General features: G+C 53.2%; 53 protein-coding genes, 8 tRNA genes and 2 pseudogenes (1 of these 63 only partly in view). 17 read left to right on the forward strand and 46 right to left on the reverse strand.

Going from position 1 to position 57671, the window contains the following annotated elements; genetic code table 11:
* The 7 genes from KUC_RS19585 to KUC_RS11155 all read right to left on the reverse strand — a co-directional run.
* The coding region (locus KUC_RS19585; protein WP_040480699.1) for a retention module-containing protein at positions 1-2039 on the reverse strand (2039 nt) is incomplete at its 3' end.
* 244 nt (positions 2040-2283) lie between these two features.
* On the reverse strand, positions 2284-2910 hold the full coding sequence (locus tag KUC_RS11130) for a response regulator transcription factor (protein ID WP_007113300.1): 627 nt from the start codon (positions 2908-2910) through the stop codon (positions 2284-2286).
* On the reverse strand, positions 2910-4340 hold the full coding sequence (locus KUC_RS11135; RefSeq protein WP_007113301.1) for an HlyD family type I secretion periplasmic adaptor subunit: 1431 nt from the start codon (positions 4338-4340) through the stop codon (positions 2910-2912). The genes KUC_RS11130 and KUC_RS11135 overlap by 1 nt, the downstream gene beginning before the upstream one ends.
* Positions 4340-6517, reverse strand: coding sequence for a type I secretion system permease/ATPase (locus KUC_RS11140; RefSeq protein WP_007113302.1), 2178 nt, complete (start codon positions 6515-6517; stop codon positions 4340-4342). Before KUC_RS11140 ends, KUC_RS11135 begins: the two co-directional genes overlap by 1 nt.
* Positions 6518-6641: 124 nt before the next feature.
* Positions 6642-8225, reverse strand: a complete 1584-nt coding sequence (locus KUC_RS11145; RefSeq protein WP_007113303.1) for a TolC family outer membrane protein — start codon at positions 8223-8225, stop codon at positions 6642-6644.
* 251 nt (positions 8226-8476) lie between these two features.
* Positions 8477-9355: a DMT family transporter gene (locus KUC_RS11150; RefSeq protein WP_040480701.1), complete on the reverse strand. Its 879-nt coding sequence runs from the start codon at positions 9353-9355 to the stop codon at positions 8477-8479.
* Positions 9352-9621 carry an Rdx family protein gene (locus KUC_RS11155; protein ID WP_040480703.1) on the reverse strand — a complete coding sequence of 90 codons (270 nt, stop codon included), beginning with the start codon at positions 9619-9621 and terminating at the stop codon, positions 9352-9354. Before KUC_RS11155 ends, KUC_RS11150 begins: the two co-directional genes overlap by 4 nt.
* Positions 9622-9728: 107 nt before the next feature.
* Between KUC_RS11155 and KUC_RS11160 the strand changes: the two genes are divergently transcribed.
* The 4 genes from KUC_RS11160 (at position 9729) to ettA (ending at position 13962) form a co-directional block, all read left to right on the forward strand.
* Positions 9729-11042, forward strand: a complete 1314-nt coding sequence (locus KUC_RS11160; protein WP_007113306.1) for an MFS transporter — start codon at positions 9729-9731, stop codon at positions 11040-11042.
* A 239-nt stretch (positions 11043-11281) separates the two neighbouring features.
* Positions 11282-11716 carry a PAS domain S-box protein gene (locus KUC_RS11165; protein ID WP_040480704.1) on the forward strand — a complete coding sequence of 145 codons (435 nt, stop codon included), beginning with the start codon at positions 11282-11284 and terminating at the stop codon, positions 11714-11716.
* Positions 11717-11903: 187 nt separating this feature from the next.
* Positions 11904-12131 (forward strand): PA3496 family putative envelope integrity protein, encoded by a 228-nt coding sequence (locus KUC_RS11170; protein ID WP_007113308.1) that lies wholly within the window; start codon positions 11904-11906, stop codon positions 12129-12131.
* A gap of 169 nt (positions 12132-12300) precedes the next feature.
* Entirely contained in the window at positions 12301-13962 is a 1662-nt protein-coding gene (gene ettA, locus KUC_RS11175; RefSeq protein ID WP_007113309.1) for an energy-dependent translational throttle protein EttA, read from the forward strand.
* 234 nt (positions 13963-14196) lie between these two features.
* Here ettA and coq7 read toward each other — a convergent pair whose 3' ends face one another.
* The 6 genes from coq7 to phaR all read right to left on the reverse strand — a co-directional run bounded on the left by coq7 (position 14197) and on the right by phaR (position 18493).
* Positions 14197-14838: a 2-polyprenyl-3-methyl-6-methoxy-1,4-benzoquinone monooxygenase gene (coq7, locus tag KUC_RS11180; protein WP_007113310.1), complete on the reverse strand. Its 642-nt coding sequence runs from the start codon at positions 14836-14838 to the stop codon at positions 14197-14199.
* A gap of 39 nt (positions 14839-14877) precedes the next feature.
* Positions 14878-15219 carry a histidine triad nucleotide-binding protein gene (locus KUC_RS11185; RefSeq protein ID WP_007113311.1) on the reverse strand — a complete coding sequence of 114 codons (342 nt, stop codon included), beginning with the start codon at positions 15217-15219 and terminating at the stop codon, positions 14878-14880.
* A gap of 60 nt (positions 15220-15279) precedes the next feature.
* Positions 15280-16152: a phosphoribulokinase gene (locus KUC_RS11190; protein ID WP_040480705.1), complete on the reverse strand. Its 873-nt coding sequence runs from the start codon at positions 16150-16152 to the stop codon at positions 15280-15282.
* Positions 16152-16592 (reverse strand): acyl-CoA thioesterase, encoded by a 441-nt coding sequence (locus KUC_RS11195; RefSeq protein ID WP_007113313.1) that lies wholly within the window; start codon positions 16590-16592, stop codon positions 16152-16154. The genes KUC_RS11190 and KUC_RS11195 overlap by 1 nt, the downstream gene beginning before the upstream one ends.
* A 40-nt stretch (positions 16593-16632) precedes the next feature.
* Positions 16633-17919, reverse strand: a complete 1287-nt coding sequence (gene purD, locus KUC_RS11200; RefSeq protein WP_007113314.1) for a phosphoribosylamine--glycine ligase — start codon at positions 17917-17919, stop codon at positions 16633-16635.
* A gap of 67 nt (positions 17920-17986) precedes the next feature.
* Entirely contained in the window at positions 17987-18493 is a 507-nt protein-coding gene (phaR, locus tag KUC_RS11205; protein ID WP_007113315.1) for a polyhydroxyalkanoate synthesis repressor PhaR, read from the reverse strand.
* Positions 18494-18629: 136 nt separating this feature from the next.
* Between phaR and KUC_RS11210 the strand changes: the two genes are divergently transcribed.
* Positions 18630-19343, forward strand: coding sequence for a 16S rRNA (uracil(1498)-N(3))-methyltransferase (locus KUC_RS11210; RefSeq protein WP_007113316.1), 714 nt, complete (start codon positions 18630-18632; stop codon positions 19341-19343).
* Between the two features lie 29 nt (positions 19344-19372).
* On the opposite strand, the gene rloA3 is transcribed toward KUC_RS11210, so the two are convergent.
* The 12 genes from rloA3 to hemH form a co-directional block, all read right to left on the reverse strand.
* Positions 19373-19942 carry a retropepsin-like aspartic peptidase RloA3 gene (rloA3, locus tag KUC_RS11215; protein ID WP_007113317.1) on the reverse strand — a complete coding sequence of 190 codons (570 nt, stop codon included), beginning with the start codon at positions 19940-19942 and terminating at the stop codon, positions 19373-19375.
* Positions 19943-19983: 41 nt separating this feature from the next.
* A complete protein-coding gene (locus KUC_RS11220) occupies positions 19984-21252 on the reverse strand; it encodes a lytic murein transglycosylase (protein ID WP_007113318.1) in 1269 nt (422 codons plus the stop codon).
* 86 nt (positions 21253-21338) lie between these two features.
* Positions 21339-22784, reverse strand: coding sequence for a DASH family cryptochrome (locus tag KUC_RS11225; protein WP_007113319.1), 1446 nt, complete (start codon positions 22782-22784; stop codon positions 21339-21341).
* Positions 22768-22974 (reverse strand): DUF2256 domain-containing protein, encoded by a 207-nt coding sequence (locus KUC_RS20215; protein ID WP_083825780.1) that lies wholly within the window; start codon positions 22972-22974, stop codon positions 22768-22770. The genes KUC_RS11225 and KUC_RS20215 overlap by 17 nt, the downstream gene beginning before the upstream one ends.
* A 374-nt stretch (positions 22975-23348) precedes the next feature.
* Positions 23349-23753, reverse strand: coding sequence for a monovalent cation/H(+) antiporter subunit G (mnhG, locus tag KUC_RS11230; RefSeq protein WP_007113321.1), 405 nt, complete (start codon positions 23751-23753; stop codon positions 23349-23351).
* Positions 23746-24015 carry an MrpF/PhaF family protein gene (locus tag KUC_RS11235; RefSeq protein ID WP_007113322.1) on the reverse strand — a complete coding sequence of 90 codons (270 nt, stop codon included), beginning with the start codon at positions 24013-24015 and terminating at the stop codon, positions 23746-23748. Before KUC_RS11235 ends, mnhG begins: the two co-directional genes overlap by 8 nt.
* Positions 24015-24488 (reverse strand): Na+/H+ antiporter subunit E, encoded by a 474-nt coding sequence (locus KUC_RS11240; RefSeq protein WP_007113323.1) that lies wholly within the window; start codon positions 24486-24488, stop codon positions 24015-24017. The genes KUC_RS11235 and KUC_RS11240 overlap by 1 nt, the downstream gene beginning before the upstream one ends.
* Complete coding sequence (locus KUC_RS11245; protein ID WP_040480707.1) at positions 24485-26086, reverse strand: Na+/H+ antiporter subunit D; 1602 nt, start codon at positions 26084-26086, stop codon at positions 24485-24487. The genes KUC_RS11240 and KUC_RS11245 overlap by 4 nt, the downstream gene beginning before the upstream one ends.
* Complete coding sequence (locus KUC_RS11250; RefSeq protein ID WP_007113325.1) at positions 26083-26430, reverse strand: Na+/H+ antiporter subunit C; 348 nt, start codon at positions 26428-26430, stop codon at positions 26083-26085. Before KUC_RS11250 ends, KUC_RS11245 begins: the two co-directional genes overlap by 4 nt.
* Positions 26431-26448: 18 nt before the next feature.
* Complete coding sequence (locus KUC_RS11255; RefSeq protein ID WP_007113326.1) at positions 26449-26880, reverse strand: Na+/H+ antiporter subunit B; 432 nt, start codon at positions 26878-26880, stop codon at positions 26449-26451.
* On the reverse strand, positions 26873-29224 hold the full coding sequence (locus tag KUC_RS11260; protein WP_040481020.1) for a putative monovalent cation/H+ antiporter subunit A: 2352 nt from the start codon (positions 29222-29224) through the stop codon (positions 26873-26875). Before KUC_RS11260 ends, KUC_RS11255 begins: the two co-directional genes overlap by 8 nt.
* 392 nt (positions 29225-29616) lie before the next feature.
* Positions 29617-30696 (reverse strand): ferrochelatase, encoded by a 1080-nt coding sequence (hemH, locus tag KUC_RS11265; protein ID WP_007113328.1) that lies wholly within the window; start codon positions 30694-30696, stop codon positions 29617-29619.
* Between the two features lie 129 nt (positions 30697-30825).
* Between hemH and KUC_RS11270 the strand changes: the two genes are divergently transcribed.
* Both KUC_RS11270 and KUC_RS11275 read left to right on the forward strand, forming a co-directional pair.
* Positions 30826-32439 (forward strand): cryptochrome/photolyase family protein, encoded by a 1614-nt coding sequence (locus tag KUC_RS11270; RefSeq protein ID WP_007113329.1) that lies wholly within the window; start codon positions 30826-30828, stop codon positions 32437-32439.
* Positions 32436-32840: a thiol-disulfide oxidoreductase DCC family protein gene (locus tag KUC_RS11275; protein WP_007113330.1), complete on the forward strand. Its 405-nt coding sequence runs from the start codon at positions 32436-32438 to the stop codon at positions 32838-32840. Before KUC_RS11270 ends, KUC_RS11275 begins: the two co-directional genes overlap by 4 nt.
* A gap of 19 nt (positions 32841-32859) precedes the next feature.
* On the opposite strand, the gene KUC_RS11280 is transcribed toward KUC_RS11275, so the two are convergent.
* From KUC_RS11280 to rnr, 9 genes are all read right to left on the reverse strand, one after another.
* Entirely contained in the window at positions 32860-33162 is a 303-nt protein-coding gene (locus KUC_RS11280; RefSeq protein WP_007113331.1) for a DUF6482 family protein, read from the reverse strand.
* Between the two features lie 185 nt (positions 33163-33347).
* Entirely contained in the window at positions 33348-33641 is a 294-nt protein-coding gene (locus KUC_RS11285; protein WP_022522725.1) for a hypothetical protein, read from the reverse strand.
* A gap of 118 nt (positions 33642-33759) precedes the next feature.
* Positions 33760-35148, reverse strand: coding sequence for a replicative DNA helicase (dnaB, locus tag KUC_RS11290; RefSeq protein WP_007113333.1), 1389 nt, complete (start codon positions 35146-35148; stop codon positions 33760-33762).
* Between the two features lie 527 nt (positions 35149-35675).
* Positions 35676-36122, reverse strand: coding sequence for a 50S ribosomal protein L9 (gene rplI, locus KUC_RS11295; RefSeq protein ID WP_007113335.1), 447 nt, complete (start codon positions 36120-36122; stop codon positions 35676-35678).
* Between the two features lie 15 nt (positions 36123-36137).
* Positions 36138-36989 carry a hypothetical protein gene (locus KUC_RS11300; RefSeq protein ID WP_040480710.1) on the reverse strand — a complete coding sequence of 284 codons (852 nt, stop codon included), beginning with the start codon at positions 36987-36989 and terminating at the stop codon, positions 36138-36140.
* 12 nt (positions 36990-37001) lie between these two features.
* Positions 37002-37229: a 30S ribosomal protein S18 gene (gene rpsR, locus KUC_RS11305; RefSeq protein WP_007113337.1), complete on the reverse strand. Its 228-nt coding sequence runs from the start codon at positions 37227-37229 to the stop codon at positions 37002-37004.
* A 33-nt stretch (positions 37230-37262) separates the two neighbouring features.
* Complete coding sequence (gene rpsF / locus KUC_RS11310; RefSeq protein WP_007113338.1) at positions 37263-37640, reverse strand: 30S ribosomal protein S6; 378 nt, start codon at positions 37638-37640, stop codon at positions 37263-37265.
* A gap of 248 nt (positions 37641-37888) precedes the next feature.
* Positions 37889-38674, reverse strand: a complete 786-nt coding sequence (gene rlmB / locus KUC_RS11315) for a 23S rRNA (guanosine(2251)-2'-O)-methyltransferase RlmB (protein ID WP_040480712.1) — start codon at positions 38672-38674, stop codon at positions 37889-37891.
* A 2-nt stretch (positions 38675-38676) separates the two neighbouring features.
* A complete protein-coding gene (rnr, locus tag KUC_RS11320; RefSeq protein ID WP_040480714.1) occupies positions 38677-41139 on the reverse strand; it encodes a ribonuclease R in 2463 nt (820 codons plus the stop codon).
* A 249-nt stretch (positions 41140-41388) separates the two neighbouring features.
* On the opposite strand from rnr, the gene KUC_RS11325 reads away from it, so the two are divergent.
* From KUC_RS11325 to KUC_RS11350, 6 genes are all read left to right on the forward strand, one after another.
* A tRNA-Leu gene (locus KUC_RS11325) sits at positions 41389-41475 on the forward strand.
* 80 nt (positions 41476-41555) lie between these two features.
* Positions 41556-41642: transfer RNA gene (locus KUC_RS11330), tRNA-Leu, on the forward strand.
* Between the two features lie 60 nt (positions 41643-41702).
* A tRNA-Leu gene (locus tag KUC_RS11335) sits at positions 41703-41789 on the forward strand.
* Positions 41790-41849: 60 nt separating this feature from the next.
* Positions 41850-41936: transfer RNA gene (locus tag KUC_RS11340), tRNA-Leu, on the forward strand.
* Between the two features lie 60 nt (positions 41937-41996).
* Positions 41997-42083, forward strand: a tRNA-Leu gene (locus tag KUC_RS11345).
* Positions 42084-42143: 60 nt separating this feature from the next.
* A tRNA-Leu gene (locus KUC_RS11350) sits at positions 42144-42230 on the forward strand.
* A gap of 123 nt (positions 42231-42353) precedes the next feature.
* Here KUC_RS11350 and KUC_RS11355 read toward each other — a convergent pair.
* Both KUC_RS11355 and KUC_RS11360 read right to left on the reverse strand, forming a co-directional pair.
* Entirely contained in the window at positions 42354-43214 is an 861-nt protein-coding gene (locus KUC_RS11355; protein WP_007113341.1) for a DNA/RNA non-specific endonuclease, read from the reverse strand.
* Between the two features lie 252 nt (positions 43215-43466).
* Positions 43467-43742 (reverse strand): Lrp/AsnC family transcriptional regulator, encoded by a 276-nt coding sequence (locus KUC_RS11360; protein ID WP_040480716.1) that lies wholly within the window; start codon positions 43740-43742, stop codon positions 43467-43469.
* Positions 43743-44040: 298 nt separating this feature from the next.
* Here KUC_RS11360 and KUC_RS11365 point away from each other — a divergent pair, with 298 nt between their 5' ends.
* The gene (locus KUC_RS11365) at positions 44041-44355 is read left to right on the forward strand and encodes a high-potential iron-sulfur protein (protein ID WP_007113343.1); all 315 of its coding nucleotides are present in this window, start codon (positions 44041-44043) and stop codon (positions 44353-44355) included.
* An 81-nt stretch (positions 44356-44436) separates the two neighbouring features.
* Here the strand turns inward: KUC_RS11365 and KUC_RS11370 are convergent, their stop codons facing one another.
* The 3 genes and pseudogenes from KUC_RS11370 to KUC_RS11380 all read right to left on the reverse strand — a co-directional run.
* On the reverse strand, positions 44437-46002 hold the full coding sequence (locus KUC_RS11370) for a SpoVR family protein (protein ID WP_007113344.1): 1566 nt from the start codon (positions 46000-46002) through the stop codon (positions 44437-44439).
* Positions 46003-46049: 47 nt separating this feature from the next.
* Positions 46050-46937, reverse strand: a pseudogene (locus KUC_RS11375) (YeaH/YhbH family protein); the annotation flags it as partial.
* Positions 46915-48585 (reverse strand): annotated as a pseudogene (locus KUC_RS11380) (ribonuclease R family protein); the annotation flags it as partial. The pseudogenes KUC_RS11375 and KUC_RS11380, both read right to left, overlap by 23 nt.
* A 249-nt stretch (positions 48586-48834) precedes the next feature.
* On the opposite strand from KUC_RS11380, the gene KUC_RS11385 reads away from it, so the two are divergent.
* Positions 48835-48921: transfer RNA gene (locus tag KUC_RS11385), tRNA-Leu, on the forward strand.
* Positions 48922-48981: 60 nt separating this feature from the next.
* A tRNA-Leu gene (locus KUC_RS11390) sits at positions 48982-49068 on the forward strand.
* Positions 49069-49191: 123 nt separating this feature from the next.
* On the opposite strand, the gene KUC_RS11395 is transcribed toward KUC_RS11390, so the two are convergent.
* Together KUC_RS11395 and KUC_RS11400 are read right to left on the reverse strand one after the other, a co-directional pair.
* A complete protein-coding gene (locus tag KUC_RS11395; protein WP_007113341.1) occupies positions 49192-50052 on the reverse strand; it encodes a DNA/RNA non-specific endonuclease in 861 nt (286 codons plus the stop codon).
* Between the two features lie 252 nt (positions 50053-50304).
* Positions 50305-50580: an Lrp/AsnC family transcriptional regulator gene (locus KUC_RS11400; protein WP_040480716.1), complete on the reverse strand. Its 276-nt coding sequence runs from the start codon at positions 50578-50580 to the stop codon at positions 50305-50307.
* A 298-nt stretch (positions 50581-50878) separates the two neighbouring features.
* On the opposite strand from KUC_RS11400, the gene KUC_RS11405 reads away from it, so the two are divergent.
* The gene (locus KUC_RS11405) at positions 50879-51193 is read left to right on the forward strand and encodes a high-potential iron-sulfur protein (protein ID WP_007113343.1); all 315 of its coding nucleotides are present in this window, start codon (positions 50879-50881) and stop codon (positions 51191-51193) included.
* An 81-nt stretch (positions 51194-51274) separates the two neighbouring features.
* Here the strand turns inward: KUC_RS11405 and KUC_RS11410 are convergent, their stop codons facing one another.
* The 5 genes from KUC_RS11410 to KUC_RS11430 all read right to left on the reverse strand — a co-directional run.
* A complete protein-coding gene (locus KUC_RS11410) occupies positions 51275-52840 on the reverse strand; it encodes a SpoVR family protein (protein ID WP_007113344.1) in 1566 nt (521 codons plus the stop codon).
* Between the two features lie 47 nt (positions 52841-52887).
* Entirely contained in the window at positions 52888-54174 is a 1287-nt protein-coding gene (locus tag KUC_RS11415; RefSeq protein ID WP_007113347.1) for a YeaH/YhbH family protein, read from the reverse strand.
* Positions 54175-54209: 35 nt separating this feature from the next.
* Positions 54210-56132: a PrkA family serine protein kinase gene (locus KUC_RS11420; RefSeq protein WP_007113348.1), complete on the reverse strand. Its 1923-nt coding sequence runs from the start codon at positions 56130-56132 to the stop codon at positions 54210-54212.
* A gap of 279 nt (positions 56133-56411) precedes the next feature.
* Complete coding sequence (locus tag KUC_RS11425) at positions 56412-57452, reverse strand: threonine aldolase family protein (protein ID WP_007113349.1); 1041 nt, start codon at positions 57450-57452, stop codon at positions 56412-56414.
* 172 nt (positions 57453-57624) lie between these two features.
* A protein-coding gene (locus tag KUC_RS11430; protein WP_040480718.1) for an NADPH-dependent 2,4-dienoyl-CoA reductase crosses the window boundary here: on the reverse strand, positions 57625-57671 show its 3' portion. Its footprint extends 1975 nt past the window's final position; 47 of the gene's 2022 nt are visible here — the last part of the coding sequence; its start codon lies off the right edge, out of view — the gene reads right to left on this strand; it ends in the stop codon at positions 57625-57627.

Below are 57671 nucleotides of genomic sequence, written 5' to 3' on the forward strand. Positions count from 1 at the left end.
TCGACGGTCTCGCCGTCGTTGAACACGTCGTCGCCTTGCGGCGCACGGGTGTAGGTGGTGTCGGTTGCACCGGCCACGATGGTGACGGTGTTGCCGCCGTCGAGCGTGACGGTGACGTCGCGATCCACGGCTTCGCTTAGGCTGACCGTGAAGGTCTGTTCTTCGGCTTCGGTGAACTGCGCCGAGGTCGCCTCGATGCTGACGGTGATCGCGTCACCGTCGTTGGGCTCACCGGGATTGCCGGGGGTGCCGGGTTCGTCGGTGACGGCCACGCGGGTCTCACCGGCGGTGGCGAGGTCTTCGAACTCGCTGTCGCTGTCGTTGAGCACGGCGTCGATGCTGTTGACCAGGGTGTCCTGGCCACCAACAAAGGCGTCGTCGGCGGCGGTCACGGTGGTGCTGCCGCTCACGGCACCGGCGGCGATGGCCACCGTGGAGCCGTCGGCGAGACGGAACTCGAGACCGTTGTGGCCCGTGAGGTCGGCGCCGTCCGGGCCGGTCAGGGTGACGGTGTAGGTGACGGTGCCGCCTTCGGCGACGCTGTCGGTGTTCGCGCTCAGCGTGGCGGTCACGGTGTCGATGGTGTCGACTACTTCATGCGAAGTGGCATTATTGACCAGATTAAGATCTTCGTAACCACTGTTGTTACTACCTTCGAGATTGGACGGTGCACCAATAGTGTCACTATCAACGAATACATCTGGATCACTGAACGTGAACTCGGTGGTACCACTGGTGGCACCTGCCTCTACCGTAATAGTTTGCTGCTCACCATTAACATCGAAGGTGAAAGTCTCAGCCGTTGTCGGAGCGGTACCCAGCGTGATGGTGTAGACCACCGTAGCACCGTCTTCGTTACTTCCTGCTGCTAGTGTAGAGGTTAGCGTTGCATTAACGGTGTCACTATCATCTACCACATTGACCGTGGCGGTACTCTCGGTATTGAGATCCTCATAGTTACCGCCCTCAGTCTCACTGATGCTCACCGCGACAGGCGTATTACCTTGCTGGAACTCCTCATCATCACGAGAAGTAAAAGTGATCTCTCCACTGGTGGCACCAGCAGCAATAGTGATTTGTTCGCCATTACTTAGGGTAATAATGAGATCGGTAATTGGAGCATTATCAACGCTAGCAGTGATAGTTATTGAATCACCTTCGGTGACCTGTTCAGGGCCACTCAGCGTTATAGTCGTAGTATCGTTATCATCCACCACATTTACAGTATCGGTAGCTGTGGTATCGAGAGTGTCGTAACCACCACCAGTAGCATCAGAAATAGTTAACGATTGAGCGTCGTCACCTTGAAGGTAAACATCGTCTGGGCGGCTATCGAAGGTTACGCTACCCGTGGTTTCACCCACGGCGATGGTGATCTGTTGGCCGTTGCTGAGGGTGATCACCAGCGGACTGCCTTGCGGGGCGTTGTTGACGCTCGCCGTTACTGTAATGGGTTGCCCTTCGATGACCTGCTGCGGAACGCTAAGTGTGATGGTGCCAGACAATCCCGGACCCGGCTCTGGCGCCGGCTCAAGTGCCGCTTCATCTTCAGTTGCAGCTGCAGCATCGGGAGCACCGTCAAACTCAAAAAACTCAGCGCCTTCTAGGCCGCCTTCAGTGTTGAAACTAAGCGAGTCTGTTTCTTCGGCGATACGGGCTACGCGTACAAAATCGCTACCTCCGCCACCGCCACCGGCTCCACCACCGGCTGCAGTTGCGTCAAGCAGGTCAAGTAAATCACCATCTTCGTCGTCTAGGGCGGCGAGTAGTGCTTCAAGATCGTCGTCTTGAACGCTGGCATCTTCAGTCGTAACGATAAGATCGCTAACCAGGTCGGCTGTAACGGCCACCTCTTGGCCACCTTCAACTACATTGGCGCCTGTGCCGTCAGCAAAATCTAGCTCAACGCGTCCATTATCGGAGGTAATTAGCGTTTCGCCTTCTTGAAGCGTATCGCCAATGCTCAGTTCACGTAGATTACCCGCTTCGTCACGTGCCCATGCTTGCCCTGTAATAGCGATTACCGTTGCCGTTGCCATGTGTCACTCCTGGATCATTGCTCGATCATTGTTTGGTGCCACTTATCTAGCACATAAGCACTAGTGAGATTAGCGGCATATGAATTCATCCTAGTGGAGTAGGCAATTAAAAAGTATTGTACCGATGGCCAAAAAAATGAGGCCATTTAGGCCTCATTTTGTAACGCAACAACATCTCATAAGTAATGTCACTATTGGTGAATATATCCCTGCAACAACTACTCAACATTCAAGGCTGGCTTTGCTAGGAGCTTAACTGTTCAGCAAGCGGCGCTATTTTCAGAATAAGCTGTAAGCGATCCCGAACAGCAAGCTTTTTAAAAATAGCGCTCAAATGTGCCTTTACGGTGCGCTCGGTAATATCGAGCTGCCTCGCCACCTCTTTATTGGTAGCACCACGGGCAACCGCGAGTGCCACTCCCCGCTCGCGCTCAGTTAGCAGATCAAGATATTCACTATGCTGAAATGCACCGCCTTGATGACGCTGTTGTAGCGTCTTAAACGAGCCACCCAACACCTTTGCTAACAGCTCTTGGCCTACCCATACGCCATGGTTGCTCACCACTAATGCCACCTGCTTAAGCACCTCTGGCGCAGCTAGCGTATGCACATAACCCCGAGCGCCCAGATCAAACGCCTTAAGCGCTTCCCGGTCATTCGGCACATAACTGAGCACCACGGCAATGGCACCTTCAGCAACAATTAAAGGAACTAACTGCGGCCAACTTTCAACCGTGGTGGAGAGCCACACCAGATCATTAGGTTGAGCCGACTGGAGAACCACTTCAGGGGTCGATGAACCAACATTTTCAAATGCTTTTTGCCAACGCGTTTTTAAACTGCCGTCGGTGGTGATAAACCAGTGCTTCATCAACGCTCCCCCATGGAATCACGCCACGCTCTTAAGACAGGTTTCAGCATGAACTGCATCACTGTGCGCTTGCCCGTCACTATGTCCACCTGCGCCGTCATACCCGGAATTACTTGTAGTCTATCGGCGACATTTTCGTTCTCTAAACTGCGCACCCGCACTTGGTAGAAAGTATTGCCGTCATCATCAGTAATGGTGTCGGCACTAATATGCTCAAGCTCAGCCTGCAGCCCCCCATAAATGGCGTAATCATAGGCTGTGAGCTTAATGGTGGCAGACTGCCCTGGATGCAAAAAGGCGATATCTTGCGGCGCTATGCGCGCCTCAACCAGCAGTTGGTCATCAGTAGGAACTATTTCCACTATTTCTTGGCCCGGCTGAGCGACACCACCAATGGTGTTGATATTAATTCGCTGAACAATGCCATCCACAGGTGAACGAATTTCAGTCATGCTAACGCGATCCTGCAACCCGGTTCCCGATTGCTGAAGGGCGTTTAAATCTCCCAGCGTTTGTGCGAGGTCGTTTCGCCACTCACTCCTACGCTCGGCACCTAGCTCCAGCAGCTGCCCCTCGGCTTCTTCTACCCCGGCCTCTAGACGTGAAACAGCGGCATCCGCTTGGTTACGTTCGCCGGTTGCTCCGGATACATCACGCTGTAAACGCAGTACTTCCACTTCGGAAACAGCACCCGAAGCCAACAGTGGGCGCGTCAAGTTAAGTTCCTGACTGGCCATATTGACTTCACGTTGGGCGGTATCACGGCGGGCCTGTGCTTCTCGTAGCTCTTCCCGACGTTGACGAATTCGGTCATTAAGAACGTTTTCTTGCTCGCGCAGCTCCTCTCGGCGGCTCTCATAAACCTCGCGCTCTTGCATCACAATGTCAGGTACTTCTTGGCGCAGCTCTTCGGAAGGCTCAAACGGGGTGGCCGTGGCTAGCGCACGCAGCCTTTCAGCACGCGCTTGAAGCGCATAGCGCTGAGCACGGTTCTCACGAAAATCAGAGACAAAGCGCGTTGGGTCGATCTGCATAAGCACTTGACCTGCCTCGACGACCTGTCCTTCGCGAATAAAGATCTGCTCAACAACACCGCCGTCAAAAGACTGTATACGCTGTAGCTGGCTTGCGGGGATCACACGCCCCGCCCCACGCGTTACTTCATCGATAGAAGCGAAATACGCCCACACTAAAAGCGCAACGATGGTCAGCAGGACAGTATAGAGGAATAACCGTGCGCGAATGGGTTCTTGCTGCATACGTGCCCAGTCGGTATCGCTTGCCCAATCGCGGCTTAGATGGGCAGAGGTCACACGCTTGGCAAACAGCCGATCCATAAAAGGACGAAACGGTTTTTGACCTTTTTCCGAGAAACGGCCAATGGCGTCAAAGCCTTTTTGTTCGGTCGTGGAAGAGGGTTTACGCGTCATTACGATGCCCTCCCGATTTGGCCTTTACGTAATGCCTCAACCACAGTATCCCGCGGGCCATCCGCCACGACTTTTCCGGCGTCCATGACAATAATTCGATCGACCAGCGAAAGTAGCGACGTGCGGTGCGTGACCACTAGAACGGTTTTTCCAGCGGCCACGTTTTTCAGATTGGCTTTAAACGCCTCTTCGCTGGCGTTATCCATAGAGCTTGTGGGCTCATCCAACAATAGGATAGGCGGATCCTGCACCAGCGCACGGGCGATAGCGACGGACTGTTTTTGGCCACCAGAAAGCGCTTGACCGCGTTCACCTACTTGCAAATCCACGCCATGTGGGTGGCTATTGACGAGCGACTCTAAACCAGCCAATTCAATCGCTCTAAGTAACGCTTCATCATCAACGCGATCGCTGCCACCCCCTGACACAATATTGTCCCGCAGCGAGCCTGAAAACAGGCTAACGTCTTGGGGAACATAGCCAATATGGCGCCGCAGCTGCAGTGGGTCTAACTGGCGAATATCCACGTTATCCACCAGCACCGCACCCGATGTTGGCTGATAAAAACCTAGCACCAATTTGTTTAATGAAGATTTACCACAACCAATGCGGCCTAGCAGGGCAACTTTCTCACCTGCTTTAATTGTCACCGATACGTCTTTAAGCGCTTCACGCTCTTCATTAGGGTAACGAAGCGTGACTTTCTCAAGGCGTATATTGCCAGCGAAGCTGGGCTTTTCTACATAAGCCTTGCCTTCATGGCGCTCAACTTTCTTATCCATTACCGCATTTAGTGACTCAAGCGCCGTTGAGGACTGATGATATTGCGCCAGCAACGCCGCCGCCTGGCTGATCGGCGCCATCGCACGAGAAGAAAGCATATAAGCGGCAATCAACCCACCCTGGGTGAGGTTGCCTTCGATGATTTGATAAACACCCACGATAATCACGCACACCGCTACGCTGTGCTGCGCCCACTGGGCCACATTGGAAACCGAGGTGCTGACCATCTTTAGCTGCGCGCCGGTACGGGAAAGAAAGGCCGACGACTTCTCCCAGTGGCGCTGAATGCGACTCTCAGCTCGAAGCGCCTTAACATTTTCTAATTGGGAAATCGATTCCACCAACAGTGAGTTGCGCTGTGCGCCGACCTCCCAGGTCGTTTGAGAAAGCTCATGAAGCTTGCCCTGAGCAGCCAGTGCGTAGAGCAACACAACTACAATGCCAACCAACACCGGCAGCACTAACCAGGGATTAATTAGCGCGATAATCGCCGCAAACATCAGCACAAAGGGCAAATCGACAATACCCAGAATGGTCGCAGAACCAATAAACGCGCGTACCGACTCAAAAGACTGGAGCGTTGAGGTAAACGACCCGGTTGATGCAGGGCGCTCTTCTAAACGCAGGCCCAATGCTTTGGCCATAATAGCGGAGGAGAGCTTCACGTCCGCCCGACTGGCGGCTAAGTCGACAAAGCTGCTGCGCATCAGCCTGAGCACCAGATCAAAACACAGCACGATAAAGATGCCTATCGCGAGCACCCATAGCGTTTCCGTTGCCTGGTTGGGCACTACCCGGTCATAGACGTTAAGCACAAACAGCGGCATGGCGATGGCAAACACGTTAATGGCCACCGATCCGAGCACGATATCACGGTATAGGGGCCTGTTCTCGCGAATGACTCCCCAGAACCAGTGCTGATCGCGGCGTTTCTTGACCCCTGGCTCAGACGCGTTATCCGCAAGAAACTTAGGACGGATGTAAATAGCTTCGCCGCTATAGCCCGCATACAGTTCTTCAAGGGGTAGTTCAACGTTCGATTCAGATAGCTCTGGAAAAATGACGTTCACTTTTTGCTGCTTGAGGTCAATCCCTAACAGCACACAAGCACGCCCTGGCTCCAGCAATAGAATAGCGGGAAATAGCGCCGGGTTAAGCGCCGACAACTTGCTTTTAACAATGCGCGCAGTCAGCCCAGCACGGGAAGCGGCCCTGCCAAATACGGAAGGCGTTAACTTACCCTGCTCAAGGGGCAAGCCAGCTCTAAGAGCCTCTGATGAAACCTCATGCTGATGAAATGAGGCAACCGCTTTCAAACATTCGAGTAACTCATCGCCTAGTGGCTGCTCGCTAGTAGCTTCAACGGCCGGCCTTTCCAGCTTGGTTTGTGTCACAGAGACCTCATCCCCCTAATGCCTATTTAGGCATCTATTTCCCCAATGATTAACGAAAGCCGCTAACCCTTCGCCGCCAAACGACGAATAACTCTTTTTCTGTACAGAAACCTATTAAAACAGGTTAGCCCTTAGTGTCCAACGCATCCACACTGCCCATTTGCAGATATTGGGAAGTATCGACTGGCTGCTCATTGGCGGCATAAGACGAAGCTGGCATATCGGCGTGAGCGGGCAATGAAGATATTCCGCGTGTAAAATCATCTAGAGTAAAGCCACGTGGCCCTTCCGCCCCACAGGCCATTTCAGCACTAAGGGTTATATCGTCATAGCCAAGCTCGTCAAGGCTTGGGATATCCTCGCGCACAACCTCAAGAGTACTCATTAACTGACCCATGGCTGCTAACGTGCGAGCTTGAGCCAAGGTTAGGTCAAACTCTGCATTTGAGTAGGCGCGGCTGGCCTCAAAGTACTCGTTTTCACTGTCAAGTACGTCCAACAAGGTACGCTGGCCAATATCAAATTGCTGTTGGTAGGCTCCACGAACCCGGTTAATTGATTGGCGGTGTTCATTCAAGTAACTCAATTGCTCACCCAAGCGCTGGGTATCGTTGTAAGCAATTTGAGTGGTTTGCCGGACGTTTGTACAAGCTGTTTCGCGCTGATTGACGGCTTGCTCAATACGCGTAGTCGCCGCATCAAAAGCGGCGCTATCAGCGCCACCGCGATAGAGGTTCATACTGGCGACCAACTGAATACTATGCTCATCGCTACGACCAGCAATCGAGTCGTCTTGATTATTGGTTCCCGTACGCCCCTGTATATCCAGACGGGGCATAAAGGCAGCCTTGGCAGCGCCTTGTTCCGATCGTTGTACGGCAATATTTTCAATGGCAGCGTGAAAATCTGGATTCCCGTTGAATGCCATTTCAACAGCCTGGCTAACGTCTGTAGGTAGCTCATCGGCTAAGCTAGGTGCTGGCGACATATTCTGGGGGGGCAACTCGCCTACGATACGCTGATAGCGGGACGTTACATCGTGCAGGTTAGAGGCCTCTGTCATTATATTAGCTTCGGCCAATGCCAAGCGACCGCTAATTTGTTCTAGATCAACTCCGCGCCCTGCCCCGGAAAGCGCACGCTCTTCAATTTGCGCGAACACCCGTTGATGTTCGCGATAGTTGTCTTGAGCTAAACGCACCATCTCACGGTAGCGAAGCACGTCAAGATAGGTTCGAAAAGCTTCAAGCGTCACCTCTTCACTTGCACCCAGCAGCTCAAAATAGGCGATCAACCGAGTGCGATCCAAACGCTCTACTTCACTACGGGTGGCAAAACCATCAAACACCATTTGGGTGAGCGTAAGTTCAGCAAAGTCACTGCTGTAGCTTCCGCGCCCATCATTTTGCTGATCTTGCCGCCCCACACCTGCTGAGATATCAATCGTAGGCAAATAGTTACCCTTGGCGACCCTGACATCGCTCCCAGCGGCACTAAAGTTTGCCCATGCGGCGTTAACCTGCGGATTACTAATAATAGTTTGTTGAATAGTGCTCGGCAGGTCGGTGCTACCAGGTGCATAAAGGGTGGCTGGTAGCGATTGCGCCAGGGCCGAAAGCGGCATAAAGGCAAGTGCCGTAACCGATAAAGGTCGAATAAAGCGCTGTAAATAGAGAGGTTTGAGTTGGATTGTAACGTTGTCTTTCATGCTGATAGATCCCTTATGAGTATTTCTCTGTTTTAGAGCAAGTAGCCTTTCACTTGCAACAACAGCATATCGGCACCACTGGCTGCTTACCCGTTTCACATCGCCTGAAACTCAAATCTGATCTATGTTTGTTAACAAAGAACCAGTACATGAGTGTTCTTAACTAAATCGTATTAGCGTTGATGATAAGCTATAAGACCAAAACTCACAAATATTTACAATACAACCTCAAAAAAACACATTATGGCTGACTATTGTTTGGCGTCACTCGGCAACTGCTGAAGGCCCAATCCCAACAGAATGAGCACCAAGCCCACTAGGGTCGAAGGTAATATGGGCTCTCCCACCACCAAGAAAAGTAGCAATAGTGACACGGGGGGGGAGAGAAAAATCAGATTGGAGACTTTGGCCGTGCGCGACACCTTATGCACAGCCAACTGCCACAGAATGAACGCGACCCCCATCTCAAATAGCCCCACATAAACGCCCGCTCCAAAAGCGGGCAAGCCGTGCCATTGAAAACCGGGACCAATCAATAACAATAGGGTCAATACAGGTAGACCTACGCTAAAATTTTGCCATTGGCCAACGAGGGGCTGTCGAGTATCCCGCGCATTGAGCAGCCAATAAAGCGCCCAGAGCAGCGTTGAAGCGAGTGCAAGCACGACCCCTAGCGGGTCGGCGAAAGCGACATTAAAAACCGCGCCTCGAGTTGCTATCACCCAAACGCCTGCGTAGGCGACCAGCCCAGCAACGATATCCATATGCGTCAAGCGCTGCCCGAGCAGAGGAACAGCCAAAAACGCCATCGCTAAGGCCCAGGTGTAATTCAATGCCATCGCTTCTTGCCCAGGTAGGCGATCATAGGCAGCGAAAAGCACTAAATAGTAGGCCACTGGGTTCATCAATCCTGCCCACGCAGCTGTTTTCCAACCGGTGCGTAACGCTGTGGTGATATTTCCCTGCTTGATGACCAGCGCCCCCATCAGCGCCCAGGAAACAAATGCTGCGAGCCACATCAGCTCTAGAGGGCTCATCCATGCGAGGGCCACCTTAAATGCAGTTGCCACCGTCGACCATAATGCAACGGCCCCTAACCCAAACAGGATCGCTTGCCGATCCTGATTCATCGGTCGATATGCCCTAAATCTCGCCCCGGCTCTAACTGGTCGCGTACACGCTGCTTGAGAAGCTTGATATCCGGAAAACCACCATCGCGCTTGCGCTCCCATAACAGCACATCATCACACCAGATCTCGAACGTGCCGCCATGAGATGGTGCTAACGATACCTCACTTAAATCTTCGCCAAAGGTTGAGAGCAATTCCTGTGCGTACCAACCACTTCGCAGCAGCCATTGGCATTGTGTGCAATAACGGATTTGAATACGTGACATCCCTGATCTCCCAGGCAAGTTAATATGGCATCCTAAACAAATATTCTGTCATTTTGAGATGGCTTGAGATAGGTCGCTTGAGATAGTTCGATTAAGAAGGAATCCCGATGTCCGAAAACAACGTTTCGCAAACTCGCCTGTATGAGTGGCTAACGGGCGATGACGACAGCCGCATGTGTGACGACATACCTGACAGCGCCTGCGACGAGCAACCGCGCAATTTTTTCCTGCACGTATGGGCCTCTTTAGGTAATAAGTTAGCTGACGAGCTGTCGAGCGCGCGTTTAGTTTTACCCTGGCTGATGGGCATTATTGGCGCTCCCGTCTGGATGCTCGGCTTACTGGTACCCATCCGAGAGTCAGGCGCCCTGTTGCCACAAATTTTCGTGGCTGGGTTTATCCGTTTAAAGGCTAAGCGAAAGTGGGTGTGGGTCGCCGGCGCGTTGACCCAAGCATTCGCTGCCTTAGCACTTGCCTTACTGGCATTATTCGCTTCAGGCACATTTGGCGGTGCGTTAGTGCTCGCAGCGCTAATTCTGCTCTCGTTGGCACGCGGTTTATCCTCAATTGCCACAAAAGATGTGCTGGGCAAAACCATTGCCAAGCGACGTCGCGGCACGTTAATGGGCTGGAGCGGAAGCATTGCCGGCGCTGCCACGCTAGTAGCAGGGGCTGTGTTAATGCTGTTCGAGAACCGCCCCGGCAATTTAGTGGTGGCGATATTGCTGGCCATTGCAGCTAGCGGCTGGCTAATTAATGCCATCGCCGCCGCGCGTATTCAGGAAGCACCCGGTGCGGTTGAAGGCGGTGAAAACGGCTGGGACAGTATTAAACTGGGCCTGTCACTGCTTAAAGAGGACCGTACTTTTTTACACTTCAATGTTGCTCGGGCACTCCTGCTATCAAGTGCGCTTGCTCTTCCCTACATCGCCCTGCTGGGGCAGAACCAAAGCGGCACCGATTTAGGGGGTCTGGGCATACTAATTGTGGTATCGGGGCTTGCCGCAATGATAGCGAGCCCAATCTGGGGCAAACGCGCGGATCAGTCGAGCCGTGGGGTGATGCGCGATGCGGCAATGGGTACCGCTATTTGCTGTGTACTGGGCGCCAGCTTAGCTTGGTTGCCTGGCGGGTGGACTCACAGCATATGGCCCTATGCGGCGGTTTACGCGTTACTTGTCATTGTTCACCACGGCGTACGCTTAGGACGTAAAACCTATCTCGTCGATATGGCCAGCCAAGATAATCGTGCACTTTACGTTGCCCTTTCCAATACCTTAACCGGCGTATTAATGCTGTTCGTAGGTGGTCTTATTGGCGCCTTTGCACAATGGTTTGGTAGCGGCGTATTGCTACTCACCATGGCGGCTACCGCCGGCGGCGCTATACTAAGCGCGCATCAATTACCCGAGGTCGAGTGACACCCCATTGGCAAACACGATGAAGATCAAGGTTGCTTTTGAGAGACCAGCCAACGTTTGGAGAGCGTTCAAGATTGCAATGCGTGGCAACGCTCGCCATCATAGAAGCGGATAGCAGTGATGCGCTAGCGCATTTGCTATGCTGCCTATAATAAGTAATTGGGCATTCCGCCGGCTCACAGTTAAAGAAACGGCTGTGAACCATGGAAAGGACTTGGAGCTGCAACAGGAACCACTTAATGAAACGATCGCCTTTGATCAGCCCGGAACTACTTGAGCGTATTGTTGACGCATCAGAAGACGGCATAGTCGTTGCGGAGCAGGAGGGGGATGAAAATATCCTCATCTACGTCAACAAAGGCTTTGAACGCTTGACGGGCTACAGTGCGGATGAAATTTTGTATCGCGACTGCCGTTTCTTGCAGAACGAAGACCGCGACCAGGACGCGCTAGCCGTTATTCGGGATGCGCTGAAAGATGGTCACCCCTCCCGGGAGGTACTGCGTAATTATCGCAAAGACGGCACTATGTTTTGGAATGAGCTGTCTATCACGCCGGTCTACGACGAAGCAGATAAGCTGATGTATTACATTGGCGTGCAAAAAGATGTGACGGAACGTGTAGAGGCGCAGCTTGCGCTTACGGAGTTACAAAAGCAGCGCGAAAACGGCTAATCATTAACTTTCTCGTAAAAAAAACTATAAAGCTTGAACTTCATCCCAACTGGCGTTATACAGCGGCAAGGCGCTTGAATTGCGCTAGGCGCTTCACTTTGCATTTGGCATGTGTTTGATGAACCGCACATGTACTCGCGTGAAGCCGTTGTTACGCCGGCACGCCGGCTGGGTTGGAGGACATCACATGAGCCGTGATCCCCTAAGTCGTGAGACCCTAAGTCATGAAACCTTAGGCAACGAAACACTCGACTCGGATGAGTTCGAAAGCTTAGACGCCGTCAATGACGACCACTACGGTAAGAGCAAACCGAGCAAGGCTGACAGTTTACGCGCGCGTCGCCAAGTCGAAGCGTGGTTGGAAGAGCGCCGCCTTCAGCGCGCCATTGAAGATGACTGGGACGAAGAAGAGTAATACTTGGGCGGCTCGGCCTTCTCAGCAAATGAGTAGGCTTGGCTAGCCAAACACCTCAAGTAGCCTAGCCTTTCCTGGTGCAGACCACTATCATCACTCTCTAGCCAGCAATAAGAGCCAGCAGCCTACTGCTGTCGCTTTCTTCTTTTCAACAACTTAACGGATCTCCATGGCGCAATACGTTTTCACCATGAACCGGGTTGGCAAAGTAGTGCCGCCCAAAAAGCAAATTCTCAAGGATATTTCGCTCTCGTTTTTCCCTGGCGCCAAAATCGGCGTGCTGGGCCTAAACGGTTCGGGTAAATCCACACTGCTGCGCATTATGGCCGGTGTCGATAAAGAGTTTGAAGGTGAAGCTCGTCCGATGCCTGGCATCAATGTTGGCTATCTCCCCCAGGAGCCGCAGCTAGACGACGAGAAAAACGTCCGCGATACCGTCGAAGAAGCGCTGGGGGCGATCAAAGATGCGCAGGAGAAGCTGGATGGGGTGTATGCGGCCTACGCAGAGCCCGACGCAGACTTTGATGCGCTGGCCAGCGAGCAGGCACGGCTTGAAAACATTATCGAAGCCGCGGATGCTCACAACCTGGAGCGTAAGCTCGACGTTGCTGCCGAAGCGCTGCGTCTGCCCCCCTGGGATGCCAAAGTGGGTAATCTATCGGGTGGTGAGCGCCGCCGCGTAGCACTCTGCCGCTTACTGCTCTCCAGCCCAGATATGCTGCTGCTTGATGAGCCTACCAACCACCTTGACGCAGAGTCGGTGGCTTGGCTTGAGCGCTTCCTACACGACTACAACGGTACAGTCGTGGCGATCACCCACGACCGCTACTTCCTGGATAACGTGGCGGGTTGGATTCTCGAGCTTGACCGTGGCCAGGGTATCCCGTTTGAAGGTAACTACTCCCAGTGGTTGGAGCAGAAAGATCAGCGTCTGAATCAAGAAGCCAAGCAGGAAGCCTCGCGTCAGAAAGCCATCAAGCAAGAGCTTGAGTGGGTGCGCAGTAACGCCAAAGGCCGCCAAGCCAAAAGCAAAGCGCGGCTTAACCGCTTTGAAGAGATGCAGTCAGGCGATTTCCAAAAACGTAATGAAACCAATGAGATTTACATTCCGCCTGGCCCACGCCTAGGTGATAACGTCATTGAGTTTCGTGATGTGGCCAAGCGCTTCGATGACAAGCTGCTCTACCAGAACCTCTCGTTCACCATTCCCCAGGGTGCGATTGTCGGCATCGTCGGTGGTAACGGTGCGGGTAAATCGACGCTCTTCAAACTGATCACTGGTAAAGAGCAGCCGGACGAGGGCGAAGTTGTCGTTGGTGAAACGGTCGATATCGCTTACGTCGAACAGCTACGCGATGGCTTGGACGATAAGCAGAGCGTGTGGGAAGCCGTTTCAGATGGTCAGGACATCCTCAATATAAACGGCTACGAAGTCTCCTCGCGTGCCTATGTGGGTCGCTTTAACTTTAAAGGTAACGACCAGCAGAAGCGTTTGTCGGAGCTTTCCGGTGGTGAACGCGGTCGCTTACAGCTTGCCCAAACGCTCAAGCAAGGCGCTAACGTGCTGCTGCTCGATGAGCCCTCTAACGACCTGGATATCGAAACCCTGCGGGCACTTGAAGACGCGCTTCTGGCCTTCCCAGGCTGCGCCATGGTGATCTCCCACGATCGTTGGTTCCTTGACCGTATCGCCACGCACATTATGGCCTTCGAGGGTGACTCTGAAGTGGTCTTATTTGAAGGCAACTACGCAGAGTACGAAGCAGATCATAGAAAGCGGGTGGGCAACGATACACCCAAGCGCATGAAATATAAGCGCATTGATGCCTGATTATTGGCATCAAGTTAACTGTTACTATTAACAGCAAAGAGGCCCCGCATAGCGGGGCCTTTTAGTTTGTGATTGCACTGACGCCAGCGCGGCCGTGAGTGAAACGTCAACAGGCCCTAACGTCTGCGGCCAGTAAAAAATGGCACAAGAAACAAAATAAGAAACAAAACAAACTAAATTTGCGACTTCTCTTAAAGCATCTCCCTATGCCCCATTCTTCAGCGTGATCATGTATCAAATATGATAGACGCTTTTAGTCATCACCTTAGAGGCCAGACGCATACCCCACTTCACCGGTGCCGGAAAGCGAACGCCACCCGCTTCTAAGGCAAGCTGAGCGTGGTGGGCTTCATCAATGGCCATCTGGCGCAGTATGGCGCGTGAGCGCTTGTCGCCACTGGGTAGCGACTGTTGGTGTGAATCAAGATGCTTACCTACCTGCTCTTCGGTCGCGGCTACCAAGCCCAAACTAATACGGTCACTGACCGCCCCCGTGGCTGCGCCAATGCCAAACGAAGCAGCATAGAACAGCGGATTTAAGTAGCTCGTTCGGCTCTGCAACTGCGCCAGACGCTCATCACACCAGGCGAGATGATCAATCTCTTCCTGGGCAGACTGTTCCATCTGGTGACGCACATGAGGCAGTTTAGCGGTTACCCCCTGCCCCTGGTACAGCGCTTGGGCACAGACCTCACCGGTATGATTAATACGCATTAAACCGGCTGCATGGCGGCGCTCTTGATCGTCGAGCGTACCCTCGGCAACACCTTCTGCAGGGCTGATCCGCTGCGACGAAGCAGCGTGCGGCATAAGCGTTCGTAAAACGGCATCAAATTGATAAATCAGGCGATCTGAACGACTCTGTTGACGCTCCATGGCAACACTCCGTTGACTTACGATAGCGGTCTGCTGAGCTCAACCGGCAGGCCAGGTGAATGCGCGCCCACCCATTAAATGCATATGAATGTGGTAGACCGTTTGACCGCCCATTTCGTTGCAGTTCATCACCACGCGGTAGCCATCTTCAGCAAAGCCCTGCTCACGGGCAAGCTTGGCGGCGGTAAACTGAAGCCGCCCCACTGTGGCAAGGTCGGCTTCATCGATATCATTGAGCGTCGCGATATGCTTTTTAGGAATGATCAGCTGATGAGTCGGTGCCTGGGGGCCAATATCATTGAATGCCAACACGTGGTCATCTTCGTAAACGATATCAGCGGGAACTTCCCGGTTAATGATTTTGCAAAACAGACAATCCATACAGCTCTCCTATATTTTGGCATCACATGATTTTGGCGTCACATAGTTTGCTCGCCTCGCTTAGCGAAAGCGCCGTTGCGATAACAAATGACGCACCAAGGGGGCGAGGATTAACTCCATCGCCAGCGACATTCGCGCGCCTGGCACGACCAACGTGTGCGGGCGGGTCATAAACGAGTCTTTAATCATCGCCAGCAGCCAAGGGAAATCAACGGTGGAGGGATCCCGAAAGCGGATGACCACAAACGACTCAGCGTCGGTGGGTATATCCTGCACTTCAAAGGGGTTAGAGGTATCGACGGTCGGCACACGCTGAAAATTAATGTGAGTACGCGAAAACTGCGGCTGGATGTAGCGAACGTAGTCATCCATCCGGCCAAGAATAGTGTCGATGACTGCTTCTTGTGAGTAGCCACGCAACTTGGTGTCACGGTCGATCTTTTGAATCCACTCAAGATTCATGGTCGGCGCCACGCCTACCAACAGATCCACATGGCGGGCAATATCATACTCTTCAGTGACCAGCCCGCCATGCAATCCTTCATAAAACAGCAGGTCGGTGCCACAGGGCAGCGACTGCCACTCGGTGAAAGTACCTACCCGACAGCCCGCTTCGATTTTCTGCTTATCTTCAGCGTGGATATAGTGTCGAAAAGTACCCGAGCCGTGCTCGCCATACTCACTGAACAGTCCTTCCAGGCGATCCAGCAAGTTCGCCTCAACGGCAAAATGAGAAAGCTCATCTTTGCGTTCCGGCTCTTCCCGGAAGATTCGGTGCAGATCATCGCGGGTATAGCGGTGAAAGGCATCCCCATCGACCACCGCCGCATGCACATCTTCGCGCAAAAACATGCGCTCAAAGCTGCGCCGAACGGTGGTGGTACCCGCCCCTGAAGAGCCGGTCACCGCGATAATCGGATACTCCCGTGACATCAGCCACACCTCGCGTGGGAAAGCGCTTGTTTAACCTGCTCGGGCACCTCAACAGGGCGCCCTGTGGCAAGATCGATCAGTAGTTGGTTAACCCTCGCTGTGGCGACTACCTGCTGAGACTCTGTCTGGTAAATACGCTGATAAATCGTCAACGCTTTGCCTTGCGGCTCTGGCACGGCAGTGGCAATCATTAATGCATCGGGCCAGCGTGCTTCACTTTGATACTGTACGGCGATATCAGCGACGACTGAAGGGTACCCGTGCATATCCCACTCGGGCAGATCCAGAGCAGCGAAAGCCTGAATACGTGCCTCGTGGAGCAGCGACACCAGCGCATCATGCCCCAAGTGGCGGCCGTAGTTCATATCGGTTACCCGCACCGTCAAAGGGTGACGATGAATGACCGCTTCAGCGGGAAAGTCCAGCTTGACACGCTCCATGCCTGTTTCCTCGTCAGTATTTGCGTAGCGTAAGGCTTACTTACTCCTCACGGGCAATCGCTCTGAAGGCGATATCGCGGCGACACTCGACGCCGTCCCAGTGAATAGCATTAACGCCCTGATACGCTTGCTGCTGCGCCGCTGAGACGCTATCGCCTAATGCCGTTACACACAGCACACGGCCACCTGCCGTAGTGATCTCGCCCTGGGCATTTTGCACGGTGCCTGCGTGAAACACTTTGCAGCCCGTTTCTTCAGCCGCGGCTAAGCCGGTAATCACATCACCCTTGCGGTAGCTACCAGGGTAACCACCGGCCGCCAGCACCACACCCACCGCGGCGCGAGCGTCCCATTCGCAGCGCTTGCCGGCCAGGTTGCCCTCGGCACCCGCTAAGCAGAGCTCGGCGAAATCAGAGGTTAAGCGCAGCATAATCGGCTGGGTTTCCGGGTCACCAAAACGGCAGTTGTACTCGATAACCTTGGGATTGCCCGCTGCGTCGATCATCAGGCCTGCATATAAGAACCCCGTGTAGGCATTGCCCTCTGCGGCCATACCTCGCACGGTGGGCAGAATGACTTGCTCCATAATACGCGCGTCAACTTCGGGGGTAACCACCGGCGCGGGAGAATAGGCACCCATACCGCCGGTATTAGGGCCAGTGTCACCATCATAGGCGCGTTTGTGATCCTGGCTTGTGGCCATGGGGACGACGTGTTCACCGTCCACCATGACAATAAAGCTCGCCTCTTCCCCTTCCAGAAACTCTTCGATGACCACGCGCGCGCCAGCACCGCCGAAGGCATTGGCTTCCAGCATGTCACGAATAGCGGCCTCAGCTTCGGCTTCGCTAAGTGCCACAATCACGCCTTTACCCGCGGCTAGGCCATCCGCTTTAATGACAATCGGTGCGCCCATTTTGCTTAAATAGGCAAGCGCCGGGTCTACTTCCGTAAACGTTTGGTAGTCAGCCGAAGGAATATCATGGCGAGCCAGGAAGTCTTTGGTAAATGATTTTGAACCTTCCAACTGGGCGGCCGCTTGACTAGGACCAAAGATTGTCAAACCGGCGGCTTGAAAACGATCAACAACGCCTTCTACCAAGGGGGCCTCTGGGCCCACCACGGTTAGGCCAATCTGCTCATCACGGGCAAAATCGACCAGACTGTCGAGATCCGTTGCAGCAATCGCTACGTTGGTCAGCTTTGCTTCTGTTGCGGTGCCCGCATTGCCGGGCGCTACAAACACCTGCTCAACCTGGTTAGATTGCGCCAATTTCCAAGCCAGGGCGTGCTCGCGACCACCGCCACCTATCATCAAAACCTTCATGTGCATCCTTCTCAAACGGGAGAGCGTATATCGGCGGCATTATGCCACAGCGCAGTACCAAGTGGGGTCAGGAAGAGGGTTTGTTATCATTGCTGGCGTCGCTGCTATCTTCTTCATGCGGCTCCGCATCACCCGACTCGTCGGCTTGGCCAGGCTGATTCAAGGTTTTTTGCCAAAAACGCATGTTTTCTTCGGTTAGCTCACGCATAAATTCCAACGGTGTATTGCGCATTGCCTGCTTCCACTGGCTCTGCAGGCGTTTCTGTTGCTCCAACATCAGTTGGGTACCCTGCTCGAGATAACGCGACAGCGGCAGTGGTGAGGTCATATCGTAAACACGGATTAACTGCGCTAGCAGGTCGTTAGAAAACACTTCCGCTTCGCTGTCAGCCTGTTCCTGCTCGATAATGATAGAGAGCAGAATAGTACGCGTCAGGTCTTCTCCGCTTTTGGCATCTTCGACCTTAAACGGCTCTTCTTCGATGATTAAACGGCGCAGGTCCTCCAGCGTCACATAGCGACTCTGCTGAGTATCATAAAGCCTGCGATTTGCATATTTGCGAATTACGCGCACGGCGCATCTCCTTAAACGCGATAGGGACTTTTTATTCCCGGTACTGGTATTGTGCCTGCACCACGCGCCCATGCAAGCCACCTTAATAGTTTAGCAAGGCGTACCGTGCCTGCTTTGTGACCAATAGACCACCATTATGAATTTGATACTGCTCGATCCTAACGACCTCACCGACGATGGCCACGTCTGCATCACCGACCCACGTCGACTGACACACCTGCTCAATGTCCATCGCTCGGCACCCGGCGACCTGCTAACCGTGGGTGTTCAAGGCGGCTCAATGGGTAAAGCGATGCTAAAAGAACTCACCGCTGAGCGCGCGTATTTCCAATTAGAAACCCTCAACGAGCCACCACCACCACCGCTACCCGTGCATTTGGTATTGGCCTTGCCCCGCCCTCGCATGTTGGCGCGTACGTTAGAGCACGTGACGTCACTGGGCGTCAAAGAGATCACCCTGTTGCATACTAAACGGGTTGAGAAGAGCTACTGGCAGTCTCCAGAGTTACGCACGGATAAAATTCACCAGCACTTGGTACTCGGCTTAGAGCAAGCCCGCGACACGCAGCTACCCTCGGTAACCCTAAGCAAAGGCTTTCGCCCTTTTTTGGAGCAGCAGTTGCCTGGCTTACTCAGCAAACGCCGCGGACTGGTGGCCCATCCTGGCATGCCAAATGCCTGCCCAAGGGGCATCAGTGATCCGACCTTGCTATTGGTAGGCCCAGAGGGCGGTTTTATCGCTTGGGAGGTAGAGCAGCTAATGTTGGCAGGCTGCGAGGGAATGCATCTTGGCCCGCGCATTTTACGCGTTGAAACAGCCGTGACTGCTCTTCTTTCACGGCTGTTTTAAACCTCATTGTTGAGTTAGTTTTGTATAAATCAGGACTGATGCTCTTTCGGGTCGTGGGGAACAAGGGTAGCGTTTTCTCCACACCCAGGCTCTTGCAAGAAGGTTCTACTCACATCCAGCAAGCCAAGGTGACCAATGGTACGACGGCCGAGCAGCAGCGGATAATTCATCTCTTCACGGTCGCGCAGGCTAAACTGCTCTTCGTAAATGGTATCGCCCATACAAACTTCCAACAGCACCACCGGGCGCTCGTCGCGGCCGCCTGCACCGCGAACAGCCAATTCTCGATAGAGCGGCCGCTCAATTTGATCACTGAAGACTTCGCCACTTGCCTGGTCCTCGAGCTTCAAACGAAAGCGTACCCACTCCTCATCATCCTGCTGGAACATCTCAATATCGCGGGCGTCCAGCGAGGAGGTTAGTGCTCCGCTATCAAGCTTGGCTTTCACCTCGATATTCCAGGGTTGCAGGGTCGCTTTTTCAACCCAACCGAATACCTGGTCATCATCCGCCATCGCCGTGGAAGCAGACAGCCCAGCACCTAACAACACGACACCTAACAACACACGGCTAAAAAACATTTTACCCATCAACTGCATAACATCATCCCTGGAAAGTAAGAGCACCCTTTAAACACTGCTTACTGCGAACGCTGACGTAGCCTTTCAAGCAGCTCCTGGGTGGCAAAGCCATCCGGTATTAACCCTTGATCGCGCTGAAAGTTCCGCAAACCTTGCCGCGTATTGGGCCCCATGATGCCGTCCGCGCCGCCTACTGAGTATCCTACACGGTTTAACGTGCGCTGAAGCTCTTGAACATCGTCACGGGTAAGTGGCGCTTGATCTCGCGGCCAGTTGTGCTGAATACCATCACGTCCGGCAATTGCATCCCCCAGTGTCGCTACGGCCAGCGCATAACTGGTGGCATTGTTATAGCGTAAGATCGCACGGAAGTTAGCGCCTACCAAAAAGGTAGGGCCATCAGCGCCAGCAGGTATAACAATGGCTGCGCTAGCAAAGTTCGGCAATTCGCCCTGCTGAGCCTGCACGCCCTGACTGCGCCACTCGGCGCTGCTGCGTCGCTCGGTCTGAGCGTAATCAAACCCTTCGGGTAGGCGTACCTCTGCCCCCCAAGGTTGGCTGGCTTGCCATCCAGCCCGGGCAAGATAGTTGGCCGTTGATGCCATTACGTCAGGAATACTACCCCAGATATCGCGCCGCCCATCACCATCACCATCCACCGCGTAAGCTTCAAAGCTGCTGGGAATAAATTGGGTATGGCCCATGGCTCCTGCCCAAGAGCCTTTCATCTGCTCTGCGGCGATATCACCTTGGTCAATAATACGTAGCGCCGCGAGCAGTTCGCCCCGGGCAAAATCACGGCGCCGACCATCGTAAGCCAGTGTCGCAAGGGACTCCAAGGTCGAAAAATCACCAAAATTACTGCCGTAGTTACTCTCGATACCCCAAATGGCGACAATAATTTCGGCGGGCACCCCATAACGCTGCTGCATTTGCTGCGCGGTATGGCGGTGGTCAGCCAGTTTTTCCCGCCCGTTATTAATACGCGTGGACGAAACCGCGGTATCCAGGTATTCCCAAATAGGTCGGACAAATTCGGGCTGGTATCCGTCGAGTTCAATTACACGCTCACGATAACGAACGCCATCCAGCGCTTTTCTTAGTGTCGCTTCGCTGATCCCTTGGCCAGCAGCATACTGACGAAAGTCTTGAAGCCACTGCTGGAAATTAGCATAGCTAACCTCTGTGGCAGCCTGGGAATCCACTTCTGACATCAGTTGAGGATTAGCGAGTGCTCCGCTTGCTGCAAAAGGAGTACTTATTGCTGCTATTAATGAGGCACACAACAGGGGGCGGCAACGCCGCCCAATAGAAAAATCACCAGACATTATTTCGATCCTTGGGCAGTCCTTGGCATAACAGGGATGATGGCCTAGAAAAGAGCTAGATACTAGGGCCTGGCAGAAGGTGACGACTACTTTATAACGCTCGCCACAGCGGGCGGCTCGGCTAAACTGCCTGCCTCACAGGGCGGAATCAACCACCGCTCCCACTGCTCGGGTAAAACGCAGGGAGCTTCAAACGCCAAGGGGTCTGCACGCCACGGCTGGTGACGCGCTAAACCATGGGGTAGCTTTTCAAGCGGCTTCAGCCAATGAGCAACATACAGGCCCTGAGGATCGTAATGTCCTGCCTGCTTTAGCACGTTAAAGTAACGATCCTGGCGTGGATCGCGCCCAACACCGGCAATATAGCGCCAATTCCCCCAGTTACTGGCCACATCATAATCAATCAGGCAGTGCTCAAACCATAACGCCCCCAAACGCCAATCTACCTTTAAGTCTTTAACCAAAAAGCTGGCCACGTTTTGCCGGGCACGATTGGATAGCCAACCAGTGTGACGAAGTTCCAGCATAGCAGCATCCACAAACGGCAGACCCGTGTCGCCATTACGCCAAGCATCGAAAGCAGCACATGGCTTATCAGTCTGGCGGGAGCCAAACAACGTCTCCTCTTCCAGCTGGGCGGCGCGGATAAAATACTCCCGCCAGAGTAGCTCGAAGGTAATCCAGTAGCTCGATTCATTACTGCCGTTTTCCGCTTCCCACGCCTTCACCGCGTCATTGACTTGGCGAGCAGATAGGCATCCCCGCGCCAGCCAGGGTGAAACACGCGTTGAAAAATTAGCCCCCAACAGCCCGTTGCGGGTTTTCTTGTACGTTTCTCCGCCCTGCTGATCCCACAAGTAATCCTTCAAGCGCCCATGTGCCGCTGACTCTCCACCCCAATATGCGTAGCCTTGGCGGGGATCGGGCTGCCAATTAGCGCTCTGCTCACAGACGGCTTTTAGCGGAGGAAACCCCCTAGGCGCCTCAGGCCAGGGTGGCAACGTTACTGGGGCGCAGCGACTGACGGGGACAGTGCATACTCCCTCAACTCTGCGCCTAAAGGCAGAAAAGCTCGCAGGCAGCGCTTCGCGTTCAAAAGGCAGTGCCTGTCGATCAATGAGTCGTCCACTCTCTAAGCAATCAAACGCAGTGTGGCTAGGCAGCCCTTGCTCAACCGCCTGAATATGTGCGCTTTCCTCAACCCCTGCATGGTCAGCAACGCGTACCTGTCGTGCGTTAAGCGTTGACGCCAGTTCAATCACCACATCGCTGGGCTTACCAATTCGCACCAGCAAGTCGCTACCGCGCCGCAGAAGCTCACCACGTAATTCCATTAAGCTTTGCCATAAAAAGCGCAAGCGCGCAGGCCCAATACGCGGCGTCGATTCGCCGTCAAATAACGGCGAGAACCACTGCTCGTCTACGACGTACAGACACAGTAGGTAACAAGGAGAGGAGACAAAGTGTAAAAGAGGATTATCAGCAATACGCAAGTCGTCTTGCAGCCAGACAATATCAATCGTGCTGTTCATGCTCGTGCCTCCTTGAGGTGCTTTGATGCCCTGTGCTAGTTGCTAATCTTTTTGGTTGCCTAGCACTACGACGGCACCGCTCGCTGCAGTAACGCACCTCGTCCCAACAGCGCGCCCATTTTTTCCGCCAAGTAAACGGTCGCTGGCATTGAGCACAGTTTTTTTGCGGCATGTGGTGTTTGCGTCGCATGGTCACGTTTAATCACATTTTTGCGGGGCAAGGTGTAAAACATGAACACATTATCTTATACAGTATAATTATTGTACATGATTTTTATTGTACAGGATTTATTAAGGACGAACTAATCACCCGCGTCTAAATACATCCCATCTCCAGACGCAAAAAAGCCACCCGAAGGTGGCTTTTTTGCGATTATTCAATGGCTACGACGTGGCTTGCTCTAGGAGCCTGTCCGGCTTGGCCGATCGTCGCGAGAAGCACGGCTTTTGAGCCAAATTTATCGATCGATTGAGGCGAATAGCGCGCTATTTAACGAAATCGATCGAATAAAGTTGGCAAAATGCCGGGATTCGCAGTAGATCAGTGTTAAGTCGGACAGGCTCCTAGTCAGGATCCGTCTCGCGGGGCTGGCGCTTGGCGTTTTCCTGGGTTTCCAAGCCACTTTTCAACTCATGCGTTAAAGGATCATAGTTGGGGCGTAACTCATCTTTTACGGTACCACTCCACAGCTTGGAGCCGACAAAGTACCCGGCCCGGCCAATCACGTGGGCCGCCACTGGGGCGGTCATCAGGATAAACACGATGATGGCGAACGAACGTGCCACGATCCCCACTTCAGCAAAGTGCATAGCGGCCGCCAACATAATTAAGATGACGCCTAATGCCGCGGCCTTGGTGGTGGCATGCATGCGGGTTAACAAATCAGGCAACCGTAGAAGCCCGACTGAGGCAAGCAGTATAAATAGCGCACCACCGATAATTAACGCGCCCTTTATGAAATCAATCATCCCTTGGGCCTCCCCTTTCCAAAAAGCGCGCAAACGCAATGGCTGCTAAGAATCCCATCAATGCAATCACAATGGCGGCATCCAGAAAGCTAGCCACATCAGACTTGATGGCATAGACACCGACTAATCCCACCACGCTGGTAGAAAAAAGCTCTAACGCCACAACGCGATCAGGCAGGCTCGGGCCGCGCACCACACGAACAAAAGTAAGAATAAGCGCCAAGCTCATGATGACTTGGCTTATTAAAATGACGGTATCCATTATCGAAACAGCTCCAAAGCACGGTGCTCCATCTCTTTTAAGTTGCGCCGTAGCTCCTCCTCGTTGTCTAAAAACATTGCGTGGATATACAAGACCTTACGGTCATCCGACACATCCAGACTCAGCGTTCCTGGTGTCAGTGAAATTAGATTGGCCACCATAGTAATTTCCATTTCGGTGCGTGCAGAAAGCGGCATCGCGATGACCCCAGGTTTCATATGCCAAGGCGGAGTTACAATGTCGAAAGCGACGCGCAAGTTGGCTTGAACTAATTCTTTTAGAAAAAAACCAATAAAGCCGATGAAGCGCGGCACACGCGCCGGGTAGCCCTTCAAAGAGTCGAGTTGAGGCTCAATCAATACCAGGGTGATATAGCCAAATATCAACCCGACAAGGAGGTTTAAGCCGGTGAAATCACCGCTTAACAATACCCATGCAAGACCTAGCAGTAGATTCCAAATAGCACCGGTCATGGCGCTTCCTCCTCGGCGTTAGCCCCTGGTGCGGCTACCCCTGACGATGGTTCCAGCAGTACATCATCTGCACTGGCTGCTACCCCTAGCACCGCTTCAATATACCCCGAGGGTTCGAACAGTTGATCACCAATACCCATCATCACCCACATGATCGGCTCTGCAAGCACACCAATGAGCAGTGAACATAACGCCAAAACCATTACCGGCAAATACATCATCCACAGACTGGGCTTTAACAGCCGTCCGTCGTCGCCCTTAGGCGTGGTGGTTTCAGGCACATGATTATCTTCCGGGAGAGACTTCCAAAACACCTCATTCCAAATTTTCACCATTGAGTAGAGCGTCATTAACCCCACGGCCAGCGCAATTCCGATAACGACATAGGCTTCCACCTCTAGGCCGGCGCGCACAATCACAAACTTGGCAAAAAAGCCTGACAGCGGCGGTATCCCCGCCAACGAGAAGGCAGAAAGAAAGAACGCCACGGCAAGCCAAGGGCGTTCTCGGTACAGCCCGCCCATTTTTTTAAGCTGATAGGTTCCCTGCAAACGATGGGTGATACCACTGATTAAGAAGAGGTTGGTCTTCACCACCATATTATGCACGATAGCAAACACGCCGCCGGCAATTGCTAGAGGGGTGTACAACGCCAAGCCTAAAATCATATAGCCGATCTGACTAACGATATGAAACGACAGTATTCGCCTAAATTCATATTGAGCCGCAGCTCCGAGCACGCCCGTTACCATGGTAAATGCAGCGCCCCAGAGCATAATGTCCTGGAGATAGCCCATGGTTTGATCGAATATCAGCGTGAAGACACGGAACATCGCATAAACACCCACCTTGGTGAGCAGCCCGGCAAACAGTGCTGAAACGGCGACCGGCGGTGTGTGATATGAGGCAGGCAACCAAAAAAACAGCGGGAAGGCGGCCGCTTTAATCCCGAAAGCCACCATAAACATGACCGCAAGCACTTCGACCATGCCAGTGTGTTCCGCCTCATCCATACGCAGCGCAATGTCTGCCATGTTGAGTGTACCCACCATGCCATAAAGCAGCCCCACCGCGGTCAGGAAGATGACCGATGCCAACAGATTCAGGGTCACGTACTTAATTGCCCCCTCCATCTGCGCCCGTTCACCGCCTAAGATCAGTAGCGCAAAAGAGGCCACCAGCATGACCTCAAACCATACATAAAGGTTAAAGATGTCGCCGGTCAAAAATGCGCCCATCACCCCGGCGAGCAGCAAGTGCATTAACGGGTAGTAGCCAAATTTTTCGTGACCGCGGCCAGTGGTGGCCAGCGAGTAGATGCCCATTGCCAAGCCGATAATCGCGGTCATCAACACCATCACCGCGCTCAACAAGTCAGCAATTAAGGTAATTCCAAAGGGTGCTGGCCAGCTACCCATCTGCATAGTGACGTAGCCATCCGACAACGTCGCTACAAACAACCACAAACTAACCATCAGCAGCGCAATATTGCCTGCTACGGCCACAAAGCGTTGCATCGGTCGCGAACGCCAAAACAACAAAGAAATTGCCCCTGACAGCAAGGGCAAGAGGACGGGAAGAGCAACTTCAGGCCTCACGTATCAGTATCCTTCATCTTATCGAGATCATCGGCCTTAACCACTTCGTAGGCACGTCGAATCAACACCACGGCAAAGGCAAGCACCCCGAAAGCAATCACGATCGCCGTCAGCACGACCGCTTGGGGTAACGGGTCTGCCACGCCGCTAGGCGGCTGCATCATCCCTTCGGGGATAAGCGGAGGTGCCCCACGGGTCATGCCCGCCGTGGTAAAAATAAGTAAATTGGCGGCATTAGAGAGCAGCATCAAACCAATCACCAATTTGACGATAGAGCGGCGCAACATCATAAAAATAGCCGTCGCATAGAGCAGGCCAATCGCCACTGCCATTAATGGTTCCATGCTGTACCTCCTATTAACTCAAGGCTCATCCTTGTCGACCTCCATCAGCGTCATCACCATCCCGGTGACCGAACCCAACACGGCAAAATAGACACCTATATCGAAAATCAGCGGTGTGGATGCCTTAAAGTCGATAACCGGAATAGTCCACCACTGAGCGGTCAAAAAAGGTTGGCCCATAAACCAGGCTGGAACTACCGAGATCATTCCCAGCAGCAAGCCAACGCCAATCAAATCGCGAGGATCGACCATCCGCAGCACCTCTTTAGTAGCGCTTACCCCGAAGGCAAATAGATAGAGCGTAAATGCCCCCGCCGCCACTAAGCCGGCAATAAATCCACCGCCCGGCTCATCGTGCCCTCTCAACAGCAAGAAAACAGAAAATAGCAATTGCAGCGGCATTAAAAAGCGCGCGGCGGTGTTAAGAATAATTGTGCCTGACTTAACCATCGTAAGGCTCCTTGGCAGCTACTTTGCTGCTATCGGCGGTTTTTGAATCGCTGTTTTCCCCATGACGTAGCTTTAACATGGCAATAACGCCGATCGCGGCGAGCGCTAACACGAACATCTCACCTAATGTATCCAAGGCACGATAATCGACTAAAATGACGTTGACGATATTGCGGCCATAAGCCAAAGGCGCACTGTTCTCAATCATATAGGTCGAAATCGGTTCAAACTGTTGAATGCTCCACGCGGTCATAATCAACAGGCATATCAAGATACCCACCATAGCGGCCACCACGCCGTCGCGTATGCGCTCCAGACTGGTGGAGAGATTTGAGAAGCGCGGTAGGCGGAACAGCACCAGCACCAGCAAAATGACCGTTAAGGTTTCTACCAGCAGTTGAGTAATCGCCAAATCTGGCGCACTAAACAGAATAAAAATCAACGCAATAGAGAAACCCATTATCCCGACCGACACCACTGCCCCCAGCCGAGATCGAGAAATGGTCGCAAATAGAGCGCCCATCACCATACTCCCCACCACGACCACCTCATGAAAACGGACATCCAGGTCAAAGGCGAACTGCGGTGAGTGGCGCAGCAGAATTGAATTACCGATGAGTGCGATAAGCGTGATTAACATCACCAGGATGTAGTTGCGCATATAACCGTTTTGCAGTAGCCGTGTTTGCCACTCTGAGAAGCGCACAATGCCATTCATTATGCTTTCATATCCGGCCTCGGGGCCATGGCGCATCACTGGTGCCAACACAGAAAGCTTGCCACGCACGCTGTCCCAACGCTTAAACAGCAAAAAGCCTAAGCCAAGGCTAATGATCGACATTATCAACGCGACGTTGATGCCATACCAAAGCGACAGCGCCACCTCTATCGTTTGCCCGGATATCACCGTGGCGGTTGCCGTTAATAACGCATCGGCACCCAGCACAGCAGGGATCAGGCCCAGCAGAAGTGACCCTAACGCGAGCAGCGCAGGCCCTATTAGCATGCTAAACGGCGCTTCATGAGGCTCAAGCGGGGTGTGATGACGTTTACCGTAAAAAGGCCGTAACGCCACAATAAAGGCAACGGCGATGGTCAAGATAGAGGCGAGGAAAGCGAACAGTACCAGCAGCATTCGGAAGTTATCGGCACCGAGTACTGATTCAAGCATTAACTCCTTACCGATAAAGCCGAGTAGCGGCGGCACACCGGCAAACGAGAGCGCGGCAACCAAGGCAATGGTGGCGGTGATCGGCATCAGAGAGCGTAGCCCACCCATCTGAGTGACATCTTTAGTGCCGGTTTCATGATCGAGAATGCCAGCGACCATAAACAGCGCGCCTTTATATAAAGAGTGCGCCAACAGAAAAGTCACAAAGGCGGTCATCGCATACTCAGTACCGATACCCAATAGCATCGTTAGCGTGCCCAGCGCCATTATGGTCGAGTAGGCCAGTAGCTTTTTGATATTGGTATGGTGAATCGCTAGAAACGCGCCAACCAGCATCGTGGTCGCGCCGACCACGGAAAGAATGCCGACCCACATTGCCGTACCGCCCAGCTCTGGGTGTAAGCGCGCCAGCAGATAAATACCCGCTTTCACCATAGTGGCAGAGTGCAGGTAGGCCGAAACCGGTGTCGGCGCCGCCATGGCATTGGGTAACCAGAAGTGAAACGGAAACTGAGCCGATTTGGTGAAGGCACCCAGCAGCAAACAGATCAGCATAGGTGTGTAGAGCGCATGTTCACGCAGGTCGGCCTCCTGGCCCAGAATCTCCGCCAGCGACCAGCTGCCACTGGCTATCCCCAACAGCACCAGCCCAGCCATTAATGCTAATCCGCCCGCTACGGTAACGAATAAACCCTGCCGCGCTGATTTACGTGCATTAATGTCAGCGTGATTAAAACCAATCAGCAAATAGGAGGTAATGCTGGTCAGTTCCCAGAAAATAAATAGCGTAAACAGACCGTCAGCTAACACCAGCCCCAGCATAGACACCATAAAGGCGACTAAGGCGATATGAAATCGAGCAAGATCAGGGTGATCTTTAAGGTAGCCACCGGCATACACCAGCACACAGGCGCCCATAACGGTAATCAACAGCCCAAACAGTAGCGACAAACCGTCCAGCAGGAAGGTAAGGCTGATGCCCAGCGAAGGCACCCACTGCCACTCTAAAAGCAGGCTGCCGTTCTCAATGACCTCTGGGGCTTGGAGTGCCAACCACGCGGCCAGCCCGGTAGGAAACAGGGCCAGCACAAGACTGGTGCGCTGACCAAACCAGCGGTTCAACATTGGCGACAGTGCCGCCAGCACGAAACCCATTAAAACGGCGAATTGTATCAAGCGAAACCTCCTGAATAACGAAAGGCTCACCATCAGACAGCGGCTAAAGCCCAGGCATCGTGCCTTACCACTGGCATGCCAGCGTTGAATAATAGTGATTCTAAAGTTGTACACCTTATAACAGTCAGTTTTGGCTGACCAGTCAAACCCTTAAACGCAAACAGCCGCAGGCGTCTTAATTCGCACTGCGGCTGTTGTGAGCTAGCTTTTACGACAAATAATATGCTAGGAGCCTGTCCGACTTAGCACTGATCTACTGCGAATCCCGGTATTTTGGCCAACTTTATTCGATCGATTTCGTTAAATAGCGCGCTATTCGCCTCAATCGATCGATAAATTTGACTCAATATCCGTGCTTCTCGCGACGATCGGCCAAGCCGGACAGGCTCCTAGGGGGCCGATAGCCATCCTGCTAATTCATTATTGATGACCGCTAACAGTGCCTCAATATGATCATCGCGGTCATTCAGGCAAGGTATATAGCTGAACGTTTCGCCACCCGCTTCCATAAAGCTATCGCGGATCTCCTCTTCGATCTCTTCCAAGGTTTCGACACAGTCGGAAGAGAAGGCTGGGGACATAATCGCAATGTGTTTATGCCCCTGCTCGGCGAGTTCCGCCACATGCTTAACAGTTTGCGGGCCGACCCATTTCTCGGGGCCAAACTGCGACTGGAAAGCGGTATCAACCTCCTCTTTGCTAAAACTAAGCTTCTCGCGGAGCAGCCGCGTGGTTTTCTGGCACTGGCAGTGGTAGGGATCACCCTCCATCAGGTAGCGCTCAGGAACGCCATGGTAGCTGGCTACCAGCTTAGTTGGCCGGGTTGTGAAACCGTCGTAGGCTTCTTGCACCGAATTGGCCAAGGCCTGAATGTAGGCGGGATGATCGAAATAAGCGGGCACTGTACGTATATAGGGCTGCCACTTCATTTTCATCAAGGTGCGAAACGCCTGATCATTCGCCGTCGCCGTGGTGGGTGAACCGTACTGCGGATAGAGCGGGAAAAATACGATTCGCTCGCAGCCTTTCTCTTTTAAGCGTGTCAGCACGCTTTCCGTCGAAGGATTGCCGTAACGCATGCAAAAATCGACTTCGACGTCGTCGCCGTAAAGCGCCTTTAAGCGTGCGGTCATTTTTTCTGTCTGGGCACGCGTGGTCGTCAATAGCGGGCTTTCGTTTTTTTCATTATTCCAGATCCCCCGGTAGGCCTTGCCCGACGAAAACGGACGTTTAGTCAAAATAATCAGCTGTAGCAACGGTTGCCATTTCCAACCGGCATAGTCAACCACACGCTTATCAGAAAGAAATTCATTGAGGTAGCGACGCATTGACCAGTAGTCGGTGGCATCCGGGGTTCCCAAGTTCGCTAGCACAACGCCCACTTTGGCACGCGGTACCGGCGGATGATCGCTGGGTGCATGGGCCAAGCGGCCCTCGCCCGGCTGATCCTTGACGACATTCTCGGTCATTACTCATGCTCCTGAAAAATAGCGGTGTCACTAAAGCCAATACAGACTAACTAAATGCTACCACTTTTCTGCAAAGTGGCGGCATAAAGTTATACTATCGGCATTATTTGTATAACTACAGGCCAACTCATGTCCAAGCCTTTGCTTTTGGTGCTCGGCGACCAGCTATCTTTTTCATTAACAACGCTGCAAGACGCGCCCGCTAATGCGGTCGTCGCCCTGTGCGAAGTTGCCGAAGAAGCGCGCTATGTGCCGCATCATATTCACAAAATCGGCCTCTTTTTGGCAGCCATGCGTCACTTTGCCCAGTCACTGCGCGAAAAAGGCTTTCAAGTGCACTACAGCGCTCTGGATGACGCGGATAACTGCCACTCCATCATTGAGGAAGCCGAACGCATCGCCCAACAGTATGGCTGCGATGAGATACGCGTTGCCCGACCTGGCGAATGGCGGCTGTGGGAGACGATGCAGCAGCGCGAAAACTCAACAACCCCCTGGCGGCTACTTGAGGATGAGCGCTTTTTCACCACACCCGATGACTTTACCCAGTGGTCAAGCGGCCGCAAACAGCTGCGTCTCGAGTACTTTTACCGGGAACAGCGCAAGCGTACCGGGCTCTTAATGGAGGGCAACGAGCCCGTTGGCGGCAAGTGGAATTTTGACCACGACAATCGCCAGCCTATCAAAGCTGCACTGGATTTCCCTGAGCTACCTCAACATCACCAGGATGCACTCACCCAAGAAGCGCTCAGCGATGCCAAACGCCACTTTAGCGACCATATGGGTTCATTGGCGAACTTTAACCTCCCGGTGACACGGCGGCAGGCATTAGTGGATCTAAAACACTTTATGCAGCATGGATTGGCCCAGTTTGGCTGCTATCAGGATGCGATCAGCGATTCGGCACCCTACCTGTATCACTCTCGGCTCTCAGCCGCGATGAACATCGGCTTGCTGTCGCCCCATGAAGTCTGCGCAGCCGCCGAGCAGCGCTACTATGACGGCGATGTGCCGATCAACGCCGTCGAAGGGTTTATCCGCCAAATCCTTGGCTGGCGCGAGTACGTGCGAGGGCTCTACTGGACACAAATGCCCAGCTACAAAAGCGCTAATCAGCTAGGTTTTGAGCGCAATCTACCGACGTTTTACTGGGACGCGGACACCGATATGCGCTGCCTACAGCGTGCTATTCAGATGACCATCGACAATAGCTACGCCCATCATATTCAACGACTGATGGTCACGGGCAATTTCGCCCTACTCTGCGGGGTTAAACCCGAAGCGCTTTGCGACTGGTACTTGGCGGTTTATGCCGATGCCAGCGAGTGGGTAGAGCTGCCGAATACGCTGGGAATGGTGTTGCATGCCGACGGCGGCTTAATGGGCTCCAAGCCCTACTGCGCCTCGGGTAAGTATATCGACAAAATGTCCGATCATTGTCAGCACTGCCGTTATTCTCCCAAGCAGGTCACTGGCCCCAAGGCCTGCCCTTTTAACAGTCTTTACTGGCACTTCCTTGAAACCAACGCTGAGCGCCTGAATAAGAATCCGCGCATGAAGCTGATTTACGGCTCGCTGAACCGCATGACCGATGAGAAGCGTGAGGCTATCCGCCAACAGGCTGAGCACTTTTTGGATCAACTGGAAACATCGCCTGGCTACGGGCAACTCTGCCACACAGCAGGCTATGCGAATACCACAAGCGATACCAATACGATCGATACCGATAAGGAGCCACAATGAGCCGCTACAGACCTCTGTACGCGTCAACGCCGGTCACGCTGTTTCACGATGGTCACTGCCCCTTCTGTCAGCAGGAAGTCGCGTGGCTGGAAAAGCATCGCCATCGGGAACACATCGCGCTAGTGGATATTCAGGCCAGTGACTTTAACGCCCAGGAGTATGGACATGAATTTAATGCCATGATGGGGCAATTGCACCTGCGTGATAGCCAAGGGAAGTGGTACGTCGGGATGGATGCCAGCCGTGCCCTCTATGCAGTGTTGGGCTACCGGCGGCTGGTGAAGCTATCGTGCTTACCGGGTTTATACGGCGTAATGAACGCCGGTTATCGATTTTTTGCCCGTCGCCGGATACGGCTTGGGCGGTGGTGGGAAAAGCATCAGGCTAAACGCAGTAAATAAACGCTAATGAGCTGGTTGATCAAAAGACTAACGGCATACGCGATGTAAGCGGCTCACTGTAGTGCGCATCGCGACCGATCACTTCATCGTGTGGCACGTGCTGTACTAAGTAAGCGCGATGAATTCCGGCCCGCTTAAGCTCCATATAAGCATCGTCCAGCGAGCGAAATAGTATCGGCTTGGCACGTTGCGTCAACATATGGCGCTCGCCTTCAACGTCTTCCAGCTCAACCTGATAAAAACGGCTGCCCGCATGGGTAATGACGCGAATTTCAAAGTTGTCGTGACTGGCGACAAACTGCTTAAGATCCTTCAGTTCCATGGTTCCCTCCTATTATTTGGCTATTTCAGGCGATATATCATCAGGGCACAGCATGACTGCCCCCGATGACACTTCTGTTGCCTGATTATTGCAATGTAATGACAATAAGCAATAACTAGACATTAATAGCTAGGAGGTCAATAGTGCAAGAGAGTTCCTGACCGTAAGGTCAAGACATCAATCGGTCATTGATATTCAGAGGGGTCGATGGCTTTACCAAGCGAATTGCGGTCAATCCAGTTTCCGCCTTTAGTCTCTTTATAGCGGAACACGACCTTGTCTCCCACCGTGACGGGTAATTCGCCGTCTTCGGTCTGGTAGCTATATTTCTCGCCTGCCACAACCAAATGGTAACGATAGAGGTCTGGCATACCCAACCACTCTTTGAAAGGGCCTTCTCGCTCTATCGCCTCTAGTTCCCCGCGACCTTCTAACTTAGGAAGACGCTGCCGGTTCCCGCGCCGAAATCCACCTGCCATTTGCTGCTCCCGTTTTTACCTATCGATTTTACCTATCGTGGGTGGGGCATTATACGAACTCGCTCCCCATCCTCAAGTGACTCATCACTAAGCTATCTATAAAAGCGGTCTTTACGAACTAGTCGCCAAAGGCTTGACCGTAGCTATCCGGGGCCAAATCCTCAAAGCGGGTATATTTGCCGATAAACGCCATATGCACCGTGCCGATAGGGCCATTACGCTGCTTACCGATAATTAACTCAGCAATACCCTGATTGTCGGGATTATCTGGATTATAGACTTCATCGCGATAAACGAAGGCAATGACGTCCGCATCCTGCTCAATCGCTCCAGATTCCCTAAGATCCGACATGACCGGACGCTTGTTGGGACGCTGCTCCAAGGAGCGGTTCAACTGGGAAAGCGCCACTACGGGGCAATTAAACTCTTTCGCCAGCCCCTTCAAGGAGCGTGAAATCTCGGAGATCTCTCCGGTACGGTTTTCACTAAAGCCAGGGATCTGCATCAACTGAAGATAATCGATCATCACCAGCGCGATATTGCCATGTTCACGCACCACACGGCGCAACCTAGAACGCATCTCATTAGGCGATAAGGCTGCGGTGTCGTCGATAAACAGCTGCTTGTCTTTTAGCAGATTGACAGCGGAGGTTAAGCGCGGCCAATCCTCATCCTCCAATTGACCGGTACGCACGCGTGTTTGATCAATCCTGCCCAGCGACGACAACATCCTCAGCATTAGCGATTCTGCGGGCATCTCCATTGAGAACACCATGACAGGCTTGTCGCTGGAAATAACCGCATGCTCAACTAAATTCATGGCGAAGGTGGTTTTACCCATTGAGGGACGCCCTGCAATAACCACCATATCCGAAGGCTGTAAACCGGTTGTCATTTCATCCAGGTCACGAAAGCCGGTCGAAAGCCCAGTCATCTCACCTTTAAGGTTAAACAACTCATCAATACGATCAACAGCTTTGGTCAATAGATCACTCATGCCGATAGGGCCACCCGTTTTGGGACGCTCCTCGGCAATTTGGAATACCAGCCGCTCGGCTTCGTTGAGCAATTCATCAGCCGGGCGTCCCTGGGGGGTAAAGGCACTATCGGCAATTTGATTAGCGGCACGGATCAGCTTACGCAGCGTTGCCCGCTCACGCACGATATCAGCGTAGGCGCGAATATTGCTGGCAGAGGGTGTGTTACGGGCGAGTTCAGCCAGAAACGCCAGGCCGCCTACCGTATCCAAATGATCACGCGCTTCTAGCGCTTCGGAAAGTGTCACCACATCTAGTGGCTGACCGGCTTCAGCCAGATGAATCATCACGTTAAACACCAAACGGTGCTCATAGCGGTAGAAATCATCAGCGACTAACCGCTCTGAGACGTTATCCCAGGCCTGATTGTCTAGCATGAGCCCGCCGAGTACCGATTGCTCTGCCTCCAACGAATGCGGCGGCAGTTTTAACGCTGCCGTTTCTTTATCAGCAGAAGGCTGGTCCTGCATAGCGAACTCCTTTAAACACTACTGCGTAGCCGGTGAAGATGCTTATCTTAGCCGCCGACATACAGCGCGACTACCAGCATGATGAAGACATTGTCTTAAAATACCCAGCTGGGATGAACTAGATAATTTAGGCAACACCCGGAAACAGCTAGGGCCTGTTGACGTTTCATCGCGAACCGCGTTGCACCACAAAGCGCGCCAGGCAAGGCGCAAAACGCAGGGAAGGGTGGTTCCCTTTTCAAGTTTTGCAACGCCGCATGGCGCGCTTTGTGGTGCAACCCGAAGGGCTGGGCCCGTTTTTACCCGCGGCGGCGTTAGTCGTCGTTCATTTGGAATAACCAAACCTCTCTCCTCCTGCCTTGCCGCGAATAAAAACGGGCTCCAGCGCGGCCGTGAGTGAAACGTCAACAGGCCCTAATACCAGAAAAACAAAAGGCGCGGGAAAATACCCGCGCCTTTTGAGGCAGCTATATTAGCTACAGCTAGTGACCACTTTACGTCGTTACTAACTTAATTACTCTCTACAATTACTCTGCAACTACCACGACGCGTACAACAGCATCCACTTCAGCGTGCAAGTGAAGGGTGATGTCGTATTCGCCGGTTTGGCGAATCGGGCCAGTCGGCATACGGACTTCGCTCTTGACAACATCGATGCCAGCAGAGGAAATCGCGTCGGCCAGGTCACGCGGACCGATAGAACCAAACAGTTTGCCTTCATCGCCTGCTTTGGAAACCAAAGACAGCTCAATGTCGTTTAGCTGCTCTGCGCGCGTTTCGGCTTCTACCTTACGCTCAGCGGCTTGCGCTTCGAGCTCAGCACGCTGTGCTTCAAACGCTTCGATATTATCTTTGGTGGCCGGTACGGCTAAACCGTAAGGCACCAAGTAGTTACGACCATAACCAGGCTTCACGGTGACCTTGTCACCCAGGCCGCCCAGCTTACCAATGTTGTCGAGCAGAATGACTTCCATCTCGTAAACCTCTTGTCAGTTGCTGCGGGCAAGGCGTGCGCGAACGTTCGCGAATGTATCAATCAGCCCCAACAGCAGCACAATGAGAATCGTGGGCCAGGTCGTGATCAGTAGCACATAAAATGCTACCAGCCACAGCCCGTTCATCCCCTTTATTCCAATAAACCCGTGCACTAACGCAACGCCAGCTACCAACAGCGGAATCCAACCAAGCATGGCCAGCGCATGGGCGCCTAGCAGCATGCCTATCACCCCAATGACGACCAGCACGGCCAGCTCTTTAGGGGTCAAGCGCAGTGAATGAAACTCTTCGCGAAAGCCACCTGGGTTGTACAACCCAGCTTGCCAACTACGCGCAAGCGCCAAACACACGATTGCTGCCAATAACACCACAAGCCCGGTCACTCCACCCACTACCAGTGCGGCAATGGTTTGAGTATCGTAGCCTTGATTGGCAAATTCCGTGAGCATGCGATCCACTTCTTCTGAACCTTCTCGCAACTGCTCAAGCATTAGCTCAGTACCACCTGGCGGACTGAAAATGCCAAGCTGAACCATGACAGCGGCGACCACAGCCCCCACTATCAAAGTTTCACCCCAACGCATCCTCTCGCGCAGGATAACGGCCATCAGCGTTACCAGCAGTATGCAAGTAAGCGGAATCACGTCACCCTGGGCCCACCACCAGCCGGCCGGTAGTGCTGCGGCGATGATCACCGGCAGCGCAGGTGCAAAACCTTTGCGCAACGTCGTCAACGCGGCGATGGCTGCTCCTAACCAGAACAGCCAAGGCACTAGCGTTGCCAGGGCCGCCCCGCCTGCAGCGTAAGGCGTGCCCCGCATCAGCCATCGGGCTAGTGCCAGCATCACGTTAAACGCTTACTGGTGGCTATCGGAGTAGGGTAACAGTGCCAAGTAGCGCGAGCGCTTAATAGCGGTCGCCAACTGACGCTGATAGCGTGCTTTGGTGCCGGTAATACGGCTTGGAACGATCTTGCCGGTTTCGGTAACGTAGGCCTTCAGTGTGTCCAGATCTTTGTAGTCGATCTGCTTGATGCCTTCAGCGGTAAAGCGGCAAAACTTACGGCGACGGAAAAAACGTGCCATGGACTAGCTCCTTAAAACGTGCAGTGAATAAAATCAGGCAGTTTCTTCTTCTTCAGCGCGCGGTTTTTCTTCGCGACGCGGACGTTTTTCTTCTGCCGGTTTCATCATCGGGGAAGCTTCAGTAACAGCTTCTTTGCAGCGAACAACCAGGCTGCGGATAATGGCGTCGTTGTAACGGAAGATATTCTCGATCTCGTCGAGGGTCTCGCCGGAACATTCGACGTTCATCAGCACGTAGTGGGCTTTGTGGATCTTGTTGATCGGGTAAGCCAAGTGACGACGGCCCCAATCTTCGAGACGGTGCACAGTGCCGCTGTTTTCGGTAACGATGCTGGTGTAGCGCTCAACCATCGCTGGCACCTGCTCGCTTTGATCCGGGTGGACCATAAACACGATTTCGTAATGACGCATGGGATCTCCTTGCGGTTTGACAGCTTCCTTTGTGTGCTGGTGCGAGACGCAGTCAACGACGACAGGGAAGCAAGGAGTTAACTGAAGTGCTCCGCCACCGCGCTAGGCGGTCACCGGGGCATCAAACAGAACTTTTATTTCAACGACTGTTTTTAACGACAGTTTTCAACAACAGTTTCAATTACTAATTCTCACAGCTAACGCCCGCTTGCAGACAAACGGGCGCATGTATCTTAGTAGTACGGCGGTTAACTTGCAAGCTGACGCTGACGGACAGCCTCAAACAGGCAGATACCGGTAGCCACTGAAACATTGAGGCTCGATACCTCACCCGCCATGGGCAACTTAGCAAGGTTGTCGCACGCTTCGCGAGTTAAGCGGCGCATGCCCTTGCCCTCTGCCCCCATCACCAGTGCGGTGGGGCCGGTCATATCGATGTCAAAGACGCTCGCCTCAGCCTCACCGGCCGTACCGGTTATCCAGACACCGGCATCTTTTAGCTTTGCAAGGGTGCGCGCCAAGTTAGTCACTTGATAAACCGGCACCACTTCAGCAGCACCACATGCCACTTTGCGCACCGTTGCATTGAGCGGCGCGGCTTTATCCTTCGCTACAATCACCCCGTGGGCACCGGCTGCATCCGCGCTGCGCAGACAGGCACCAAAATTATGCACGTCCGTCACGCCATCCAGAATCAGCAACAGCGGCGGTGTATTCGAGGGCCAGGCGCGTAGCTTAAGCCAAAGCGACTCTTCACCCTCAGGAGTTAACGGCGGACAAAACGCCACCACTCCCTGATGAGCCGCGCCCTGGGTTAACTGATCAAGCAGGTCACGCGGCTGCTCTTTCACTCGGGCGCCATGTGCTTGAGCATAGGCAACCAAGTCTTTTAAGCGACTCCCTGCCCCCTGCTGCACCCAAAGTTCACGAGGTGCTTCACCTCTGTCTAGCAGGCTTTGCAGCGCATGAACCCCATATACCTGATCCAGGCCATCGGGGGTCTTGGGACCCCGCCGTGAAGACGCTGACTTCATGCTCAGCCCTTATTCGGTGATGGTTTACGTGGGCCATTCCGTGTACGGCGCGGGCCGCGACGCGTAGCGGGCTTCTCGCTATTGGATGATTTATCACCAGCCGCTTTGGCACTATCATCTTTAACACCAGCACCTTTAGCACCAGCACCTTTAGCACCAGCACCTTTAGCACGTGCACCCTCTTCCCCACCGCGGCTCTTACGCGGCTGGCGGCGGGGGCGCGGCTTCTCGTCATTCAGACCAAAGTCAATCTTGCGGTCATCCATATCGACACGCGCCACCTGAACAGTAAGGCCATCGCCTAAGCGGTAGGTCGTACCGGTGCGCTCGCCTTTAAGGCGGTGCTTCTCAGCTTCGTAGTGGTAGTAATCCGAAGGCAGCGACGTCACGTGAACCAAGCCTTCCACGTAGAACTCATCTAGACGAACAAAGAGACCAAACTGAGTGACCGAAGCAATGGTGCCTTCGAACGTCTCGCCGAGCTTGTCAGACATAAACTCGCACTTCAGCCAACTCTCTACATCGCGGGTAGCTTCATCGGCGCGACGCTCAGTCATTGAGCAGTGCTCACCCAGCTCAAGCATCTGCTCGAAGGTATACGGACACCACTTGCTTGGCGGCTCAACTGGCGCATCCTCTACGCGCAGTACCGTATTGGTCTGGCGCGGACCGCGAATCACCGAACGAATGGCGCGGTGTACCAGCAGGTCAGGGTAGCGACGTATCGGCGAGGTAAAGTGGGCGTAGGCCTGGTAGGCCAAACCAAAGTGCCCTTCGTTCTGCGGTGAGTAGACCGCCTGATTCATCGAGCGCAGCATAACCGTCTGGATGATATCGAAATCAGGGCGGTCGGCAATCGTTTCACGCAGCGCCTGGTAGTCCTGCGGGGTGGGCATATCGCCGCCGCCGACCGCAAGGCCCAACTCATTCAAGAACAGACGCAGCTTATCAAGCCGTTCAGGTGTTGGCCGCTCGTGGATACGGTAAAGCGCCGGCAGGTCATGCTTATCCAGGAAGCGCGCGGTCGCCACGTTGGCCGCCAGCATGCACTCCTCAATTAGCTTATGTGCATTGTTGCGGCTACGCGGAACGATTTTTTCGATTTTGCGCTCATCGTTAAAGATAATCGCCGTTTCAGTGGTATCAAAATCGATCGCGCCACGCTCAGCCCGCGCTTCGCGCAACAGGTAGTAAAGTTCTTCCAGATTTTGCAGCGGCTTAACTAGCTCGCTGTGTTCTGAGCGTAGCGCCTCGCCCTCTTCGCTCTTTTCGTCGAGAATCGCGGCTACCTTGTTATAGGTAAGGCGAGCGTGGGAATTCATTACTGCTTCATAGAAGCGGTAGCGGCTAATCGCACCGGTTTGCGAAATATTCATCTCGCACACCAGCACCAAGCGATCCACATGTGGATTCAGCGAACAGAGCCCGTTTGACAGCAGCTCCGGCAGCATGGGAACGACTTGACCGGGGAAATAGACCGAGTTACCCCGGGTGCGGCCTTCATTATCCAGCGCCGTGCCTGGGCGGACGTAGTGGGAAACATCCGCGATGGCGACGAGCAGCTTCCAACTACCGGATTTGGTTTTCCACGCACACACCGCATCATCAAAGTCTTTGGCTGACTCATCGTCAATAGTGACCAGCGGTACGTCACGCAGGTCGACACGATGCTGCTTATCCTCTTCCAGCACTTCGGCTGAAATACCACCAATTTGATCAAGCACTTCTGGCGGGAATTCAGCTGGAATATCGTAACTACGAATCGCAATATCAATTTCCATACCGGGATCCATGCGATCGCCCAGCACTTCGATTACTTCACCCACGGGCTGAATCCGAGTCGCCGGTTGCTGGACGATTTTGGCAGAGATTACCTGACCATCTTTAGCGCCACCGGTGGCACTATGGGGAATAATCACTTCCTGGGTAATACGCGGGTTTTCCGGTATCAAAATACCAAACTCTGGCGTATTACTGCGGTAAACGCCGACAATTGTTTGCGTGTTGCGTGCGATAACATCGGCAATAGTTGCCTCATCACGTCCACGGCGATCGCGTCCGCTAATTCGCGCCAACACATGGTCACCGTGAAAAACGCGCCGCATTTGGCGCGGCGGCAACACTAGGTCTGGCTTTTTGCCATCATCGCGCAGCAGAAAACCAAAGCCATCACGGTGTCCGAGCACCTTGCCTTTGACTAGGTCGAGCTTGTCGATCAGTGCATAGGCGCCTCGACGGTCACGCAGTACTTGGCCATCTCGCTCCATCGCTGCTAAACGGCGCCTGACGGCTTCTATAAGCTCTTCGTCTTCCAGCCCCAGCATACGGCTCATATTTTCGTGGGCGATCGGTTTGCCATAGGCTTCTAAAGCCGCAAGCAGATACTCCCGGCTCGGTGCTGGGTTGCCATATTTATGCGCCTCGCGCTCGGCGTGCGGATCATCACTTAATGTCCAATACTTCATGCGATCAACATCCTTAATGGCGTCATTTGCGAGAGGCATAAAAAAGGCGCAAACGCGGTGCGTTGCGGGCTGGTTATTTCAACGCTAGATAAGCTGAAATGAATAGGGTTTTGTTTAGTCATGGGCGCAGTATAGCGCTGCACGTTCAATCACCCAACCGTCTTAGACGTTGTTTAGGCAATTTGCTTTATAAAAAGCGCTTAAGGGGTCTTGCATTTAACCATCACCCCGGTATTATACGCGCCACTTGCCCAGATGGCGGAATTGGTAGACGCGCTAGCTTCAGGTGCTAGTGTCCGTATGGACGTGGAGGTTCAAGTCCTCTTCTGGGCACCAAGCTGCTTTTATGCTATTTATTTCATAAGCAGATAGCTTGTATAAGCAGTACGGTGCTAAGCAGTGTAAGGTTTGTGTTCGCCCAGGTGGCGGAATTGGTAGACGCGCTAGCTTCAGGTGCTAGTGTCTGTATGGACGTGGAGGTTCAAGTCCTCTCCTGGGCACCATACGAACACAAACGGTAAGTGGTTAAAGTCAGTGATTATCGACTACGCTCCAAATGATGCGCCCAGGTGGCGGAATTGGTAGACGCGCTAGCTTCAGGTGCTAGTGTCTGTATGGACGTGGAGGTTCAAGTCCTCTCCTGGGCACCATACGAACACAAACGGTAAGTGGTTAAAGTCAGTGATTATCGACTACGCTCCAAATGATGCGCCCAGGTGGCGGAATTGGTAGACGCGCTAGCTTCAGGTGCTAGTGTCCGTATGGACGTGGAGGTTCAAGTCCTCTCCTGGGCACCATACGAACACAAACGGTAAGTGGTTAAAGTCAGTGATTATCGACTACGCTCCAAATGATGCGCCCAGGTGGCGGAATTGGTAGACGCGCTAGCTTCAGGTGCTAGTGTCTGTATGGACGTGGAGGTTCAAGTCCTCTCCTGGGCACCATACGAACACAAACGGTAAGTGGTTAAAGTCAGTGATTATCGACTACGCTCCAAATGATGCGCCCAGGTGGCGGAATTGGTAGACGCGCTAGCTTCAGGTGCTAGTGTCTGTATGGACGTGGAGGTTCAAGTCCTCTCCTGGGCACCATGACTTACATGGGCCATGTCCGCATCATTATTACTATCTCCCCTATTGTACTCCTCTTCGCACTATCCCTTTTTTTGTAGTATCTCTTTTTCGTAGTGTCTATTTTTCGTAGTATCCACCAGTTTATTGATATCGCCCTGGGCGTTTTGCCACTTCTCCAAGTGCCCACCCTTGTAAACGTAATTCACCTTCCAATACAGACTCTACTTCCGTTGCTAATTCTGGGAAGAAGTTAAGCCCTGTTCGTGCTTCAATCTCATCGATGGTCACTAAATAGTCATCAAGCGGCTCATTGCCGCGCACGTCCTGCGGCATAATAAACGCCAGCGCTAAGGGAGCGTCACTGTGGGGCGCAACGATAATCTTATAAAACGCCTCGGGGACTTCTACCCAACCCACGCGGTTAAACACGTTATCCATAAAGTGTTCAGGAAAAACCGGTCCGGTGATCACCTGCAGGCGATCAAAACGCGGTGCAAAGTGATCCATTACCGCCTCTTCCAACCGCTGCCAGAGCTGCCGGTTCAGGTTGGGTCGCTGCGGGGTCATATTGCTCATTAGAAAGGTATCGACCTGGGCACTGCGCCCATGCACCGCCGCAATCGCATAGTTGGGCGCCAAGTGGCCACGGTCGTAGCCGCTGCCCGCGTAGCTGTCGGTGCCCACCGGCCAGAGCGTGCGCCAATCCGCTTGAAAATTTGGCCGCGCCCCGATACGAGAATCATCTACCGCTTGCACCTGATAGCTGACCCATAGCGGATTGACTCGCACATCGGACCAGCCAACTAAATAGCCATCATTACGCAACACCCGATGCATTGTCGTAGGTCGGAATTCCTCCCAGGTGGGCACCCCCATCCAGGTATAGGCATCTTTATGCTGGCGCTCCTGAAACTCCCATAGCCCTGTGCCGACCACCACAAATAGCACGGCAATACCCAAGCGTCGCCCCTGCCGACGCCAGCTCAAAAGCGATGTTGCCAACAGACTTTCCCCTTTTTCAATGCTTCTTTAGCGCGTTGCATTTTTTTAATATAGGAGCCTGTCCGGCTTGGCCGATCGTCGCGAGAAGCACGGATTTTGAGCCAAATTTATCGATCGATTGAGGCGAATAGCGCGCTATTTAACGAAATTGATCGAATAAAGCTGGCCAAAATACCGGGATTCGCAGTAGATCAGTGTTAAGTCGGACGGGCTCCTAGTGAGTACTTTACGAATTATCCAACCAATACAACATTACCAACCCAAAGAGAACATGGTTTCAAGATCGTGACGGGAGTGAACCTGCATGGCATTCAGGGTTTCTGTATCGCTGATGCCTTCCACAGTGTTTAGGCGCTCGGTCACCAGCTCGGCCAAGCTTTCAAAGTCACGGGTGCGAGCAATCGCCACTAAGTCGTAGCGGCCACAGGTGGAGTAAACCTCACTGATACCCACCACATCGGCCAGACGCTCGGCCACGGCCTTGACCTGGCCTTTGTCGGTATTGATTAAAATGACTGCGTTTTGCATGGCACGCCCCTTAGAGAAAATGGTCATAAACAGTAATGTCGAAGATGCGCAGAGTATAGCAGCGACGGGGAAGCAAGCGCAGCACCCAGCCGCAGCGTGGCTAATTGTCGCTATCCCTGTCGCAGTATTCGCACAACCCTTGTACATCCGCTAGCATGTAGCTGAAGAATAGGGTATGAAATGTAGCACGTTGAAAATATATGAGAGCTCCGGCTTAGGTAATCATGCGGAGCACAAAGAGGTGGATAACCACCCGATAATGTGACCAAACGTCAGACCGTGACGATAAGGAGAAATCATGGCTAATAAGAGCCGTCGTGACTTTATGCGCAACAGCATGCTGGGCCTTGCTGCCCTTCCACTGGGAGCTGGCATTCTTTCTAAAACTGCTTTCGCCCAAGAGCTGCCGCGTCTTGATCCTTCCGCAAGCAATGCCCAAGCACTTAACTACGTAGAAGATGCCAGTGAAGCCAGCGATCACCCGGCCTATGAAGAGGGCGAGCGCTGCGATAACTGTATGTTCTATAAAGCAGATAACGAAGGTTGTCAGCTATTTCCGCAGAACAGCGTTGAGCCCGCTGGCTGGTGTCAATCCTGGACCGCCCAAGCTTAAGCGTTTAAAACATGATAGCCGTATAAGCACCTCTACCCCGCCTTTGTGCGGGGTAGTTTTGTTTGAAACATACTTATACGGCTAAGAGGCCGGGCTTTCGTCCTCTACCGGCCAGTGAAAACGCCGCGTTACCCGCCCCTCTTCCAAAGAGACAAGATGAACGGGAAACCCCCACAGCTGCTGCAAATGGCGTATTACTGGATAAACGCTGCGCCCTAATGGACGGCGACTATCCTGCACGTGATGAAGCGTTAAAGAACGATCCCCGCGAATAGACGCTTCGACCACTTGGATATTGGGTTCGCGGACAGATAGCGCGTACTGGGTCGCAAGCGCTTCTCGAACCTGACGGTAGCCCTGTTCGTTATGAATCGCTGCGACTTCTAGGTTCTCCAACTGATCGTCATCCACCACCAAAAACAGCTTATGATCACGCATCACCTTCGGCGATAAAAACTGCTGAATAAACGACTCATCCTTAAAGTTGCGCATCGCAAACTCCAGCGTTTCCCGCCAAGGGGTGCCCGCTATATCAGGAAACCATTCACTATCCTCATCGGTGGGTGCTTCGCAGATCCGCTTAATATCCATAAAGATTGCGAAGCCAAGCGCATAGGGATTAATTCCACTGAAATGAGGATTATCGAACGCTGGCTGGTTAATAACCGCCGCGTGAGACTGCAAAAACTCCAGCATTAACCCCTCATCGACATTACCATCGTCGTAGAGCCGGTTCATCAGCGTGTAGTGCCAGAAACACGCCCAGCCCTCATTCATTACCTGGGTTTGCCGCTGGGGATAAAAATATTGCGCCAGCTTGCGCACAATCCGCACGATTTCACGCTGCCATGGCGCCAGCAACGGGGCATTTTTTTCAATAAAGTAGAGCAGGTTCTCCTGGGGCTCTGGGGGGTAGTGGCCGCCGCTGTGTAAGCCCAAAGGGTCATCGTCGGCATGCAGACTACCCGCCAGTGGAGTATCACCGATAGGCACATCAGGAATGGTACGCCAGAGCATATTGACCTGGGTTTGCAGGTAGCTTTCACGTTCCTCCTGACGTTTCGCTTCCTCTTCAGCAGAGATTGGCGAGGGGCGTTTGTAACGGTCTACCCCGTAGTTTTGCAGCGCATGGCAAGCATCCAGTAATTGCTCAACGGCCTGCACGCCGTGGCGTTCTTCACACTTGGCGATATATTTGCGCGCAAAAACTAAGTAATCAACAATTGAAGAGGCGTCGGTCCAAGTACGGAAGAGGTAGTTACCCTTAAAGAAGGAGTTGTGACCGTAGCAGGCGTGGGCCATCACCAGTACCTGCATCATCAGCGTGTTTTCCTCCATTAGGTAGGCAATGCAGGGGTCGGAGTTGATCACCAGTTCATAGGCCAAGCCCATTTGACCGCGTTTATACGCCTGCTCCACGGCCAGAAACTGCTTGCCGAACGACCAGTGGTGATAGCCCACCGGCATACCAACACTGGCGTAGGCATCCATCATCTGTTCCGTAGTGATGACTTCTATCTGATTGGGATAGGTATCCAGCCGATACTCATCGGCGAGCCTGGCCAGCTCTGCATCAAAACGCTCCAGGACACTGAAGTTCCAATCTGAGCCGGTGGCAATCGGCTTACGCTTGCGGGTCGCACTCATAGCCCACTCCTCTACAACACGCGCTCACTAGCCTCTAAACAAGGTCACTAGGACTGACTTAAGCGGCGCTTAAACAATTCACGAAAGACCGGATAAATATCGCCCGCCTCCACGATTTGGCGCATGGCAAAGCGCTCGGGGAACTCTTTCACCACACTTTCATACTCGTGCCACAGTGACTGATGGTCATGGGGCGTGATCTCAACGTAGGCGTAGTATTGCAGCTGCGGCATTAGCTGTTTGACCAGTAAGTCGCGGCAGATATTCGAGTCATCATCCCAGTTGTCGCCATCGGATGCCTGGGCCACATACAGATTCCATTGGCCAACCGGGTAGCGCTTTTCGATGATTTTATTCACCAGGCTCAGCGCACTGGAAACAATTGTACCGCCGGTTTCTCGCGAGTAGAAAAACTCCTCTTCGCTCACCTCCCGGGCGGCCGTATGGTGGCGAACGAATACCAGCTCGACTTTCTCGTAGTGCTTCTCAAGGAACAGATAGAGCAGCAGGAAAAAACGCTTGGCAATGTCTTTGTGGTTTTGGGTCATTGAGCCGGAGACATCCATGACGCAAAACATCACCGCTTGATTGGAGGGCTGTGGCTGCGCGCTAAGCTGGTGATAGCGCAGGTCGTAGGTGTCAATAAAGGGTACGCCCGCAATGCGCTTCTCCAGGCGCTCAATTTCGGTTTTCAACTCGGCGATGCGAGCAGGATTGCGCAGTACCGTGTCCTTGCGCTCTTCTGCCTCCAGCGCTTCTAGCGCCTCTTTTAGCGCCCGTTTAATCGGCGCGCGCATAGCAATCCGCCGGGCATAGGCTTCACGCATTGAGCGGGTAATGCTGATCCGAGACGGCACACCGTCCCGGGAGAGCCCCGCCCGCACCATTTTGACCTCTTCCAGCGACTTTAGCGGCTTGCGCTGCAAATGAGGCAGCTACCGTCTGGATGATATCGAAATCAGGGCGGTCGGCAATCGTTTCACGCAGCGCCTGGTAGTCCTGCGGGGTGGGCATATCGCCGCCGCCGACCGCAAGGCCCAACTCATTCAAGAACAGACGCAGCTTATCAAGCCGTTCAGGTGTTGGCCGCTCGTGGATACGGTAAAGCGCCGGCAGGTCATGCTTATCCAGGAAGCGCGCGGTCGCCACGTTGGCCGCCAGCATGCACTCCTCAATTAGCTTATGTGCATTGTTGCGGCTACGCGGAACGATTTTTTCGATTTTGCGCTCATCGTTAAAGATAATCGCCGTTTCAGTGGTATCAAAATCGATCGCGCCACGCTCAGCCCGCGCTTCGCGCAACAGGTAGTAAAGTTCTTCCAGATTTTGCAGCGGCTTAACTAGCTCGCTGTGTTCTGAGCGTAGCGCCTCGCCCTCTTCGCTCTTTTCGTCGAGAATCGCGGCTACCTTGTTATAGGTAAGGCGAGCGTGGGAATTCATTACTGCTTCATAGAAGCGGTAGCGGCTAATCGCACCGGTTTGCGAAATATTCATCTCGCACACCAGCACCAAGCGATCCACATGTGGATTCAGCGAACAGAGCCCGTTTGACAGCAGCTCCGGCAGCATGGGAACGACTTGACCGGGGAAATAGACCGAGTTACCCCGGGTGCGGCCTTCATTATCCAGCGCCGTGCCTGGGCGGACGTAGTGGGAAACATCCGCGATGGCGACGAGCAGCTTCCAACTACCGGATTTGGTTTTCCACGCACACACCGCATCATCAAAGTCTTTGGCTGACTCATCGTCAATAGTGACCAGCGGTACGTCACGCAGGTCGACACGATGCTGCTTATCCTCTTCCAGCACTTCGGCTGAAATACCACCAATTTGATCAAGCACTTCTGGCGGGAATTCAGCTGGAATATCGTAACTACGAATCGCAATATCAATTTCCATACCGGGATCCATGCGATCGCCCAGCACTTCGATTACTTCACCCACGGGCTGAATCCGAGTCGCCGGTTGCTGGACGATTTTGGCAGAGATTACCTGACCATCTTTAGCGCCACCGGTGGCACTATGGGGAATAATCACTTCCTGGGTAATACGCGGGTTTTCCGGTATCAAAATACCAAACTCTGGCGTATTACTGCGGTAAACGCCGACAATTGTTTGCGTGTTGCGTGCGATAACATCGGCAATAGTTGCCTCATCACGTCCACGGCGATCGCGTCCGCTAATTCGCGCCAACACATGGTCACCGTGAAAAACGCGCCGCATTTGGCGCGGCGGCAACACTAGGTCTGGCTTTTTGCCATCATCGCGCAGCAGAAAACCAAAGCCATCACGGTGTCCGAGCACCTTGCCTTTGACTAGGTCGAGCTTGTCGATCAGTGCATAGGCGCCTCGACGGTCACGCAGTACTTGGCCATCTCGCTCCATCGCTGCTAAACGGCGCCTGACGGCTTCTATAAGCTCTTCGTCTTCCAGCCCCAGCATACGGCTCATATTTTCGTGGGCGATCGGTTTGCCATAGGCTTCTAAAGCCGCAAGCAGATACTCCCGGCTCGGTGCTGGGTTGCCATATTTATGCGCCTCGCGCTCGGCGTGCGGATCATCACTTAATGTCCAATACTTCATGCGATCAACATCCTTAATGGCGTCATTTGCGAGAGGCATAAAAAAGGCGCAAACGCGGTGCGTTGCGGGCTGGTTATTTCAACGCTAGATAAGCTGAAATGAATAGGGTTTTGTTTAGTCATGGGCGCAGTATAGCGCTGCACGTTCAATCACCCAACCGTCTTAGACGTTGTTTAGGCAATTTGCTTTATAAAAAGCGCTTAAGGGGTCTTGCATTTAACCATCACCCCGGTATTATACGCGCCACTTGCCCAGATGGCGGAATTGGTAGACGCGCTAGCTTCAGGTGCTAGTGTCCGTATGGACGTGGAGGTTCAAGTCCTCTCCTGGGCACCATACGAACACAAACGGTAAGTGGTTAAAGTCAGTGATTATCGACTACGCTCCAAATGATGCGCCCAGGTGGCGGAATTGGTAGACGCGCTAGCTTCAGGTGCTAGTGTCTGTATGGACGTGGAGGTTCAAGTCCTCTCCTGGGCACCATGACTTACATGGGCCATGTCCGCATCATTATTACTATCTCCCCTATTGTACTCCTCTTCGCACTATCCCTTTTTTTGTAGTATCTCTTTTTCGTAGTGTCTATTTTTCGTAGTATCCACCAGTTTATTGATATCGCCCTGGGCGTTTTGCCACTTCTCCAAGTGCCCACCCTTGTAAACGTAATTCACCTTCCAATACAGACTCTACTTCCGTTGCTAATTCTGGGAAGAAGTTAAGCCCTGTTCGTGCTTCAATCTCATCGATGGTCACTAAATAGTCATCAAGCGGCTCATTGCCGCGCACGTCCTGCGGCATAATAAACGCCAGCGCTAAGGGAGCGTCACTGTGGGGCGCAACGATAATCTTATAAAACGCCTCGGGGACTTCTACCCAACCCACGCGGTTAAACACGTTATCCATAAAGTGTTCAGGAAAAACCGGTCCGGTGATCACCTGCAGGCGATCAAAACGCGGTGCAAAGTGATCCATTACCGCCTCTTCCAACCGCTGCCAGAGCTGCCGGTTCAGGTTGGGTCGCTGCGGGGTCATATTGCTCATTAGAAAGGTATCGACCTGGGCACTGCGCCCATGCACCGCCGCAATCGCATAGTTGGGCGCCAAGTGGCCACGGTCGTAGCCGCTGCCCGCGTAGCTGTCGGTGCCCACCGGCCAGAGCGTGCGCCAATCCGCTTGAAAATTTGGCCGCGCCCCGATACGAGAATCATCTACCGCTTGCACCTGATAGCTGACCCATAGCGGATTGACTCGCACATCGGACCAGCCAACTAAATAGCCATCATTACGCAACACCCGATGCATTGTCGTAGGTCGGAATTCCTCCCAGGTGGGCACCCCCATCCAGGTATAGGCATCTTTATGCTGGCGCTCCTGAAACTCCCATAGCCCTGTGCCGACCACCACAAATAGCACGGCAATACCCAAGCGTCGCCCCTGCCGACGCCAGCTCAAAAGCGATGTTGCCAACAGACTTTCCCCTTTTTCAATGCTTCTTTAGCGCGTTGCATTTTTTTAATATAGGAGCCTGTCCGGCTTGGCCGATCGTCGCGAGAAGCACGGATTTTGAGCCAAATTTATCGATCGATTGAGGCGAATAGCGCGCTATTTAACGAAATTGATCGAATAAAGCTGGCCAAAATACCGGGATTCGCAGTAGATCAGTGTTAAGTCGGACGGGCTCCTAGTGAGTACTTTACGAATTATCCAACCAATACAACATTACCAACCCAAAGAGAACATGGTTTCAAGATCGTGACGGGAGTGAACCTGCATGGCATTCAGGGTTTCTGTATCGCTGATGCCTTCCACAGTGTTTAGGCGCTCGGTCACCAGCTCGGCCAAGCTTTCAAAGTCACGGGTGCGAGCAATCGCCACTAAGTCGTAGCGGCCACAGGTGGAGTAAACCTCACTGATACCCACCACATCGGCCAGACGCTCGGCCACGGCCTTGACCTGGCCTTTGTCGGTATTGATTAAAATGACTGCGTTTTGCATGGCACGCCCCTTAGAGAAAATGGTCATAAACAGTAATGTCGAAGATGCGCAGAGTATAGCAGCGACGGGGAAGCAAGCGCAGCACCCAGCCGCAGCGTGGCTAATTGTCGCTATCCCTGTCGCAGTATTCGCACAACCCTTGTACATCCGCTAGCATGTAGCTGAAGAATAGGGTATGAAATGTAGCACGTTGAAAATATATGAGAGCTCCGGCTTAGGTAATCATGCGGAGCACAAAGAGGTGGATAACCACCCGATAATGTGACCAAACGTCAGACCGTGACGATAAGGAGAAATCATGGCTAATAAGAGCCGTCGTGACTTTATGCGCAACAGCATGCTGGGCCTTGCTGCCCTTCCACTGGGAGCTGGCATTCTTTCTAAAACTGCTTTCGCCCAAGAGCTGCCGCGTCTTGATCCTTCCGCAAGCAATGCCCAAGCACTTAACTACGTAGAAGATGCCAGTGAAGCCAGCGATCACCCGGCCTATGAAGAGGGCGAGCGCTGCGATAACTGTATGTTCTATAAAGCAGATAACGAAGGTTGTCAGCTATTTCCGCAGAACAGCGTTGAGCCCGCTGGCTGGTGTCAATCCTGGACCGCCCAAGCTTAAGCGTTTAAAACATGATAGCCGTATAAGCACCTCTACCCCGCCTTTGTGCGGGGTAGTTTTGTTTGAAACATACTTATACGGCTAAGAGGCCGGGCTTTCGTCCTCTACCGGCCAGTGAAAACGCCGCGTTACCCGCCCCTCTTCCAAAGAGACAAGATGAACGGGAAACCCCCACAGCTGCTGCAAATGGCGTATTACTGGATAAACGCTGCGCCCTAATGGACGGCGACTATCCTGCACGTGATGAAGCGTTAAAGAACGATCCCCGCGAATAGACGCTTCGACCACTTGGATATTGGGTTCGCGGACAGATAGCGCGTACTGGGTCGCAAGCGCTTCTCGAACCTGACGGTAGCCCTGTTCGTTATGAATCGCTGCGACTTCTAGGTTCTCCAACTGATCGTCATCCACCACCAAAAACAGCTTATGATCACGCATCACCTTCGGCGATAAAAACTGCTGAATAAACGACTCATCCTTAAAGTTGCGCATCGCAAACTCCAGCGTTTCCCGCCAAGGGGTGCCCGCTATATCAGGAAACCATTCACTATCCTCATCGGTGGGTGCTTCGCAGATCCGCTTAATATCCATAAAGATTGCGAAGCCAAGCGCATAGGGATTAATTCCACTGAAATGAGGATTATCGAACGCTGGCTGGTTAATAACCGCCGCGTGAGACTGCAAAAACTCCAGCATTAACCCCTCATCGACATTACCATCGTCGTAGAGCCGGTTCATCAGCGTGTAGTGCCAGAAACACGCCCAGCCCTCATTCATTACCTGGGTTTGCCGCTGGGGATAAAAATATTGCGCCAGCTTGCGCACAATCCGCACGATTTCACGCTGCCATGGCGCCAGCAACGGGGCATTTTTTTCAATAAAGTAGAGCAGGTTCTCCTGGGGCTCTGGGGGGTAGTGGCCGCCGCTGTGTAAGCCCAAAGGGTCATCGTCGGCATGCAGACTACCCGCCAGTGGAGTATCACCGATAGGCACATCAGGAATGGTACGCCAGAGCATATTGACCTGGGTTTGCAGGTAGCTTTCACGTTCCTCCTGACGTTTCGCTTCCTCTTCAGCAGAGATTGGCGAGGGGCGTTTGTAACGGTCTACCCCGTAGTTTTGCAGCGCATGGCAAGCATCCAGTAATTGCTCAACGGCCTGCACGCCGTGGCGTTCTTCACACTTGGCGATATATTTGCGCGCAAAAACTAAGTAATCAACAATTGAAGAGGCGTCGGTCCAAGTACGGAAGAGGTAGTTACCCTTAAAGAAGGAGTTGTGACCGTAGCAGGCGTGGGCCATCACCAGTACCTGCATCATCAGCGTGTTTTCCTCCATTAGGTAGGCAATGCAGGGGTCGGAGTTGATCACCAGTTCATAGGCCAAGCCCATTTGACCGCGTTTATACGCCTGCTCCACGGCCAGAAACTGCTTGCCGAACGACCAGTGGTGATAGCCCACCGGCATACCAACACTGGCGTAGGCATCCATCATCTGTTCCGTAGTGATGACTTCTATCTGATTGGGATAGGTATCCAGCCGATACTCATCGGCGAGCCTGGCCAGCTCTGCATCAAAACGCTCCAGGACACTGAAGTTCCAATCTGAGCCGGTGGCAATCGGCTTACGCTTGCGGGTCGCACTCATAGCCCACTCCTCTACAACACGCGCTCACTAGCCTCTAAACAAGGTCACTAGGACTGACTTAAGCGGCGCTTAAACAATTCACGAAAGACCGGATAAATATCGCCCGCCTCCACGATTTGGCGCATGGCAAAGCGCTCGGGGAACTCTTTCACCACACTTTCATACTCGTGCCACAGTGACTGATGGTCATGGGGCGTGATCTCAACGTAGGCGTAGTATTGCAGCTGCGGCATTAGCTGTTTGACCAGTAAGTCGCGGCAGATATTCGAGTCATCATCCCAGTTGTCGCCATCGGATGCCTGGGCCACATACAGATTCCATTGGCCAACCGGGTAGCGCTTTTCGATGATTTTATTCACCAGGCTCAGCGCACTGGAAACAATTGTACCGCCGGTTTCTCGCGAGTAGAAAAACTCCTCTTCGCTCACCTCCCGGGCGGCCGTATGGTGGCGAACGAATACCAGCTCGACTTTCTCGTAGTGCTTCTCAAGGAACAGATAGAGCAGCAGGAAAAAACGCTTGGCAATGTCTTTGTGGTTTTGGGTCATTGAGCCGGAGACATCCATGACGCAAAACATCACCGCTTGATTGGAGGGCTGTGGCTGCGCGCTAAGCTGGTGATAGCGCAGGTCGTAGGTGTCAATAAAGGGTACGCCCGCAATGCGCTTCTCCAGGCGCTCAATTTCGGTTTTCAACTCGGCGATGCGAGCAGGATTGCGCAGTACCGTGTCCTTGCGCTCTTCTGCCTCCAGCGCTTCTAGCGCCTCTTTTAGCGCCCGTTTAATCGGCGCGCGCATAGCAATCCGCCGGGCATAGGCTTCACGCATTGAGCGGGTAATGCTGATCCGAGACGGCACACCGTCCCGGGAGAGCCCCGCCCGCACCATTTTGACCTCTTCCAGCGACTTTAGCGGCTTGCGCTGCAAATGAGGCAGCTCTAAGCCGTCAAACACAAACTCCAAAAACTCTTCGCGGCTAAGCGTAAAGGCGAACTCATCGACGCCTTCACCCTGATTTGAAGCGCCGCCCTCCCCTGCGCCACTGCCGCCCCCCTGCCCACTGGGGCGACGGATTTTATCACCGGGTACAAACTCTTTATTGCCGGGTGAAACAATATTACGCGCCCCACCCGGGCCATGCTGGAAGACCGGCTCGGAGATATCCTTTGCCGGAATCGAGACTTTCTCACCGCGCTCCATATCGGTAATCGAGCGGCGGTTAACGGCCTCTTCAACCGAGCGCTTGATATGCTTCCGATAGCGCTCTAGAAAGCGCTGACGATTTACCGCGCTCTTATGCTTAGCGTTAGGCCTGCGATCAATAAAGTAGGTCATACGACCTCCTTAGCTCTTGTCTTAAACGCGGGCCGCTACTGAGACTTGCGCACGCGCAGGTACCATTCGGAAAGTAGCCGAACCTGCTTCTCGGTGTAGCCGCGATCGACCATCCGCGCCACAAAGTCTTCGTGCTTTTTCTGATCCGACCGCGAAGCTTTGGCATTGAACGAAATCACCGGCAACAGCTCTTCAGTATTGGCGAACATTTTGTGTTCAATAACACCTTTGAGCTTTTCATAGGACTGCCAGCTTGGGTTCATGCCGTTGTTTTGCGCCCGCGCCCGCAGCACGAAATTGACCACCTCGTGGCGGAAGTCTTTGGGATTCGAGATACCTGCCGGTTTTTCGATTTTCTCCAGCTCTTCGTTGAGCGACTGGCGGTTTAGCAGCTCGCCGGTTTCATGATCACGGTATTCCTGATCCTGAATCCAGAAATCCGCATAGGTCACATAGCGGTCAAAGATGTTTTGGCCGTATTCGCTGTAGGATTCGAGATAAGCGGTCTGGATCTCCTTACCAATAAAGTCGACATAGCGGGGCGCCATATACTCTTTAATAAAGCCCAAGTAGCGCTCAAATACTTCCGAGGGCAGCTGTTCACGCTCTAACGCCTGCTCTAATACGTAAAGCAGATGCACAGGGTTAGCGGCTACCTCGGTGCTATCGAAGTTGAACACCTTGGAAAGAATCTTGAACGCAAAGCGAGTAGAGAGTCCCTGCATCCCCTCGTCTACACCTGCCGCGTCGCGATACTCCTGAATCGACTTGGCGCGTGGGTCGGTGTCCTTTAAGTTTTCACCGTCGTAGACGCGCATTTTCGAGTAGATATTCGAGTTTTCCGGCGCTTTTAGCCGTGATAGCACCGAGAACTGGGCCAGCATGCGCAGCGTATCCGGTGCACAGGGCGCGGCGTTAAGCGAAGAGTCTTCGAGCAGCTTTTGATAGATATTGATCTCTTCGGTGACTCGCAGACAATAAGGCACTTTGACGATATACACCCGGTCAAGAAACGCCTCGTTATTGCGGTTATTGCGAAACGCCTGCCACTCCGACTCATTGGAGTGGGCCAGAATCACGCCATCGAAGGGAATCGCCCCCATGCCTTCAGTGGGGTTGTAGTTACCCTCCTGGGTGGCGGTTAACAGTGGATGCAGCACCTTGATCGGCGCCTTAAACATCTCCACAAACTCCATCAACCCCTGGTTGGCACGGCATAAGCCGCCGGAGAAGCTGTAAGCATCTGGGTCATCCTGGGAGTAGAGCTCTAACTGGCGAATATCGACTTTACCCACCAGCGACGAAATATCCTGGTTGTTCTCATCCCCGGGCTCGGTTTTGGAAATAGCGATCTGGTTAAGCCGTGAAGGGTACAAACGCACCACCCGGAACTGGGAGATATCGCCGCCGTACTCTTTCAGCCGTTTTGCTGCCCAGGGCGACATCACGCTGCGCAAATAACGCTGAGGAATGCCGTACTCTTTCTCCAGCAGTTCACCATCCTCTTCGGGAGAGAACAGGCCCAGCGGCGACTCGTAAACCGGCGAACCCTTAATGGCATAAAACGGAATCCGTTCCATCAACAGTTTAAGACGCTCGGCGAGTGACGATTTACCGCCACCCACAGGACCAAGCAAATAGAGAATCTGCTTGCGTTCTTCCAGCCCTTGAGCCGCATGGCGGAAGTAGGACACGATCTGCTCAATGGCCTCTTCCATGCCATGAAACTCGGCAAAGGCAGGGTAGCGGCGAATCACTTTATTGGAAAAAATACGTGATAGACGCGGGTCTTTCGCCGTGTCGATCACTTCAGGCTCGCCTATGGCTTCCAGCATGCGCTCGGCGGCGCTGGCATAAACCTTAGGATCACGGCGGCAAAGCGCCAAATACTCCTCAAGGCTGATATCCTCTTGCTGGACGCGGGAAAAACGGTCTTGAACGTGATCAAAGATGCTCATGGAACTCTCCTGTGGCCCATCCCCAGGCAGTCACCGTCAAGCCAAGTGTTTCGCAACGGCGTGCCAAACGAGGTGTCGCTTTTTTAGCGTAGTCAGCATTAGCAAAAAGTGATGACTAAACCTTCAACGCAGCAGCGATATTGATAAGAGATTTATTCAGGAGATTAGTTGCGTTTTTCCGGGCATCGCAAATAAACGCAAAGCGCTGAAGCAGCGGCGTCGCTAGGTCGAAGGTGTGCCGAACAACGGCAAAAAAGAGAGTAACTGACACCTTTAACGCTAAAGTACCGCGCGAATATCGGCCAATAGCTCATCTAACAGTTCAACGGTAGTGTTCCAGGCACATACAAAACGAGCACCGCCTGCGCCAATAAAGGTATAAAAGGTCCACCCTTTGGCTTTCAACGCTTCAATAGCAGGTGGCGGCAATTCAACGAACACGCTATTGGCTTGGGTAGGGAACATAAGCGATACGCCAGGTAGCGCTTGTAGTCCTTCCGAAAGGTAGCGTGCCATCTCATTGGCATGCTGTGCGTTGGTTAACCAGGCACCGCTCTCTAATAGCCCTAACCACGGTGCCGAAACAAAGCGCATCTTGGAAGCCAACTGCCCTGCCTGCTTGCAACGGTAGGAGAAATCTTCTGCAAGCTCTCGGTTAAAAAACAGGATCGCTTCACCAAACGCTAAACCGTTTTTGGTTCCCGAAAAACACAGCGCATCCACTCCCACCTGCCAGGTAAGTTCAGCCGGTGACGCATTCAAGCTGGCACAGGCGTTGGCAAAACGGGCGCCATCCATGTGCAGGCGCAGGTCATGTTTATCGGCAATGGCGCGAATCGCCATCAGCTCTTCGCGGGAGTAGAGCGTGCCTACTTCGGTGGCTTGGGTGAGCGATACAACTTTAGGTTTGGGGTAGTGAATATCGCTACGCTTGGTGACCAGCGCCTCAATGCCTTCCGGCGTTAGCTTGCCGTTGGCGCCAGGCGAAGTAAGCAGTTTAGCGCCGTTTGAGAAGAACTCTGGACCACCACACTCGTCAGTTTCGATATGTGCTAGCTCGTGACAAATCACGCTGTGGTAGCTGCGTCCCATTGCAGAGAGCGCCAGTGAGTTGGCGGCAGTGCCGTTGAAAACAAAAAAGACATCACAGTCGTAGTCAAACATCTCGCGAAAGCGATCCGCGGCACGGGCTGTCCAGAGATCGTTACCGTAAGCCAAATCATCGCAACGGTTGGCTTCAAGCAGATATTCCATCGCCTCCGGACAGATACCGGAGGTGTTATCACTGGCTAAAAAACGCGGGCTACACTCCGAGGTCATGACGATAGTCCTTATATTTGGCGATCTTACGGCGCGAGCTGGGTGCCACTCGCGCCTTTAATATCTAGCTATGCTTAATAGCTAGATTAGTCATTTAGTCTATCGCCATTTATGGGCTAACGTCACCTGCGCTTTTAAGCACTTTCTTATCAAGCCACCCTTATGCTTTTTTTTACAATCTCGCCGCCAATCGAGTGCCCTGCTCAATCGCGCGCTTGG

The sequence above is a fragment of the Vreelandella boliviensis LC1 genome (assembly GCF_000236035.1).
Classification (GTDB): Bacteria; Pseudomonadota; Gammaproteobacteria; order Pseudomonadales; family Halomonadaceae; genus Vreelandella; species Vreelandella boliviensis.

What these genes read in the sequence shown, in the direction of transcription:
- KUC_RS11130 (WP_007113300.1), bottom strand. Translation starts at nt 2,910, where the DNA reads ATGAAGCACTGGTTTATCACCACCGACGGCAGTTTAAAAACGCGTTGG.
- KUC_RS11135 (WP_007113301.1), bottom strand. Translation starts at nt 4,340, where the DNA reads ATGACGCGTAAACCCTCTTCCACGACCGAACAAAAAGGCTTTGACGCC.
- KUC_RS11145 (WP_007113303.1), bottom strand. Translation starts at nt 8,225, where the DNA reads ATGAAAGACAACGTTACAATCCAACTCAAACCTCTCTATTTACAGCGC.
- KUC_RS11150 (WP_040480701.1), bottom strand. Translation starts at nt 9,355, where the DNA reads ATGAATCAGGATCGGCAAGCGATCCTGTTTGGGTTAGGGGCCGTTGCA.
- KUC_RS11155 (WP_040480703.1), bottom strand. Translation starts at nt 9,621, where the DNA reads ATGTCACGTATTCAAATCCGTTATTGCACACAATGCCAATGGCTGCTG.
- KUC_RS11160 (WP_007113306.1), top strand. Translation starts at nt 9,729, where the DNA reads ATGTCCGAAAACAACGTTTCGCAAACTCGCCTGTATGAGTGGCTAACG.
- KUC_RS11165 (WP_040480704.1), top strand. Translation starts at nt 11,282, where the DNA reads ATGAAACGATCGCCTTTGATCAGCCCGGAACTACTTGAGCGTATTGTT.
- KUC_RS11170 (WP_007113308.1), top strand. Translation starts at nt 11,904, where the DNA reads ATGAGCCGTGATCCCCTAAGTCGTGAGACCCTAAGTCATGAAACCTTA.
- ettA (WP_007113309.1), top strand. Translation starts at nt 12,301, where the DNA reads ATGGCGCAATACGTTTTCACCATGAACCGGGTTGGCAAAGTAGTGCCG.
- coq7 (WP_007113310.1), bottom strand. Translation starts at nt 14,838, where the DNA reads ATGGAGCGTCAACAGAGTCGTTCAGATCGCCTGATTTATCAATTTGAT.
- KUC_RS11185 (WP_007113311.1), bottom strand. Translation starts at nt 15,219, where the DNA reads ATGGATTGTCTGTTTTGCAAAATCATTAACCGGGAAGTTCCCGCTGAT.
- KUC_RS11190 (WP_040480705.1), bottom strand. Translation starts at nt 16,152, where the DNA reads ATGTCACGGGAGTATCCGATTATCGCGGTGACCGGCTCTTCAGGGGCG.
- KUC_RS11195 (WP_007113313.1), bottom strand. Translation starts at nt 16,592, where the DNA reads ATGGAGCGTGTCAAGCTGGACTTTCCCGCTGAAGCGGTCATTCATCGT.
- purD (WP_007113314.1), bottom strand. Translation starts at nt 17,919, where the DNA reads ATGAAGGTTTTGATGATAGGTGGCGGTGGTCGCGAGCACGCCCTGGCT.
- KUC_RS11210 (WP_007113316.1), top strand. Translation starts at nt 18,630, where the DNA reads ATGAATTTGATACTGCTCGATCCTAACGACCTCACCGACGATGGCCAC.
- rloA3 (WP_007113317.1), bottom strand. Translation starts at nt 19,942, where the DNA reads ATGCAGTTGATGGGTAAAATGTTTTTTAGCCGTGTGTTGTTAGGTGTC.
- KUC_RS11220 (WP_007113318.1), bottom strand. Translation starts at nt 21,252, where the DNA reads ATGTCTGGTGATTTTTCTATTGGGCGGCGTTGCCGCCCCCTGTTGTGT.
- KUC_RS11225 (WP_007113319.1), bottom strand. Translation starts at nt 22,784, where the DNA reads ATGAACAGCACGATTGATATTGTCTGGCTGCAAGACGACTTGCGTATT.
- KUC_RS20215 (WP_083825780.1), bottom strand. Translation starts at nt 22,974, where the DNA reads ATGCGACGCAAACACCACATGCCGCAAAAAAACTGTGCTCAATGCCAG.
- mnhG (WP_007113321.1), bottom strand. Translation starts at nt 23,753, where the DNA reads ATGATTGATTTCATAAAGGGCGCGTTAATTATCGGTGGTGCGCTATTT.
- KUC_RS11235 (WP_007113322.1), bottom strand. Translation starts at nt 24,015, where the DNA reads ATGGATACCGTCATTTTAATAAGCCAAGTCATCATGAGCTTGGCGCTT.
- KUC_RS11240 (WP_007113323.1), bottom strand. Translation starts at nt 24,488, where the DNA reads ATGACCGGTGCTATTTGGAATCTACTGCTAGGTCTTGCATGGGTATTG.
- KUC_RS11250 (WP_007113325.1), bottom strand. Translation starts at nt 26,430, where the DNA reads ATGGAACCATTAATGGCAGTGGCGATTGGCCTGCTCTATGCGACGGCT.
- KUC_RS11255 (WP_007113326.1), bottom strand. Translation starts at nt 26,880, where the DNA reads ATGGTTAAGTCAGGCACAATTATTCTTAACACCGCCGCGCGCTTTTTA.
- hemH (WP_007113328.1), bottom strand. Translation starts at nt 30,696, where the DNA reads ATGACCGAGAATGTCGTCAAGGATCAGCCGGGCGAGGGCCGCTTGGCC.
- KUC_RS11270 (WP_007113329.1), top strand. Translation starts at nt 30,826, where the DNA reads ATGTCCAAGCCTTTGCTTTTGGTGCTCGGCGACCAGCTATCTTTTTCA.
- KUC_RS11275 (WP_007113330.1), top strand. Translation starts at nt 32,436, where the DNA reads ATGAGCCGCTACAGACCTCTGTACGCGTCAACGCCGGTCACGCTGTTT.
- KUC_RS11280 (WP_007113331.1), bottom strand. Translation starts at nt 33,162, where the DNA reads ATGGAACTGAAGGATCTTAAGCAGTTTGTCGCCAGTCACGACAACTTT.
- KUC_RS11285 (WP_022522725.1), bottom strand. Translation starts at nt 33,641, where the DNA reads ATGGCAGGTGGATTTCGGCGCGGGAACCGGCAGCGTCTTCCTAAGTTA.
- dnaB (WP_007113333.1), bottom strand. Translation starts at nt 35,148, where the DNA reads ATGCAGGACCAGCCTTCTGCTGATAAAGAAACGGCAGCGTTAAAACTG.
- rplI (WP_007113335.1), bottom strand. Translation starts at nt 36,122, where the DNA reads ATGGAAGTCATTCTGCTCGACAACATTGGTAAGCTGGGCGGCCTGGGT.
- KUC_RS11300 (WP_040480710.1), bottom strand. Translation starts at nt 36,989, where the DNA reads ATGCTGGCACTAGCCCGATGGCTGATGCGGGGCACGCCTTACGCTGCA.
- rpsR (WP_007113337.1), bottom strand. Translation starts at nt 37,229, where the DNA reads ATGGCACGTTTTTTCCGTCGCCGTAAGTTTTGCCGCTTTACCGCTGAA.
- rpsF (WP_007113338.1), bottom strand. Translation starts at nt 37,640, where the DNA reads ATGCGTCATTACGAAATCGTGTTTATGGTCCACCCGGATCAAAGCGAG.
- rlmB (WP_040480712.1), bottom strand. Translation starts at nt 38,674, where the DNA reads ATGAAGTCAGCGTCTTCACGGCGGGGTCCCAAGACCCCCGATGGCCTG.
- rnr (WP_040480714.1), bottom strand. Translation starts at nt 41,139, where the DNA reads ATGAAGTATTGGACATTAAGTGATGATCCGCACGCCGAGCGCGAGGCG.
- KUC_RS11360 (WP_040480716.1), bottom strand. Translation starts at nt 43,742, where the DNA reads ATGCAAAACGCAGTCATTTTAATCAATACCGACAAAGGCCAGGTCAAG.
- KUC_RS11365 (WP_007113343.1), top strand. Translation starts at nt 44,041, where the DNA reads ATGGCTAATAAGAGCCGTCGTGACTTTATGCGCAACAGCATGCTGGGC.
- KUC_RS11370 (WP_007113344.1), bottom strand. Translation starts at nt 46,002, where the DNA reads ATGAGTGCGACCCGCAAGCGTAAGCCGATTGCCACCGGCTCAGATTGG.
- KUC_RS11400 (WP_040480716.1), bottom strand. Translation starts at nt 50,580, where the DNA reads ATGCAAAACGCAGTCATTTTAATCAATACCGACAAAGGCCAGGTCAAG.
- KUC_RS11405 (WP_007113343.1), top strand. Translation starts at nt 50,879, where the DNA reads ATGGCTAATAAGAGCCGTCGTGACTTTATGCGCAACAGCATGCTGGGC.
- KUC_RS11410 (WP_007113344.1), bottom strand. Translation starts at nt 52,840, where the DNA reads ATGAGTGCGACCCGCAAGCGTAAGCCGATTGCCACCGGCTCAGATTGG.
- KUC_RS11415 (WP_007113347.1), bottom strand. Translation starts at nt 54,174, where the DNA reads ATGACCTACTTTATTGATCGCAGGCCTAACGCTAAGCATAAGAGCGCG.
- KUC_RS11420 (WP_007113348.1), bottom strand. Translation starts at nt 56,132, where the DNA reads ATGAGCATCTTTGATCACGTTCAAGACCGTTTTTCCCGCGTCCAGCAA.
- KUC_RS11425 (WP_007113349.1), bottom strand. Translation starts at nt 57,452, where the DNA reads ATGACCTCGGAGTGTAGCCCGCGTTTTTTAGCCAGTGATAACACCTCC.